Below are 56105 nucleotides of genomic sequence, written 5' to 3' on the forward strand. Positions count from 1 at the left end.
TTCCCCCCCCCACCCCCTACAACACCACCACCACCCCCCCCTCCTCCCCCCCCCCCCCCCTCTTCCCTGCGGGGGGGGCCCGCACCCCCCCCCCCCCCCGGGGGGGCCCCCCCCCCCCGCGGGGCCCCCCGCCCCTCGCGTTTTGCGGTCCGTGCCGATCCGCCCGTCAGGAGGCCAGGCCCAGGGTGGCCATGCGGGCGGTGTGGGCCTCGGTGATGCGGGTGAACATGCGACCCATCTCGGCGAGGTCGAAGCCGGGGACGGCCAGGCCGCCGACGAGGAGGGCGGAGAGCGCGTCCCGTTCGGCGGCGACGCGCTGCGCCTGGCTGAGCGCCTCGCCCATGAGGCGGCGGCCCCACAGCGCGAGGCGGCCCGCCACGCGCGGGTCGCGCTCGATCGCGGAGCGGACCGCGTCGACGACGAATGCCGAGTGGCCGGTGTCGCGCAGCACCTCCTCGACCAGCGCGCGGCTGTCCGGGTCGAGGTGGGCGGCGACCTCGCGGTAGAAGTCGGCCGCGATGCCGTCGCCGACGTACGCCTTGACCAGCCCTTCCAGCCAGTCGGCCGGCGCGGTGTGGCGGTGGAACTCGTCGAGCGGCGTGACGAAGGGCTCCATCGCGTCCGCCGGGTCGACGCCAAGTGACGCAATGTGCGCGCGCAGGCGCTCGAAGTGGTGGAATTCGGCGACCGCCATGGCCGCGAGGGCGGCCTTGTCGTCGAGGGTCGGGGCCATCTTGGCGTCCTCGGCGAGCCGCTCGAAGGCGGTGATCTCGCCGTACGCCAGCACGCCCAGCAGCTCCACGACGGCCGCCCGGGCCGCCTCCGGGGGCCCGGCGTGCGCGGCGTCGTGGCCGACCGCCGTGTCGGCGGCGGGGTCCGCGTTTCCGGGCTGCGTTCCTTCGGTCATGAGACCGCAGCGTAACCAGCATCACCCCACGTGGAGTACACCGGCGGGTACAGTGGTACAGAACGCGGATGCCCGGTCGGAGGACGATCGGCTCCGACCGCCCCGCTCGGGCTGCTGCCCGAGGCCGAGGTCCCGTGTCGTGCCACAGGCCCAAACGGACATCAAGGTCCCGCTCGGATGGCTTGTTTACGGCAACGCGGTCCTGACCCGCCTCGGAGAGAGATACAGCAGCCCAAATACACAGAAGAGGCTGGACCCCTGACCACATTCAGAGAACTCGGCGTACTTTCCGAAACCGCCGAGGCCCTTGAGAGCCTCGGCATCACCGAGGCGTTCCCCGTCCAGGAGATGACGCTTCCGGTCGCCCTCGCGGGCAGCGATGTCATCGGACAGGCCAAGACCGGCACGGGCAAGACCCTCGGTTTCGGCATCCCCCTGCTTCAGCGCGTCGTGACCCCGACCGACGTCGATGCCGGCCGCGCGACCGCCGTACCGGGCAAGAGCCCGCAGGCGCTCGTCGTCGTCCCCACGCGCGAGCTGTGCGTGCAGGTGACCAACGACCTGCTCGGCGCCGGCAAGCTGCGCGCCGTGCGCGTCCTGGCCGTCTACGGCGGCCGTGCCTACGAGCCGCAGGTCGAGGCGCTCCGCAAGGGCGTCGAGGTCGTCGTCGGTACCCCCGGCCGCCTGCTCGACCTGGCCGGACAGGGCCATCTGGACCTGTCGCAGGTCCGCATGCTGGTCCTCGACGAGGCCGACGAGATGCTCGACCTGGGCTTCCTGCCCGACGTCGAGAAGATCGTCGACCGGCTGCCCGCGCGCCGCCAGACCATGCTGTTCTCGGCCACCATGCCGGGGCAGATCATCACCCTCGCGCGGCGCTACATGAGCCGTCCGACCCACATCCGCGCCTCCGCGCCGGACGACCAGGGCGCCACCGTCGCCTCCGTCGTGCAGCACGTCTACCGCGCGCACGCGATGGACAAGCCGGAGATGCTGTCGCGCATTCTGCAGGCCCAGGACCGCGGCCTCGTCATGGTCTTCTGCCGCACCAAGCGCACCTGCGCGGATCTCGCCGAGGGCCTGTCCGAGCGCGGCTTCGCCGCGGCGGCGGTGCACGGCGACCTCGGCCAGGGCGCGCGCGAGCAGGCGCTGCGGGCGTTCCGCAACGGCAAGGTCGACGTCCTGGTCGCCACGGACGTCGCGGCCCGCGGCATCGACGTGGACGGCGTCACGCACGTCGTCAACTACCAGTGCCCCGAGGACGAGAAGACGTACCTGCACCGCATCGGCCGCACCGGCCGCGCGGGTGCGGCGGGCGTCGCGGTGACGCTCGTCGACTGGGAGGACATGCCGCGCTGGGGTCTCATCAACAAGGCCCTGGACCTGTCCTTCCCGGAGCCGCCCGAGACCTACTCGACGTCCGCGCACCTGTACGCGGACCTGGCGATCGCCGAGTCGGCGACCGGTGTGCTGCCGCGCGCCGACCGGACCCGTGCGGGTCTGGGCGCCGAAGAGGTCGAGGACCTCGGCGAGACCGGCAAGAGCGCGGGTCGCGGACGAGGCGGCCGCTCCGGCGGCGCGTCGCGCTCCGGCGGGCGCGGCGGGCGCGGTGACGCGCGCCCCGAGGCGTCGACGGACGAGGCGTCCGCCGAGCCGAGCCGCCGCCGCGCACCGGGCAGCCGTCGACGTCGCCGCCTGAACGGTGACGACGCGGCCGCGACTGCCGTGGTCGAGGCCGCCGAGACCGTGGTGGCCGAGGCCGAGGCGAAGGCCGGCGCGACCACCGAGGCTGCCGCGCCGAAGCGGACCCGTTCACGTACGCGCGCCAAGAGCGCGGTGTCGGCGGACGCGGTCGCGGTGGTGGCCGAGGCTCCCGAGGCCGTCGTCGGCGAGGCCGCGGCGCAGGGCGAAGGGGAGGCCGAGGGCGAGAAGGCCCCGCGCCGTCGCCGCCGCCGTCGCCGCCCCGAGTCGTCGGCCGGATCGGCCGCCGAGTCGACGGACTGACCCACACCGCCGCAAAGGCAACGCAGAACGAACCACCCGCCGGGCGCGGTTCGGGACCGAGAGGTCCCGGCCGCGCCCGCGGTGCGTGCGGGACCGTCTGTGGGGAGCGTCAGCCGGAGACGTCGGTCGGGCGCCTCAGCCGGAGACGGCTCCGGCTCCCCCGCCGTCGCCTCCGCCGACCGGTTCGAGGACGAAGACCGGGATCCGGCGGTCGGTGGTGCGCTGGTACTCGGCGTAGTCGGGGTACGCGGCGACCGCCCGGTCCCACCACAGCGCCTTCTCGTCGCCGGACAGCTCGCGCGCCCGGTACTCCCGCGTCACTCGGCCGTCCTGAATCCCGACGACCGCCCCGGCGGCGAGGGTGGCGTACCACTGCGGGTTGGTCGCGGTGCCGCCGTTGGAGGCGACGGCGGCGTACCGGCCCTCGTGCTCGACGCGCATCACCGGGGTCTTGCGGAGCTTGCCGGTCTTGGCTCCTCGGTAGGTCATGAGGACCGTGGGCTTGCCCTTGATGCTGACGCCGTCGGTCGTGCCTGTGCTCATGACCTGCTCGACGTGCGTGCGGACCCAGCCGAGCGCGCTCGGTTCGTAGTCCTCGTCGCCGCGCCCGTCGCGGGCGTCGCCGGCGTTGCGTGCGCGCCGCGCCTGCTTGGTGTCCACGTTGTCGGCCAGGGCCCTGAGGAGGTCGGGCAGCCACTCCGCCGTCTCGGCGGGTACGCCGGCCGCGGTCTCCTCCGCGAGGGCGAACCACAACTCGTCGACCTGGGCGGCCAACGCCTTTCCCCTGTCGGTGAGTTCGACGATGCTGGCGCGCCGGTCGGAGGGGTCGGGCGTGCGGCGGACGTGCCCGGCGGTCGCCAGCTTGCGGGTCATGAGCGTGACGCTGGGCGGCTCGATGCCGAGCGCCTCGCCGAGCCGCCCTTGGATCATCGGCCCGGACCGGGCCAGCGCAAGCAGCAGCACTTCCTGCCCGGGATGCAGGCCGAGCGGCGCGAGCAGCTCCGCGGCCCTGGCGCGGTGGCGCAGGCTCAGCAGGCGAATGGCCTGGTTGAGGGCATCGGCGTAGGCGTGGTCCATGGGTTCTCCCCGCGCTCGGGTCGGACTCGACAGCTCGACCAGATTACTTATGCAAATAAATATTATGCGCATAAGTAATCGCCGTTCAGCACGTGCCACACCGAGGACGTTCGGCCCGTCACCCCCGGGGCGGCCTGGCCTACCCTCGGGTAGGTGAGCACTCCGCCCTTCCTCGACCTGCCCGCGACCGTGCGGGCGCACCGCGCCACGACCGCGCGGGGTGAGTTCGCGTACCTGGCGGCGGACCCGCCCGACGGGCAGGCGGTCGTCGGCACCGGACTGCTGGTGCCCGGGTTCACCGGGGGCAAGGAGGACTTCATAGGCGTCCTCGACCCGCTCGCGCGCCGCGGCTACCGGGTGTTCGCCCTGGACCAGCGCGGGCAGTACGAGACGCCGGGTCCGGACGCCGCCCCCGACGCGTACGCCCGCCCCGAACTCGTCGCCGACCTCTGGGCCGTACTCGACACCATCGCGCCGCGCGAACCGGTCCACCTGGTCGGGCACTCGTTCGGCGGCCTCGTCGCCCGCTCGGCCGCACTCGACGCTCCGGCGCGACTGGCGTCCCTGACCCTGATGAGCACCGGCCCCGCGGCGGTCCGCGACACCGAGACGGCCCGGCTGCTGATGCTGGAGGACGCGTTGGCCGTCGCATCGCTCCAGCAAGTCTGGGACGCCATGCGGCAGTTGGATGCGGATCAGGGGCTCCGCCCGCACCGGGACCCGGCCGTCGCGGCGTACCTGCACCAGCGCTGGCTGGCCAACTCGCCGGCCGGGATCGCGGCGACCGCACGGCAGTTGCGTACCGAACCCGACCTGACGGACGAGCTGGCCGCCCGCGTCGCCGCCGGGCTGCGGGTGCTCGTGCTCTCGGGTGCGCGGGACTACGCGTGGCCGGTGACGTGGCAGGCGGAGACCGCGCGCCGCCTCGGCGTACGCCATCTCGTCGTCGACGGCGCCGACCACTCCCCCAACGCCGAGCAACCAGAGGCGACCGCGAAGGGCCTCGCCGACTTCTGGGACGCGATGCACTGACCTGTGCGGGACGCGCCGCCGCGTCCCGCACGCGGGGGCGGGCATCGGCGATGTCACAGCCGGTCCGGCTGCCTCGTCTCGTGGGGTGACACCCGATCACCGCGACGAGGAGTAAGAGCCATGAACATCGCTTTGTGGGTCGTTGCCGGGCTGCTGGCCGCCGCCTACGCCGCCGGAGGAAGCCTCAAGGTGGTCATGCCGAAGGAGAAGATCGCCGCTTTCGGGGCCTCCTCCAAATGGGTCGACGACTTCGGCGGCACCACCGTGAAGACCATCGGGGCCCTGGAAGTCCTGGCCGCCATAGGCCTCGTCCTGCCGGCCGCGCTCGACATCGCCCCGGTCCTGGTGCCGTTCGCGGCCCTCGGCGTGGTCCTGATCATGGCCGGTGCGACGCTGACCCGCGTCCGGCGCCGCGAGTTCGCGCTGATGGCGGTGGACCTGGTGTACCTCGCGTTGGCCGCGTTCGTGGTCTGGGGACGCTTCGGCCCCGAATCCTTCGGGTGACCGGCAGCCGGCGGACGGCGGCGCCCGGTGGTGCGGACTTGCGGACGCCGCCTCAGCCCTCGCCGTGCGGTGTCACGCCGAACTCCTGGTTCAGCCGGTCCCAGAAGCCGTTGCGCAGCGCCCGCCGCAGGTCCTCGTGCGGGCGCAGCGAGAACTGCAGCTCGCCTTCCGCGTCCACGAGCAGTGCCTTGTCGACGTTCTCCGGGAGACGTGGTCCGGGCATCAGGCCCGCCATGTCCTCGCGGCCGCGCGCGCCGAGCCAGCGTTCGGCGATCTTTCCGCCGAGGCGCCAGACCTGGTCGAAGGTGGGCGGCGTCCCGCCGGTCGTGCGCTGCGGCGCCGGATTCGCGGCCGGAGTCGCCGTGACGGGCGGCTGCTGGAAGATGCACGGCGCGCAGAAGTCGTGGTGCAGGGTGCGCGTCACGTCGGCCTCCCACACCAGCGGCTCGGCCTGGTTCATGCCGTACGCCGGCTCGATGCCCCACAAGTGCACGCGCACGCCGTACGACTGCGCCGCCTCGACGGCCAGGACCAGGTCCTCGTCGCCGCTCACCACCACCGCGTCCTCGATGGCGCGGTTGCGGGCCAGCGATTCCAGGTCGCTGCGGATCAGCGAGTCGACGCCCTTCTGCTGGTTGTGGGCGTTGAGGTTGCCGAGCCTGACCTTCACGTCCGGGAGTTCGGCGACCTGCTTCTGCTCGAAGGTGGGGACGCGGTTGCGGGCGCCGTCGTACCAGTAGACGCGCAGCAGCCGCCCCTCGGGGAAGACCGCCCGCGCCTCGTCGATCAGCGAGCTGATCAGGAACTCGGCGTCGACGCGGAACGCGCGGCGCTCCGCGGTCCCGGCGACGAGCAGGCCGATCGCGGCGTAGACGTAGCCGACGTCGACGAAGAGCGCGTGCGTGCCGGCGTGCGGGGGCGCGGAGACCAGACGCACGGGGACCGCCGCGGGCGCCTCCCCGGCGTCCTGGGCGCCGCCGGCGCCGCCGGTCGCCTCGGCGGGCGCCGGGGCGTCGGGGTCCGCCCCGGAAGCTGCGGCGGAATGCGTCCCGGCGTCGGAGCCGGAAGCGTGGGCGGGGGCGGGATCGGCTGCGGGATCGGCGGGCCGACCGTACGCCGGTTCTGACGAAGGTCTCGGTTCCGGCCCGGGCGTAGCCGCGTGCGTCTCGTGCGCCTCATCCGCCACGGAACGCTCCGCCCTGGGGGCCTGCTGCATTGGGTCCATTGATTCGTATTGTCCTACGTCCCCGCCTTCCTGGCGGGGTTACCGGGTACGCGCCACTCGGCCGGGTGGCCGACCGGTCCGATGGTCGCGTTCCGAAAACCATTCGGTCACGGGAATGACTCGGCTGTGACCGGTGTTGTTCCAGTCACCCGCCGTGCTGCGAGGCGCGATTCCCGGCCGCCCAAGGGCTTCCGCGGAGCAATCGCGCTGTTCGCCGCGCACTTTTGCCGGGTGATTTATACGCTATGTCGTGTTCGGTGGCCGCCCCTCGCGGGCGGCCCCGACGCGTCCCGCAGACGAGGAAGAAGAGGAGGCGCGTATGCGCTACCGAATCACGAACCTCACCCGCACCGACGACAGCAAGAAGACCACCGACGTACACGCCAAACCGGCGACTGTGGACGTCGAAGCGGTCAACGAGGCCGTGAAGCGCGCCGCCGCCCGCGGCGAGAGCCTCTACATCAGGCCGGTTTCCCTGGCCGACGCCGCGGCTCCCCGGCCGTCGCAGGCCGTTTGATCCCTATGCGCCGAGGCGCCCCACCCGGATTCCGGGTGGGGCGCCTCGGCGTTTCGCATCCCCGCGGGGCGACGTTCCGCGGCCTGACGTGGGGGTGCGGCCGGACGTACGGGTGCAGTCGGGCGTACGGGTGCGGCCGGGCGCACGGGCTCAGTGCCCGCGTGCCACCCACGCGTCGTAGTCCGCGGCCTCGGCGCCGATCGTGGTCTCGTCGCCGTGCCCGGTCAGGACGCGGGTGCCCGCGGGCAGCGTCAGCAGCCGGTCCCGGATGGAGTCGAGGATGACCGGGAACGACGAGAAGGAGCGCCCGGTCGCCCCGGGTCCGCCGCGGAAGAGCGTGTCCCCGGAGAACAGCGTGTCGAGCTCCGGCGCGTACAGGCACACCGCGCCGGGCGCGTGTCCCGGCGTGTGCACGACGCGCAGCTCGGTCCCGGCGACCTTGACCACCTGGCCGTCCGCGAGGTCGCGGTCGGGAGCCCGGTCGGGGTAGACGGCGTCCCAGAGCATGCGGTCCCGCGGGTGCAGGTGGACCGGCGCGCCGAACCGCTCCGCGAGTGCGGCGGCCGCGTTGATGTGGTCGTTGTGGCCGTGCGTGCACACGATCGCGGCGAGGCGGCGGTCGCCGACCGCCGCGGCGATGGCGTCGGCGTCGTGCGCCGCGTCGACGACGATGACCTCGTCCGCGCCTCCCACGAGCCAGACGTTGTTGTCGACGTCGAAGTCCTGGCCGTCGAGCGAGAAGACTCCCGACGTGGTGAGGTGCTCGATCACAGGACGACCACCGAGCGCAGCACGTCGCCGTGGTGCATTTTGGTGAACGCCGCCTCGACGTCGTCGAGCTTGATCGTCTCCGAGACGAAGCCGTCCAGCGGCAGGCGCCCGCGCAGGTACAGGTCGATCAGCATCGGGAAGTCCCGAGTGGGCAGGCAGTCGCCGTACCACGACGACTTGAGCGCGCCGCCGCGGCCGAACACCTCGATCATCGGCAGTTCGATCTTCAGTTCCGGCGTCGGCACCCCGACCAGCACGACGGTTCCCGCCAAGTCACGGGCGTAGAAAGCCTGTTCGTACGTCTCCGGGCGGCCGACCGCCTCGACGACCAGGTCCGCGCCGTTGCCCTCGGTCAACGCCTTGATCGCCTCGACCGGGTCGGTCTCGCGCGCGTTGACCGTGTCGGTCGCCCCGAAGCCCTTCGCCCACTCCAATTTGCGCTCGTCGATGTCGACCGCGATCACCTTGCGCGCGCCGGCGAGGTGCGCGGCGGCGATCGCGGCGTTGCCGACCCCGCCGCAGCCGATCACCGCGACCGAGTCGCCGCGCTGCACGTTGCCGGTGTTGGCGGCGGCGCCGAAGCCGGCCATGACGCCGCAGCCGATCAGGCCGGCGGCCTCGGGGCGGGCGGCGGGGTCGACCTTGACGCACTGGCCGGCCGCGACGAGCGTCATCTCGGCGAACGCGCCGATGCCGAGGGCGGGGCTCAGCGGCGTACCGTCCTCGAGCGTCATCGGCTGCCTGGCGTTGCGCGAGTCGAAGCAGTACCAGGGACGCCCGCGCAGACACGAACGGCACTCGCCGCACGGCGCGCGCCAGGCAAGCACCACGTAGTCGCCCGGGGCGAGCCCGGACACGCCCTCGCCGACCGACTCCACGACACCCGCGGCCTCGTGGCCGAGCAGGAACGGGAAGTCGTCGTTGATGCCGCCCTCGCGGTAGTGCAGGTCGGTGTGGCAGACGCCGCACGCCTGCACCTTCACCCGTGCCTCGCCCGGCCCCGGATCGGGTACGACGATCGTCTCGACGCTCACCGGCGCGCCCTTGCCGCGCGCGACGACCCCGCGAACCAGCCGACTCATGTGCCGCTCCCCTCCGAGAAATGCGGATACTTTCCGCACTGTAACGCTGCGGGGACGGGCAGGTCAGATGGTCGCGATGCGCGAACACGCGTGCCGCGCAGGCGGCTCGCGGCGTACGTCGGCAAGCACGTCGGGACGTACCTCGGAACGTGCCTCGGGAAGCACCACCCGTTCGGGGCTTCGGTGGCGTCAGGCGCCGAGCACCGGTACGCCGGTCGCCCGGTCGGCGATCGCGGCGAACGTGTCGGGGTCGGTGGTGTAGCGGCCGAGGCCCACGGTCTTGCGGGTGCCGTGGTAGTCGCTGGAACCTGTCGTGACCAGGCCGAGGCCGCGCGCGAGGTCGCGCAGGTGGGCGCGCATGGCGTCGTCGTGGTCGATGTGGTCGACCTCGACCCCGGCAAGACCCGCCTCGGCGAGGGACTCGATGGTCGCGTCGGAGACCGTGCGGCCGCGCTTGGTGGCGCCGGGGTGGGCGAACACCGCGACGCCACCCGCGCCCCGGATCATGCGGACCGCGTCGGCGACGGAGATCTCGTACTTGTCGACGAACGCCCGGCCGCCGTCCTTCAGCCACTCCGGCGTGAAGGCGCCCGACACGTCGGCCACCACCCCGGCCTCGACCAGCGCCGTGGCGACGTGCGGACGGCCCACCGCGCCGTCGCCGGCGATCTCGACGACGCGCTCCCACGTGATGGGCGCGCCCAGTTCGACGCAGCGCTCGACCATGGCCCGCGCGCGGCGTACCCGGTCGGTACGCACCAACTCGCGCGCCCGCGCGAACTCCGGCTCGTCGGGGTCGAACAGATAGCCCAGCATGTGCAGGCTGATGCCGTCCCCGTCGATGCAGCTGATCTCCGCACCGCGCACGAGCCGGAGCCCGTCGGGCAGCGCCGCCTCCGCCTCGGCCCAGCCGCCGGTGGTGTCGTGGTCGGTCAGCGCGACGACGTCGAGCCCCACCTCGTGTGCGGCACGCACGAGCGCCGCCGGGGTGTCCGTGCCGTCGGAGGCGGAGCTGTGGGTGTGCAGGTCGATGCGCACGCGGACCTCGCTGGTTCGGTGGGGCCGGGACGATCAACCCTAGCCACGCCGTCCGGAGGCAAGTTCGGCAGCGTCAGGTGAGCAGTTGCGGCGACAACGCGCCGCAAGGCAGCAGGCCCAGTTCGGCGCCCGCGTCGCGCAGGTCGGTGAGGACCACGTCGTCGTACACGAGATGCCCGGCCTTGCCGGGCCACAGGATCGCCCACAGCCACAGGCCCATGGCCTCGCCCGCGTACACCGCCCGGTCGCCGGGTGTGCCCGGCACGCACCACAGCGCGGTCGGCCGGCCCGCGGCCATGACCTTCGCGGGAGCGACCCGGGTGCCGAGCAGGTCGCTGCCCGGGTCCGGCCCCGGGAGCCCCGCGAAGCGGGCGCCCAGGCCGACGCCGAGTTCCTCGGCCACCAGCACCAATTCGCCGGGGCCGCCCAGCGGCGCCGGACCGGTGCAGGCCACGGCGACGCCGCGCGGACCGGACCGGTCGTCGCCGGCGTGCGCGACTCCGGTGAACAGCCAGCCGACCGGGAGCGGCCAGGGCAGCCAGACGGGGACGCGGGAGCGGCGTACGACGACGTCGAGGGCGTCGACGCTCGGCGGGACGACCGGCTGCAGCGGCGGCACTGATCCGTGCAGGTCGCATTGCCAGGTCTCGGAGAACAGCCCCGGGGCTCGGACCCGGCCTCCGCAGCGTGGGCAGCTCGGCTCGCCCTTCATACGCACGACGGTCCCCTGCCGAGAGCGCCGCGTCAAGGACGATCACCCCATTGGCGCCGAAGTCGGCCTCGCGGCGCGGCCGACCGGCGGCCGGCCTGGCGCCGACCGGCGCGGGACCTGCGGAGCGGCCGCCGGGGTGACGGGCAGGGGCCGACCGGGCGAACGCCCGTACCGCCGCGCGAGTTGTCGACACGCGGAGGAAGGGAGGCTCCGATCCGCCCGAACGGCGGATACGCTCGCGGACATGCGGGCAACTCCCTGTGTCGGTGCGATCGTCCTGGACGGTGAAGGGCGCATCCTCCTCATCCGCCGCGGTACGCCCCCGGGCAAGGGCCTGTGGTCGCTGCCGGGCGGGCGGGTCGAGCCGGGCGAGAGCGACGGCCAGGCCCTCACCCGCGAACTGCTGGAGGAGACGGGACTCGACGTGACCGTGGGGCCGCTGGTGGGCAGCGTGACGCGCCCGGCGTCCGACGGCGGGACGTACGAGATCCGCGACTACGCCTGCATCGTGCACGGCGGCACGCTGCGCCCGGGGGACGACGCCGAGGCGGCGCGCTGGATCCCGACCGAGGAACTGCGCCGCCTCGAACTCACCGAGGGTCTGCTCGACGCGCTGCTGGAGTGGAACGTCCCCGGTGTCGGCTGACGCCGTGGCGGCTCCGCTGCTGGTCGTCGGCTCGGTCAACGCCGATCTCGTCGTACGGGTGCCGCGGCACCCGCGGCCCGGGGAGACCGTCCTCGGCGGCGACCTCGCGGTGCATCCGGGCGGCAAGGGTGCGAACCAGGCGGTGGCGGCCGCCCGGCTCGGGGCGGACGTGGCGTTCGCGGGACGGGTGGGCACGGACGCGTACGGCCCGCTGCTGCTCGGCGCGCTGCGCCGCGACGGCGTCGACACCTCGCTGGTCGCGACGGACGACGGCACGACCGGCGTCGCCCTGATCACGGTCGACGACGACGGCGAGAACGCCATCACCGTCTCCCCCGGCGCCAACGGACGCTTCACGCCCGCACACGTCGACGCCCTCGAACCGGCCCTGCGCCGGGCACGCGTCGTGTCGCTGCAACTGGAGATCCCGCACGAGACGGTCGCGGAGGTCATGCGGCGTTGCGCGGCCTCGGGGACGCGGGTCGTGCTGAACCCGTCGCCCGGGCCGTGGGCCATGCCGCCGCACGCGCTCGGCATGTGCGATCCGTTTGTGGTCAACGAGCACGAGGCGGCGGACGCGGTACGCGGCGCGGACAGCGCAGGGCTGGAGCCGGACCCGCGCGGGGACGCCTCTGACGGACCTCTCGAACGCGCACGCCGAGCCGTGCTCGCCCTGCGAGCCTCCGGCGCCGAGCCACGATCCGTCGTCGTGACGTTGGGCGCGGCAGGCGCGGTCTGCGCCGAGAACGGCGGCGACCTGGTACACGTCCCGGCACCGCCGGTGCACCCGGTCGACACGACGGGCGCGGGCGACGCCTTCACGGGTGCGCTCGCATGGCGGCTAGCACTCGGCGACCCGCTCGCCGACGCCGTCGGATACGCGGTCCGCGTCGGCGCCGCCGCCGTCACCGCGGAAGGCGCCCAGCCGTCCTACCCCACTCCCGCCGACCTGCCGCCGCCCGCGTAGTCCCGGCAAGGCACCCGCCCCCGCGCACGGCACGACGACCACCGCCGCGCGACAGACGGTCCAGATCGCCGCACTGCGCCGGTGCCCGCGTCGTCACGCGTTCCCCCCTCCCGAGTCGATCTTCGAAGGGCGGAGCGTCGCACGGCCGAGAAGCGACGGCGAGGGCCCGGGACTTCGGGCTGCCGCCGCGGGTGCGGTCGACGGCCTCGGAGTCCCGGGCCCCTGCCGTGCTTCAGGCGTTTGCGAGTGCCGGGTTCCCTGGGCGCTCGCGGCGCAGGGCTCCCCGGGTTCACGGGCGCTCGGGTGTGTCGGGTGTGTCAGTCCTCGCGGAGTTCGGGACGGCCGGGCTGCTCGCCGCCGCGCGCATCGCCGTACGACGTCTTCGGCACCATCACCTTGCGGCGGAAGATGCAGACCAGGGTGCCGTCCTGCTTGTAGCCCTTGGTCTCGACGTACACGACGCCGCGGTCGTCCTTGGACTTGGACTCCCACTTGTCGAGCACATTGGTCTCGCCGTAGATGGTGTCGCCGTGGAAGGTCGGCGCGACGTGCCGCAGCGACTCGATCTCCAGGTTCGCGATCGCCTTGCCCGAGACGTCCGGCACGGACATGCCGAGCAGCAGCGAGTAGATGTAGTTGCCCACCACGACGTTCTTGCCGAAGTCGGTCGTCTTCTCGGCGTAGTTGGCGTCCATGTGGAGCGGGTGGTGGTTCATCGTGAGCAGGCAGAACAGGTGGTCGTCGTACTCGGTGACCGTCTTGCCGGGCCAGTGCTTGTACGTCGCACCGACCTCGAACTCCTCGTAGTAGCGGCCAAACTGCATGGTGTATGCGGTCCTCTCTCGGGGAGCCCCGTGGGGTTCTGCGGCACATCATTCCCGACCGGGGTTACCGACAGGTAGGCGGCCCCGCCGAGCGGCGGCCGGGCGCGGGTGGACTCCCGACAATTTAAGTGTACGCTACATTTATTAGCTGAGCTAACGATCGGAGGAAGACATGGCAGCGGGCGAGCACGGCGGCGGCATCCTGAAGCAGCCCATGGCCGTCTGGGCGACGGCGTTCGCCGCCGTCGTGGCGTTCATGGGCATCGGCCTCGTCGACCCGATCCTCCCCTCGATCGCCAAGGGCCTCGACGCCTCCCCGAGCCAGGTGTCGCTGCTGTTCACCAGCTACTTCCTCATCACCGCGGTGGCCATGCTGGTCACCGGGTTCGTGTCGAGCCGCATCGGCGGTCGCCGCACCCTACTGCTGGGGCTCGCCCTCGTGGTGGTGTTCGCCGCCTTGTCGGGTACGTCCGACTCGGTCGGCCAACTCGTCGGCTTCCGCGCCGGCTGGGGCCTCGGCAACGCGCTCTTCGTGTCCACGTCGCTGGCCGTCATCGTGGGCGCCGCGAGCGGCGGCAGCGCGGCGGCCATCCTGCTCTACGAGTCGGCGCTCGGCCTCGGCATGTCGTGCGGCCCGCTGCTCGGTGCGGTGCTCGGCGACGCGTCCTGGCGCTACCCGTTCTACGGGACGGCCGCCCTGATGGCCATCGGCTTCGCGGCCATCACCGTGTTCCTCGAGGAGCAGCCCCGGCCGGCCCGGAAGACCGGGCTGCTCGACCCGCTGAAGGCACTCGCCCACAAGGGGCTCGCGGCCACCGCCGGATCGGCGTTCTTCTACAACTACGCGTTCTTCACGGTCCTGGCGTTCACCCCGTTCGTGCTCGACATGAGCCCGTACAAGTCGGGGGCGGTGTTCTTCGCGTGGGGCATCCTGCTCGCGCTGTTCTCGGTGCTCGTCGCGCCGCGCCTGCAGTCCCGCTTCGGCTCGGTGGCGGTGGCGGCCGCGAGCCTCGTGGTGTTCGCCGCCGACCTCGCCGTCATCGCGTACGGCTCGAAGGCCGTGATCGTGACGGGAGTCATCGTTTCGGGCGCGCTGATCGGGATCAACAACACTGTGTTCACGGAATTGGCTCTGGAGGTGTCGGATGCGCCGAGGCCGGTCGCCTCGGCCGGGTACAACTTCGTGCGCTGGTTCGCCGCCGCGGCCGCGCCGTACCTCGCCCCGAAGCTCCACGAGCACTTCAACGTGCACGTCCCGTTCCTGGTCGCGACGGGCACCTGCCTCGCCGCCGCGGGCGTCCTGGCCGGAGCGCACCGGCTGCTCGCGACCGCCGCCGCGGACCACACGCCCGCCGCCGCCCAGCCGCACCCGGTGCCCGCGGCGGGCTGACCGCGCCTGAATCCCGGCCCCTCGGGTACGCGCAGACACACGCCACGCACCGCAGATCCGCACGCAAGACCACGCACAGCAGAACGCACAGCAGCGCAGCACGCACAGGAAGAGGAACCATGTACGAGCGCATCCTTGTCGCCGTCGACTCCACCCCCGAGACCGCCGACGTCCTCGCCGCCGCGGCCGGCCTGGCCAAGCCGCTCGACGCCAAGGTCCGGGTACTGCACGTCCAGGCCGTCGACGTCATCGACGGCGGCGGGGGTGTCGGCGGGGTCGTCGAAGAGGAGGACTCCGACACCGCGAAGAAGACCGTCACCGACGCCGTCGACATCCTGCGCGCGGCGGGCGTCGGCACCGTCGAGGGCTGGACCGGCGAGACGCTGCGCAGCGACGTGCCCAATGCCGTCCTCGACCAGGTCAAGGACTACGGCGCCGACCTCCTGGTGCTGGGTGCCCGCCGGCACCACGGCATGGCGCGCCTGTTCCTCGGCAGCGTCAGTGACGCGGTCGTGCACCGGTCGCCGTGCCCGGTGCTGCTCGTGCCGTGAGCCACCCGCACGCGGCGGCGCCGTTCTTCGTGCCGTGAACCGTACGCACGCGACGGACGCAAACGCGCGCAACGCACCCGGCGGACGCACGCAACGGACGCACTCAAGCGGCGGCGGTGCGGGGCCGTCGCCGCGCGGCCGGTCGGCCCGGTCAGCTCAGCGGGACCGCCCTGCGCCTCGGATCGCGCAGGTCGGTCCCGTTCTGCAGCCACAGCTCCTGGAGCGCCTCGGCGCCGTGCACCCGCTTCCACGCGGTCTCGGCAGCGGTCATCGGCAGTAGCGGCAGGAACCGTACGGCCTCCGCCGGCTCGGGCAGCGCGAGGTCCGCGACCAGCCCGCCCGGCTCGGCCACCAGGACGGCGGTGAACGCGGCGCCGTCCCACAGCGGGCCGCCTACGTCCAGCGACGCGCCGGGTGCCACCACGATCCCCTCGACCTGCGGCGACGCCGCCAGCACGGCAAGCGGACGCAGCACCGAGTCCTGCGCGCCGCGTACCGACAGGACCAGTTCGGCACGCGGACCGCGTACCGGGTCGGCGAGCGCCGCGGCCGGATCGGTCATCGGGACGCGGGACATGCCGAGCGTCGCGTACCGCGACACGCCGACCTCGTCGGGGCCGAAGCGCAGCACCTCGATGCGGTCGGTGCCGACGAAGGTCACCCCGGCGCGACCGGACGGCTCGCCGAACGCCTCGACGAGGTGGGCCTCCACCGCCGGGACGGGGTCGGGCGGCTCGTGATGCGGCGTCAAGTCGAACATCTGGGCATCGTACGGGTTCCCCGCAACGCGCCCGTGCGGCAACTTGCCGCCTGCTACCCTGATTTGCTGGCCCACCCCGGAACGTCGGGCGAGGCGTCGAGTCGTACCCCCAGCGGGGACAGGCCGAGGGAGGTGGTTGTGGTGCATACCAGTCCATCGTGCAGTACCGGCGGTTCACCCGATCTCCCTCGATACGCCGCCCGCGCCCACACCGCCTGACCCGCACCGCGGTCCCCCGCTGTTCTTTCCCCCGCCCGTGACCACGGGCCCGCGGAAAGCGCCGCGCACCGCGACGAACGGGCCACCGGACGGCATCCCTGTCCTTCCCCCAGCCTCTCGGCTGGGCGGTGCCCCATTGCCGCCCGCACCGGGGTCGGCCGCGTTCCCCGCACCATCGCGCCACGCAATGTGCCGGGGAACACGCCTGCCTTGACGCGCGCCCTCCTGTGAAGGAGCCCGCCATGTCGATGATCCGCGACCTGCGTGCCGCCGTACGTCCGCACGTCGTCCGCCGTACGCCGCTGCTCACCGCCCTCCCGGATCCGGTGGACGGCGACTGCGTGGTGGACTGCGCGGTCTACCGCGACGGCAGGCGGCAGTCGGGCTGCGCCGGACCCGAGGCGGCCATCCACGACGTGCACACGCGCGGCGACGGCTTCGTGTGGATCGGCCTGCACGAGCCCACCGCGGCCCAACTCGCGGGCATCGCCGAGCGGTTCGACCTGCACCCGCTCGCCGTCGAGGACGCCGTCAACGCGCACCAGCGCCCCAAGCTGGAGCGCTACGACGACACCCTGTTCGCGGTCTTCAAGACGGTGCGCTACGTCGAGCACGAGCACCTGACCGCGACCAGCGAGGTCGTCGAGACCGGCGAGATCATGGTGTTCCTCGGCCGCAACTTCGTCATCACCGTGCGGCACGGCCTGCACGGCGGGCTCGGCGAACTGCGGCACCGGCTGGAGGGCAACCCGGACCTGTTGGCCGCGGGGCCGTCGTCGGTGCTGCACGCGGTGGCGGACCGGGTGGTGGACGCGTACCTCGACGTGACGCAGTCGCTCCAGGACGACATCGACGAGGTCGAGAACGAGGTCTTCGGCGGCCGCGGCAGCGGCGACGCCGGGCGGATCTACCAGCTCAAGCGCGAACTCCTGGAGCTCAAGCGCGCGGTGACGCCGCTCGCCCGGCCCCTCCAGGCGCTCGCCGAGCGCCCGATGCGGCAGGTGCACCCGGACATCCGCGAGTACTTCCGCGACGTCGAGGACCACCTCGCGCGCGTGAGCGAGCAGATCGCGTCGTTCGACGAACTGCTGACCTCGATCTTGCAGGCGAACCTCGCGCAGGTGACGGTCGCGCAGAACGAGGACATGCGGCGGATCTCCGCGTGGGTCGCGATCTTCGCGGTGCCCACGATGATCGCCGGGATCTACGGAATGAACTTCGACCACATGCCCGAGTTGCAATGGAAGTACGGCTACCCGACCGTGCTGGGCGTGACCCTCACGGTGTGCCTGGTGATCCACCGCGGGTTCCGGCGCAACGGCTGGCTCTGAACGGGGCCAGGCCGTCACGGGGCCAGGCGGTTGCAGGTCAGACGGCTGCGGACTCGGGCGGCTACAGACTCAGGCGGCCCACGATGTTGCGGGCGCGCTCGGCGAACTGCGTCTCGACCAGCACGTCGTAGCGCGCCGCGACGAGTTGGCTCGTCGACACGAAGTCGCGCTTACCGCCCATGCTGCGGTAGCCGATCCACCCGAACAGCGCACCGGCGAGCGCACCCCAGACCACGCCCATCAGCACGATCCAGATCCACCCGGTCGCGCGCTCCGCGAAGATGCCCAGGAACAGCCCGATCAGCAGGCCGAACCACACGCCGCTCGCGGCGCCGGCCATGGCCGCCTTCTTGGCGTCGAGTCGGCCGAGGACGTTCTCGACCAGGCGGAGGTCCGCACCGACGATCGCGGTGTGCTCGACCGGGAACTCGTTGTCGGACAGGTAGTCGACGGCACGCTGGGCGCCCGCATAGTCCGTGTAGGACGCGATGACCTCGCCGCCGACCGGCTTGGCGCCGGCGGACGGAGGAATCCTCTCCTGTCCGAACATCGTGTCTTCTCCAAGGTCGGGGACTGGGAAGCAGGGCTCGGCCGCCCTCGGGAGCCGAGGAAGATCGTCTGCTTCGCAACCGTTTACCCGATAAGCGGCAAAGCACACCGGAGCCACTTCTCGAAGCCTGTTCCCGAAGCCCGTTCCCGAAGCCCGTTCCCGCAAGCGCCTACCCCGGTGCCGCCCGTCCACCGCCTGTGGACAACCCGCGCACGATATCCGCCGCCTGTGCTGAAACCCCCTGGAGCGGGGTCTCAATTCGTTGGCTGTGGACAACCTCGTCCGCCACATGTGGGCCACGTCCATTCGGCTCGGTGGACGCCATCCCGACCCGGTGGAGTCGATCCCGGCTCGGCCGACGTCGATCCCCGTGTGACCGACGTCCGTCCCGGCTCGGCCGGTGTCAGTCCGTCTTGGCTTCGGCGAGGACCTCGCGCACTGCCGCCACCACGGCGTCCGGCCGGTCCATCATCAGCAGGTGCGCGGCGTCGTCCAGCACGTCGCAGCGGCCGCGCGGGGCCAGGTCGGCGAGCGTCCGCTGCGCGCGCAGCCACCGGGCCCGCACCGCCAGCGTCTCCCGGCCGCCCGCGCCCGCGAGCACCCGCAGCGGCACATCCGGCAGGGCACGCCGCTTGCGCAGCGCGACGAGTTCGGCGGCCTGGTCGCGGTACATGGTGTTCTCCGCGAACGCCGCCGCCAGGAACCGGCCCGACCCGTACGCCTTCCGCGCCCATCTCGGATCCGCGACGTCCCGTCCCCGGCGCGACAGGGCCAGCACGGCCAGCCACCGCAGCGCGGGCCCGAGCGGACGGCTGAGCCCCGTCACCCGAAAGGCCGCACCCGCCGTGCGGGCGGCCTTGACCCGCAACTCGGGGGCGGGCCGCACGCGGGGCGACGCCTCGACGCTCGGATCGACCAGCACCAGCCCGGCCACCTGCTCGGGGAACAGCCGCGCGAAAGCCTCCGCGTGGAACGCCGAGAAGGAGTGCGCGACCAGCACGTACGGCCCGCGTACACCGAGCCGCGCAACCAACGCCGCGATCCGCGCCGCCTCGCCGTCCAGCGTCTGCGGCGCGGGGTCCGGCGCGCTGAACCCGAGCCCGGGCCGGTCGAACCGCACCACCTGGCAGTCCCGGCCGAGTTCGGGTGCCACGAGGTCCCAGTCGCACCAAGCTCCGCCCAGCCCGCTCGTGACGACTACGGCCGGCCCGTCACCGCGCCCGTCCCTGACCACGTGCAGGACCACGCCGTCGACCTCGACGAACTCACCGGGCGGCCGTCCTTCGCCTGCCATGTCGTTCTCCCCGCTCTCCCCGGGTCCGGTTCCCCCGCACGCGCCGCGTCGTGACCACCGGTGCGGTCATCATCGCCGCCATCCGCCCCGGTTCGGCGCAGCGACGCGGCCGCGACGCCGAGCCACACCGCCGACAACCCCACCTGCACGCGCTGCGGGACGCCCTGCCCGTCGGCGAGGAAGGACGGCACGTCGAAGCGCATGTCGTGCAGGCTCAGCAGCATCGTCGCCAGGGTCATCACCAGCGCGCCCCAGAACAACGCGGCACCCCACCGATGTGACGGCACCGGCCGCGCCGTACCGTCTCGCGCCGACCACCACAGCGCCGCTATCGCCACCAGTCCCGCGGCGTTCGCGAGCACGCTCGTGACCAGGTGCATGTCGTGCCGCCACGACAACCGCCCGGCCAACTCCCTTGCCTCGCACGGCGCGAGGGAGGGAGCGCAGTCGAGCGGGAAAACGACGTCCAGGACCGTGGCGACGCCGAAGACGACGACGGCCGCCCAGCCGACGTACGCCCAGCGCAGCCCGGGACGCTCGCCGCGGACGAGGCGCAGCACAAGCCCCGCGGCGACCGCCGCGCACACGCCCGCGACGATGTCGAGGCCGCCGAAGAACCACCGGTAGGGCTGGTCCGCCGCGAACAACTCACTCGCGAAGCCGTCGATCGTGCTCAGCTTGGTCGGGAGCGCCGCCTCCAGGACCCAGGAGCTGTACGCCACCGCCGCGACCGCCAGCAACAAGCAGGCGGCAGCGGGCGAAACGGCCCGTTCCGAGCGGTTCGTGATCATTGCTTCCAGGCTCTCACGCACGGGCCGACCGGGTGATCACCCGAAGCAGTGAGGTGCCGCCGGATGACGACCCGTTCGGCCTACGCCGCGAAACGCCGCGGCCCGGCCGTCCGTCGGGACAGCCGGGCCGCGGGTCGTCCGGGCAGCGCGTGTCAGCGCAGCTTGTACTCCTCGAGCAGGCGACGCCCGATGATCATCTTCTGGACCTCGGCCGTGCCCTCGCCGATGAGCAGCATCGGAGCCTCGCGGTAGAGCCTCTCGATCTCGAACTCCTTCGAGAACCCGTAGCCGCCGTGGATGCGGAAGGCGTCCTCGACGACCTCCTTGCAGTACTCCGACGCCAGGTACTTCGCCATGCCGGCCTCGAGGTCGTTGCGCTCGCCCGCGTCCTTCTTGCGGGCGGCCATCACCATCATCTGGTGCGCGGCCTCGACCTTGGTCGCCATCTCCGCCAGCTTGAACTGGATCGCCTGGTGCTCGTGCAGCTGCTTGCCGAAGGTCTCGCGCTGCTGCGCGTACCGCACGCCCAGCTCGAACGCCCGCTGCGCGACACCGCAGCCGCGCGCGGCCACGTTGACGCGGCCGACCTCGACGCCGTCCATCATCTGGTAGAAGCCCTTGCCGGGGACGCCGCCCAGCACCCGGTCCTCGGGCACCCGCACGCCATCGAGCACCAGCTCGGTCGTGTCGACGCCCTTGTAGCCCATCTTGTCGATCTTGCCCGGGACGGTCAGTCCCGGGCGCGTCTCGCCGAAGCCCGGCTCCTTCTCGATCAGGAAGGTCGTCATGTTGCGGTAGACCGAGTCGGCGCCCTCGTCGGTCTTGGTGAGCACCGCGATGAGGTTGGACGTGCCGCCGTTCGTCAGCCACATCTTCTGACCGTTGAGGACGTAGAACTCGCCGTCCTTGACCGCCTTGGTGCGGATCGCGGACACGTCCGAACCGCAGTGCGGCTCGGACATCGAGAACGCGCCGCGGATCTCGCCCTCGGCCATCTTCGGCAGGAAGTAGTCCTTCTGCTCCTGCGTGCCGTGCTGCTGGATCATGTACGCGACGATGAAGTGCGTGTTGATGATGCCGGACACGCTCATCCAGCCGCGCGCGATCTCCTCGACCACGAGCGCGTAGGTCAGCAGCGACTCGCCGAGACCGCCGTACTCCTCCGGGATCATGAGGCCGAACAGCCCCATCTTCTTCATGCCCTCGACGATCTCCGTCGGGTACTCGTCCCGGTGCTCCAGTTCCGTCGCCACGGGGATGATCTGCTTGTCCACGAAGGTGCGGACGGTGGAGAGGATCTCCTGCTGGACGTCGGTCAGCCCGTCGGTCTGCGCAAGGCGGCCCACCAGGCGCCTCCTTCTCGTGTACGCGCATGTCCGGGCCTGCTCGGCGGCTGGTCCCGGCCACGCGTCTGGTCGTGAGGGTTACTGGGGAGTATGTACGACGGGGGCTCTCCCCGACAGGGGGACCCCCGTAATCCCGGCCGAGCAATCTCTGACGCTTTGTCAGGCATCGGGGCTCTGCGGATCAGGCCTCCACGAGGGCTCCCTGCCGCCATACGGTGCGGACCAGGGGGACGCCGGGGCGGTAGGCGAGGTGTACGTGTGAGGGGGCGTCGAGCTCGACGAGGTCGGCCCGCGCGCCTGGGGTGATGCGGCCCACGTCGGTGCGGCGGAGGGCTGCCGCGCCGCCGGCGGTGGCGGACCAGACGGCCTCGTCGGGGGTCATGCCCATCTCGCGTACGGCGACGGCGATGCAGAAGGGGACCGAGGTCGTGAAGCTCGATCCCGGGTTGCAGTCGGTCGAGAGCGCGACGGTGGCGCCCGCGTCGAGGAGCCGGCGCGCGTCCGGGTAGGCGGCACGAGTGGAGAACTCGGCGCCCGGGAGCAGGGTCGCGACGGTGGACGTTCCGGCGAGGGCGTCGATGTCGGCGTCGGTGAGGTGCGTGCAGTGGTCGGCGGAGGCCGCGCCGAGTTCGACGGCCAGTTGTACGCCCGGTCCGGGGCCGAGCTGGTTGGCGTGCACGCGCGGTACCAGCCCGCGGGCCATCCCGGCGGTCAGGACCGCGCGCGCCTGGTCGCCGTCGAACGCGCCGCGCTCGCAGAAGACGTCCACCCAGCGGGCATGCGGCGCGCAGGCGTCGAGCATGGGGCCGGTGACGAGGTCGACGTATCCGGCGGGGTCGTCGGCGTACTCGGGTGCGAGGACGTGCGCGCCGAGGTAGGTGACCTCGTCCGTGACCTGTCCGGCCAGGCGCAGGGCGCGGGCCTCGTCGTCGACGGTCAGGCCGTAGCCGGACTTGCACTCGATGAGCGTGGTGCCCTGCCGTGCCGCCTCGGCGACCAGGCGTTCGAGGTTGGCGGCGAGGGCCTCGTCGGTCGCAGCGCGGGTGGCGGCGACGGTGGTGCGGATGCCTCCGGCCGCGTACGCCTGCCCGGCCATCCGGGCGGCGAACTCGTCGGTGCGGTCGCCCGCGAAGACGAGGTGCGCGTGCGAGTCGACGAAGCCCGGGATCACCGCCCGGCCCGCCGCGTCGTGCCGGGCGTCGGCGGGCGGCGCGTCGCCGGCCGGTCCGACCCAGGCGATCCGTTCGCCGTCGAGCACGACCGCCGCGTCGCGCAGGACGCCGAGCGGCCCGTCCCCGAGCGACGGGTCGTTGGTGACGAGGGACGCGATGTTGTCGATCAGGAAGGACGCCACGGGCGCGGTTCTCCGGGAGTAGGTGGGTGCGGATGCGGAGTGGGGCCGGGTGCAGGCGGGGCGGCCGACGGGGCCGAGGCGGTCGTGCGGGGCCCGGCGCGCGGGTCGAGGCCGCCACGGCTTGCCGGCTACTCGACCAAGGACCTGATCGTCCTGGCGAGTTCGCCGGGGACGTCCTCGACGGTCTGGTGCACGCCGTCCGCCACGACGGTCCGGCCGCCGACCATGACGTGTGTGACGTCCGCCGCGGTGGCGGCGAAGACCGCGGACTCGGAGGCGAGGCGCGGCAGTGTCCCTGCGAGGCGTACCGAGTCCAGGCCGACGGTGACCAGGTCGGCGTGCATTCCGGGCTCGATGCGGCCGACGTCGTCCCAGCCGAGGGCAGCCTGCCCCAGGACGGTGCCGTGCGCGAGGAGGCGGGCGGTGGTGAAGTGGCCGCGGCTGCCGGTGCGCAGGCGTTCGTCCAGTTCGACGGCGCGGGCCTCCTCGAACATGTCGATCACGGCCTGGCTGTCGGTGCCGAGCGACAACGGGACTCCGGCGCGCGAGAGTTCGCCGGCGGGACCGATGCCGTCGGCGAGGTCGCGCTCGGTGGTCGGGCACAGGCAGACGCCGGCGCCGGACGTACCGAGGACCGCGATGTCGCGGTCGGTGAGGTGGGTCGCGTGGACCGCGACGAAGCGGCTGCCGAGCGCGCCGGCGTCGTCGAAGACGCCGACCGGGGTGTTGTCGTACGCCTCCAGCGACGCGTGGTTCTCGGCCGGCTGCTCGGACACGTGTGCGTGCAGCGGTGCCTCGCGTTCGGCGGCCCAGGCGGCGACGACGGGGATCTGTGCGGCGGGGACGGCGCGTACGGAGTGCACGGCCGCGCCGATGCGGGCGTGGTCGTCGCCCTTGAGGCCGTCGACGCGCGCGGCCCAGCGGTCGGCGTCGCCGTCGTCGAAGCGGAGCTGGGTGCCCGTCAGCTTCTCGCCGATGCCGCCGGTCAGATAGCAGGTGTCGAGGAGCGTGATGCGGATCCCGGCCTGGCGGGCGGCCTCGACGAGGGCCTTGCCCATCGCGTTGGGGTCGTCGTACGGGGTGCCGCCCGGGGCGTGGTGCAGGTAGTGGAACTCGCCGACCGAGGTGATCCCGGCGAGGGCCATCTCGGCGTACACGGCGCGGGCGAGCGCCAGGTAGGTGTCCGGGTCCAGCTTGGCCGCGGCCGTGTACATCATCTCGCGCCAGGTCCAGAAGGTCCCGGAGCCGGCCTGCGTGCGGCCGCGGAGCACGCGGTGGAAGGCGTGCGAGTGGGCGTTGGCGAAGCCGGGGAGGGTCAGTCCGCGGCGTACCGCGGCGCCGGGCGGCGGCGTGGGGGTGTCGGGCCGCACGGCGGTGATGCGGCCGTCGTGCACCTCGACGACGACGTCGCGTTCGATCCCGGTGCGGGTGTGCACGATCTCGCACCACAGGGCTCGGGTGGGGGGCAGAGCGGTCACGCGGTCGGTCCCTTGTCGATCAGGTCCGCGGGTTTGTCCGCGAGCAGGTCGGCCAGCACGTCCGCGAGGGCGCCGACCCCGGCCAGGCAGTCGGACATCTCCGCGGACTCGGCCGGGGAATGCGATACCCCCGTCGGGTTGCGTACGAACACCATGGCGGTCGGCAGCGTGGCGGACAGGATGCCCGCGTCGTGCCCGGCGCCGGTGGGCAGCACCGGTACGCCGCCCAGGTGCCCGGCGATCCGGTCCCGCAGGCCGCCGGCGAACTCGACGACCGGCGTGTACGACTCGCGCACCACGTCGACGCCGGTCCCGTCGCGCTCGGCACGCTCGCGCGCGGCCTTGGCGATCTCGGCGACGACGGCGTCCAGGACCTCTTCCTCGGGCGCGCGCGAGTCGAGCCAGCCGCGCACCAGGGAGGCGATCGCGTTGGTGCCGTTGGGCTCGACGGCGACCTTGCCGAAGGTCGCCACCGCACCCGCTAGCCGCGCCTTCTTGCGCGCGGCGAGCACGGTGGTCGCGTACGTCAGCATCGGATCGCGGCGGTCCTCCAGCCGCGTGGTGCCCGCGTGGTTGGCCTCGCCGCGGAAGTCGAAGCGCCAGCGCCCGTGCGGCCAGATGGCCGAGGCCACGCCGACCGCCGCGTCGCGGTCCACGAGCGCGCGGCCCTGTTCGACGTGGAGTTCGACGAAGCAGCCGATGCGGTCGAGGAGTTCGGGGTCGGCGCCGATACTCTCGGGGTCGTACCCGGCGGCGGCCATCGCGTCCGGCAGGCGGGTGCCGTCGGCGTCGCGCAGGTCGCGGGCCTGCTCGGGGGTGAGCACGCCCGCCGCGAGGCGCGAGCCGACGCACGCGACGCCGAACCGGGCGCCTTCCTCGTCGCCGAAGTTGACGATCGCGAGGGGCCGGTGGAAGGCCGCGCCCCGTTCGACCAGGAGGTCGAACGCGGCGAAGGAGGAGATGACGCCGAGGGGACCGTCGTACGCGCCGCCGTCCGGCACCGAGTCGAGGTGCGACCCGGTGACCACGGCGTCCCGGGCGTCGGCCGGGGTCCAGTCGGCGTCCGGGGCCGAACCGCCGTACCAGGCCCACTGGTTGCCGTTGCGGTCGATCTCGTACACGAGCCCGCGGCGCGCCGCCTCGGCCCGGAACCACGCCCGGCACTCCAGGTCGGCGGCGTTCCACGCGAACCGGCGGTAGCCGCCGGTGCGGGCGTCGCGCCCGACCGGCAGCAGGTCCCGCCACATGGCTTCGAAGGTCACGACGCGTCTTCCCGCATGGGCACGCGCACGCCGCGCTCGGCGGCGACGTCGGCGGCCAGGTCGTAGCCCGCGTCGACGTGCCGGATGACGCCCATGCCGGGGTCGTTGGTGAGCACGCGGCGGATCTTCTCGCCGGCCAGCTTGGTGCCGTCCGCGACGGTGACCTGGCCGGCGTGGATCGAGCGGCCGATGCCGACGCCGCCGCCGTGGTGGATGGACACCCACGACGCGCCGGACGCGACGTTGACCATGGCGTTGATCAGCGGCCAGTCCGCGATGGCGTCCGAGCCGTCCAGCATGGCCTCGGTCTCGCGGTACGGCGACGCGACCGAGCCGCAGTCGAGGTGGTCGCGCCCGATCACGACCGGGGCGGACAGTTCGCCGCTCGCGACCATGTCGTTGAAGCGCTCGCCGGCCTTGTCGCGCTCGCCGTAGCCCAGCCAGCAGATGCGCGCGGGCAGACCCTGGAAGTGCACCTTCTCCTGGGCCATCTTGATCCACCGGGCGAGCGAGTCGTTCTCCGGGAAGAGGTCGAGGACGGCGCGGTCGGTGGCCGCGATGTCCTTGGCGTCGCCGGAGAGGGCGGCCCAGCGGAAGGGGCCCTTGCCCTCGCAGAACAGCGGGCGGATGTAGGCGGGGACGAAGCCGGGGAAGTCGAACGCCCGGTCGTAGCCCGCGAGTTTGGCCTCGCCCCGGATGGAGTTGCCGTAGTCGAAGACCTCGGCGCCCTTGTCCTGGAAGCCGACCATGGCCTCGACGTGGCGGGCCATCGCGTCGCGGGAGGCGGTGGTGAATTCGGCGGGCTTGTCGCGCGCGTACTCGGCCATGTCCTCGAAGGCGACGCCGAGGGGGAGGTACGCGAGCGGGTCGTGCGCGCTGGTCTGGTCGGTGACGATGTCGATCGGCGCGTCCATCGCGAGGAGTTGCGGGACGACCTCGGCGGCGTTGCCGAGCAGGCCGATGGACAGCGGGCGGCGGGCGTCGCGGGCCTCGACCGCCAGGCGCAGGGCCTCGTCGACGCTGTCGGCGCGGACGTCGCAGTAGCGGTGCTCGATACGGCGCTCGATGCGCGAGGGGTCGCACTCGATGCAGATGGCCACGCCGCCGTTCATGGTGACGGCGAGGGGCTGGGCGCCGCCCATGCCGCCCAGTCCGGCGGTGAGGGTGATGGTGCCTTCGAGGGTGCCGCCGAAGCGCTTGGCGGCGACCGCGGCGAAGGTCTCGTAGGTGCCCTGGAGGATGCCCTGCGTGCCGATGTAGATCCACGAGCCGGCGGTCATCTGGCCGTACATGGTCAGGCCCTGGGACTCCAGGCGGCGGAACTCCTCCCAGTTGGCCCAGTCGCCGACGAGGTTGGAGTTGGCGAGGAGCACGCGGGGCGCCCACTCGTGGGTCTGCATGACGCCGACGGGGCGGCCGGACTGCACGAGCAGGGTCTCGTCGCCGCGCAGGGTCTGGAGGGTGCGCACGATGGCGTCGTACGACCGCCAGTCGCGGGCGGCCTTGCCGGTGCCGCCGTAGACCACCAGCTTGTCCGGGTGCTCGGCGACCTCGGGGTCGAGGTTGTTCATGAGCATCCGCAGGGCGCCTTCCTGCGCCCAGCCCAGCGTGTTGAGCGCGGTGCCGCGCGGGGCGCGCACCGGGCGGGCGCCGGCCGTGGGGTCCGTCATGTCTCTTCCCCTCCCGCCCGGTCCGTCCGGCCTGTGCGGACCGGCGCCGAGCGGCTTGCCTGGAGCTTGCATGGAAATCTTCAAAGTGTTCGAGAGTGAATGTATCTCGTATTCAGGGTGCCGGACAGGGGGCATATCAGCCACCCGGTTAGGCTTTTGGGAGATTTCATCCCCAATGTGAGAGAGCCGGGCCGAGACGCGATGCAACTTGAGCAGCTGATCTGGGGCCTCACGGCACTCGGCGCCCTGGCGGTCGGCGCGTCCGGCGCACTCCTGACCTTCGGGCGCGCCCGGGTGCGCGAGAGCGGCATCGCCCTGGCGGTGCTGCTCACCGGACTGTTCTTCTGCACCGGCGGCTTCCTGCTCAGTACGCCGCGCTACGCGGCCACCGGCCTCATCGCGGGCGGCGGGGCCCTGGTCGGCGTGATCGTGGGCCTGGCCTGGGGCCGCGGCGGCGCCGACCGCACCCGACGGCCGCAGACCGGACGGCAGCCGACCCGCCGCTAATCCGCCGTGCGGGTGGCACCACGGCGGCCGGCCGGGTCACTGGCACCAGGACGGCAAGCCGAGTGACTGGCAGCCCGACGTCCGACCGGGCGGGCCCCGTCCCGAGGTGCCACCGGGCAACGGGCACCCCGGTGCCCACCCCGGGGTCGAACTCGCGGGAACCGGCGCCCGGTTCGGGTCACTGGTCTGGCCGCTGGGCACCGCCGCGGCACTGCTGCTGATCGGCATCGCCTGCATGAGCGTCCGCCGAACCGCCCGCAAGGACCGGAACGGCTCCTGACACTCACGCCTCGAAGAGGCCGCGCTCCATGGCCTGGCGGTCGAACTCCTCCAGCCGGGCCTGGGCGCGGCCCGGGGTGATGTCGCACATCGCCTGCAGCAGCACCTGGCCGAGGAGCATCGGCGCGCCGCACGAGTCGAAGACGAGCTGGCCGCTGACACCCGCCACGAGCACGGCGTCCGACAGCGCCGCCGCGGGGGCGAAGGGGCCGTCCGCGATGGTGACGATGCGCAGGCCCAGGTCCTTGGCCGTGCGCAGCGCGTCGGTGAGTTCACGCGGGTAGCGCGGCAGCGCGAAGCACAGTACGCCGGTCGCGCCCGCGGCCCGGGCCTGGTCGAGGCGGTCGGCGAGCAGGGAGCCGCCCTCGTCGAGGACACGTACCTCGGGCAGCACCTTGGCCGCGAAGTAGCCGAAGCCGCGCGCCGGCGCCATGCCGGTACGCAGCCCCAGCACCACCAGCGGGCGCGAATCGGCGAGCAGCGCCGCGGCCTTGGCCACCGGGCCGGGGTCGGCCAGCTGCTCGGCCAGGCGCGTCAGGTTCGCGATCTCGGCGTGCACCGCGCCCACGTACTCGTTGCGGTGCACCTCCGCCTCGGTCTCGGTGCGGACCGGCAGGCCGAGGGTGCGCAAGCGGGCGCGCAGAGCCGGATAGCCGTCGAAGCCGAGCGCGACCGCGAAGCGCGTCACCGACGGCTGGCTGACCCCGGCGAGTTGCGCGACCTCGACGCTGGACAGGTACGGCGCCTCCCCCGCGTGCCGGACCAGGCAGTGCGCGATGCGCCGCTGGGTCGGGGTCAGCCGGTGCTGCTCGAACAAGGCCAGCAGGCGGGATGAAGGGCTGTCGCGGGGGTCGTCGGTGTCGTCCGTGGTGTGGGGGTCGTCCGCGGAGTGGGGGTCGTCCGCGGGGTGGGGGTCGTCGGCGGTGCGGGGGTCGTCGTCGGCCGCTACCTCCGGGGCGTCCGTGGTCGCCCCGGTCGCGGTACCGAAGGCGTCGTGGCCGTCGGACCTGTCGGGCAGGTCGTGCGCTTCGTGCCTGTCGAGCCGGGCGTCCGGCCGGCCGTCCCGGCCGGACGCCTCCGGCCTGCCGACGGCGTCCCGCGCCTCGGACACGTCGGCTCCGGGATCGGACGTACCGTCCACCGCCACCATCGCTCCCCCTCTCCCTTCCGCTCTCCGTGCGCTCTCGTCGTCGCGCGGGCCGCCCCCGAGCGGGGGCGGCGCGTCAGGCCAGTGGCCCGGCGACCGAGGCGGCCGCGCGGACCAGCGCGCCTGAGCGTACAAACTCCTCGGCCGCGGCAAGTTCCGGGGACAGGAACCGGTCGGAGTCGGGGCCCGGGACGCCCGCCGCGCGCAGCGCCGCGATGACCGCCGCGGTCGCCGGGGCCGGGGCCAGGTCGCCGGACTGGGTGCGGATGTCGGTGGCCCGTGCGGCGGCGACGAGTTCCACGGCGAGGATGCGCGTGAGGTTGTCGACCGCGGAGCGCAGCTTGCGGGCGGCGCTCCAGCCCATCGACACGTGGTCCTCCTGCATCGCGGACGACGGGATCGAGTCGACCGAGGCCGGCACGGCGAGCCGCTTGCACTCGGAGACCAGCGCGGCCTGCGTGTACTGCGCGATCATCAAGCCCGAGTCGACCCCGGGGTCGTCGGCGAGGAACGCCGGCAGCCCGTGCGAACGCGCGGGGTCGAGGAGGCGGTCGGTACGGCGCTCGGAGATCGAGCCGAGGTCGGCGACCGCGACCGCCAGGAAGTCGAGGACGTACGCGACGGGCGCGCCGTGGAAGTTGCCGTTCGACTCGATGCGGCCGTCGTCGAGGATGACCGGGTTGTCGACGGCGGCGGCCAGCTCGCGCTCGGCGACGAGCGCGGCGTGCGCGAGGGTGTCGCGGCCCGCGCCCGCGACCTGCGGCGCGCAACGCACCGAATAGGCGTCCTGCACGCGGGGCTTCTGGTCCTGGTGGTGGCCGGTCATGCCGGATCCGGCGAGGACGCGCAGCATGTTGTCGGCGCTCGCGGCCTGGCCGGGGTGCGGGCGGATCGCGTGCAGCGCCGGGTCGAGGACGCGGTCGGTGCCGAGCAGCGCCTCCAGCGTCATCGCGGCGGTCACGTCGGCGGCGGTGAACAGCGCGGCGAGGTCGGCGAGGGCCATGAGCAGCATGCCGAGCATGCCGTCCGTGCCGTTGATGAGGGCCAGGCCCTCCTTCTCGCGCAGCTCGATCGGGGTGAGGCCGTGTTCGGCGAGGAGTTCGGCGGCGGGGCGCACGACGCCGTCGGGGCCTTGGGCCTCGCCCTCGCCGGTGAGCACGAGCGCGCAGTGCGAGAGCGGGGCGAGGTCGCCGGAGCAGCCGAGCGAGCCGTATTCGTGCACGACGGGGGTGATGCGCGCGTTGAGGAGGGCGGCCATGCCCTGGGCGACCTCCGGGCGTACGCCGGTGCGTCCCGACGCGAGGGTCTTCAGCCGCAGCAGCATCAGGGCGCGGACCACCTCGGTCTCGACGTGCGGGCCCATGCCGGCGGCGTGCGACCGGACCAGGGAGTGCTGGAGCCGGGTGCGCAGTTCGGTGCTGATGTGGCGGGTAGCCAGGGCGCCGAAGCCGGTGGAGACGCCGTAGACCGGGCGCGGGGACGCCGCGAGGTCGTCGACGACCGCGCGGCTGGCGGCCATGGCCTTCAGCGCGCGCGGGGACAGGTCGACGCGGGCGGCGTGGCGGGCGACGGCGAGGACGTCGGCCGGGGTGAGGCCGGCCTCGGCGACGGTGACGGCGGGAACGGAGCCGTTGTGCAGATCCTTATTCACCAGCACATTATGTGCATAGTTGACGACACCGCGAGGGGTTGGCGGAGGTTGGCGGAGAAGCCGCGGGACCGTCGGCGCGACCTGGCCCCCCGGTGCGTCAGGCTGGGGACGGCAACGGCACGGCGCGGGGCAGGTCCGTGGACGGGACGCGGTCCGCGGGTACACCGCGCGGGAACGACGAAACAGCAAGCGAGGAGCCGCCACGTGGGCAGGGTCACCAGCCGCCACAAGATCCTCCGCCTGGACGGCGGCGAGTCCGTGCGCCGCTCCGACACGTTGGCGGCCGAGGAACCGCTCGAGATCCGCGTCTCGGGGCGCACGCTGACCGTCACCATGCGCACCCCGGGCGACGACTTCGACCTGGTCGCGGGGTTCCTGGTGTCGGAGGGCGTCGTCGGGGCGACGCACGACCTCGCGAGGCTGCGCTACTGCGCGGGGACCGACGACGAGGGGCGCAACACGTACAACGTGGTCGACGCGGTGCTGGGCACCCATGTGCCGCCGCTCGACCCGGGGTTGCAGCGCGGCGTGTGGACGTCGAGCGCGTGCGGGATCTGCGGCACGGCAGGGATCGAGGGCCTGCGCAGGATGGCGCGCTGGGACGTGGCGGCGGACGAAGTGCGGGTGACGCCAGAGGTGTTGTACGCCCTGCCCGGCCGACTCCGCGCCGCCCAAAAGGTGTTCGACGCGACCGGCGGACTGCACGCGGCGGGGTTGTTCACGGCGGACGGCGAACTGGTGTGCGTACGTGAGGACGTCGGTCGGCACAACGCCGTCGACAAGGTGGTCGGGTGGGCGCTGCGCGAGGGGCGACTGCCGCTGTCGGGGCACCTCCTCGCGGTCAGCGGGCGCGCGTCGTTCGAACTGACCCAGAAGGCCGCGATGGCGGGGATCCCGGTGCTGACCGCGGTCTCCGCGCCGTCGTCGCTGGCGGTCGAGCTGGCGGAGGACGCGGGGGTGACACTGGTGGGGTTCCTGCGGGGGCGGAGCGCGAACGTGTACGCGAACACCCGGCGCGTGGAGCTGTGAGGGACGGGTGCTGGGGTTGTCCACTCCCTGGGCCGGGTCACTCCGGTAGGGAGGCTCCGCCGGTCAGGGCTACCGCGACCAGGGCTCGCAGCACCGGCGCAAGGCCGTGCACCGGGAGGCTCCGGCCGTCCGTGAAGACCTCCACCAGCCACCCCCCGGCCGCGTTGGTGCCACCCGCCACGACCATGGCTTTGTAACCGCCCACCAGCAGCAGGTCCTCTTCTGCCGGGTCGTTGCCCGGGTCGCCGACCTCCTGCACGAAGCCGCCACCCTGCACCGCCTCCGCCGACGCCGGGTACGCGTGCAATGCGTACTCGGTCGCCGTCTCCTCGAACCGCGCGCGAGCGGAACTCGGCGCGCCGGTCATCCGGTGGATCGAATAGCGGACCGTGCGCAGCGAGCGGCCGTGCGGCGGCACGTACGAGATCCACCACGCCACGCCGTCCAGCATGCGCGCGAACGTGTCCGCGACGATCTCCAGGCGGCCGAGCGTGTCCGCCCGGTGCACGCGGCCCGGCTCGCGCTCGTCGAGCGCGCCCAGCACCGCCGCGAGCAGCCGCCCGGGGTCGGCGTTGTGCAGGGCGCCGCGGAAGCGCCTGCGGTCCCGCAGCGGCATGCCGGCCGGCGTCGATTCGGTCGGCACCGGGGCGTCGCCGCCCGCCAGCGACACCGTCAGGTCCGGCGGCTGGCCGCGGCCCGCGACGACCGGGTGGATGGCCCGGCTGCCCTTGGCCCGGTACTGCGCCGCGTCCGCGAGCCGGAACAGCCGGTCCGCACTGGTCACCGGCCCCACCGGATCGCCGGTCGAGGCCACCCCGCACGCCACGCCCTCGCCGTCGTGCATGCGCAGCGCCCGACGGCACAGATCCTCCGCCACCGCGACGACCTCGTCGGGGCTGAATCCCTCCGCGAGTACGCAGAACTCGTCGCCGCCCAGCCGGGCCGCCATCGACCCGGGCAGCATGGCGCTGCACGCGGAGAGCTGGTCGGCGAAGCGTTCGAGCAGCCGGTCCCCGACGTCGTGGCCGCGCTCGTCGTTGAGCCGCTTGAGCCCGTTGACGTCGCAGACGATGAGGCTGACGACCGTGCCCTCGCGGTAGTGCCGGGTCATCGCCGCGTCCAGGCGCGCGTCGATCGCCCGGCGGTTGGCCAGGCCGGTGAGCGGGTCGGTGAACGCCAGCTTCTCGATGCGCTGGTAGTGCTCGGCCTGCGCGAGTCCGGCCGAGATCTGCGCCGCGAGCACCGCGGCGAACTCCGCGTCGACGGCGTCGAAGCGCGGCTGCTCGGCGTTCCGGGCGAGGTAGAGCTCGCCCCACACGCGGCCCTCGACCATGATCGGCGCGACCATGCAGCCGTGCCGGCCCCGGCGGCGCAGCGCGACGACCCGCTCGTGGTCGGAGTCGTGCTCGTCGACGCTGTTGGACCACGTGGTGGGCCAGGTCGCGGGGTCGATGATCTCGGGGAAGTCGGTGACGGCGTACGTCTCGGCGTGCGGCAGCGCCTCCTCGCCCTCCGCCAGGTCGCCGTCGTTGACGAGCACGCGCAGGTGTCCCGAGTCGCGCTCCCACACGGAGATCGAGGCGAGTGCGGCGTCCATCGCGAGGCGGGCCTGCCGGGCCGAGATACCGACCACGTCCATCAGGGTGTGCGCGGTCGCCAGCGCCTTGGCCAGCTCCATGACCGCGTGCAGGCGTCGGGCGGCGTCCGGGGCGGACGCGTCGCCGGAGCCACCGCGCTCGGGGCCGGAGCGTTCCGGGGCGTCGGCACCGGGCGGGCCGGTCCCCGGGGAAGCGGGGTCCAAGGTGGTCGCGTCCGCGGCGGTACGCCGGTCGCCGGGGTCGGGCCGGTCGTGCCCTTGCGGGTCAGCGCGCGCTACGACTTTCCTCACCTCGCCTCCCTACGGGTATGCCGACGCGAGAGCCCGGGGGCGCGTGTCCGACGGGCTGTCCGCCACCGCCGAACAGCCTTGGACAGCGCCCGGGCAACCGTGCCGGCCGTCAGTCGGCCCCGCCCGACACCACTCAGAGTATGTCGCTATTTGCCGTATTCGCAGCAGAAAAAGGTCACATCTGTAGACGACACGTCACAGTGCGTTCGCTTGCCGGTGCTCATCCCCCTGGGAACTTCCCGCGGGTGCGGCTCGCCGCCGGAACCCCACGGGACCCTCCGTCCACGCCCTTCGCACCCTACTCCTCCGTACCGACTTGGCAACGCCGCGTGTCCGTACCGTCGCGTACCGACGGGTCCCGGGACGCGGGCGGACAGCCCGAATGCGCATACCGGAACGAGCCCCTCCCCTCGCACACGGCCGAACGGGTACGGTGCCGGGACAGGGAGGACCAGTGCCGACGCTCTCCGTCACCACCGTGATCGACCGGCCCGCCGACCAGGTGTGGGATGTGATCCGCGACTTCCGGGACCCGTCCGTGTGGTACCCGCTGCCGCTCGCGGACCGCGCAGCCGGTGCCGAGCCCGACATCCGACACGTACACGCCCCCGGCGGCGCGACCTTGCGTGAACGCCTGGTGGAGCACGACGACCCCGAGTGCCGTTATACCTACGAAATTCTCGACCTGGACCGGCATCCCTGCGGCCTCCGCTTCGACGGACCGTGCCTGGCGACGCTGCGTGTGGAGTCGATCATCGGAGGCACGATGGCCCGGGTGGTGTGGTCCGCGCGGTACACCTGGGCGCTGCCGCAGGACGAGTCCGACGGCGGGCACGAGCAGGTGCGCCGGCTCGAACGCGACCTGATCCGACCCGCCCTGCGCGCCCTGCGCAGCAAGCTGGGCTGAGCCGCGGGAGCAGGAGGCCGCGAGAGCGGGAGCGGGCCGACGAACTCGGCCGAACAGACTCGCCAGGACAGACTCGGCAGGACAGGCGTTCGCGGTTCGCGGGCGGTACCGCGCGGCGCCGCGCGATGTCACTTCCTGCGAAACGTCTCGACCCCGCGCCCGGGCCGCCATACGCGGATGACCAGTTCGTCGCCCTCGACCGCGGTCATCACGGCCTCGTGCAGGTCGAGCCGGAAGGAATGGAAGCCGCCGGGCGGCTCGCCGCCCGTGGTGTACGCGGCCTTCTCGGCCGTCTCGACGACCTCGACCGCCACCCCGGCGACCTTCGCGTCACCGTTCGCCGCCGGGTGCGCGTGGATCGCACACCGCCCGTCCCGGGCCAGGTCGCGTGCCTTGACGGCGTTCAGCATCGACCCGAAGGAGAGGTCGTCGCCCATGAAGTCGACCTCGCTGCCGCTCACCCGCGGCGCCCCGTCGCCGCGCAACGTCGCCAGCACATGGGTCTCCGCCGACTCGAACCGTTGCCGCACCTCACGCGCGAGTTCGCCGGCTTCCGTCTCGAACTGCTTCCACGTAGCCATGCCCGGCAGTGTGGCAACGAGCACCGACACCACCGGCCTTCCCGGGCCGGGCGGAACTCAGGCCACCGGACCGGCCTGATCGGGTATCGCGGTGCCGTCGACCTCCGGCTCGCGCACGCCCGGCCGCCCGACCGTCCACGGCTCGACGAGGCCCAGCCCGCGCACCGGGCGGCGCCACATGGGCTGCAACTCATACGCCGGAACCTCGCCCAGCGCGGCGGCCAGATCGCGGTCGATGACCACGGTGTTCTTGGGCGCCAGCGCGGTCAGCCGGCTCGCCAGATTGACCGTGGTCCCGAACACGTCGCCCATGCGGGACAAGACCTGGCCGTACGCCATGCCCACCCGCAACTCCGGCAGCACCGGCTCGTCCGCCATCACCTCGACCAGCCGCAGCCCGAGTTCGACCGCCGACTCCGGCTTGAACGCGACGAACAGCACCTCGTCGCCCAGCGTCTTGACCAGCCGCCCGCCCAGGGACGTGATCACGTCGGACGCCGCGTCCTCGAACGTCTGGACGAGACGCCCGAGTTCGGCCTCCGAGAGGTTGCGGGACAGGCGCGTGAACCCGACCAGGTCCGCGAAGCCCACCGCGAGGCGCTGGCCGACGGTGTTGTGGTCGGTGAGCGACTCCATGACGCGCGTGGTCGCGGCGGCGAGGTGGCGGCGCCACGCGTACAGCACCAGCGGCTCGAGTTCGGGCATCACATCGCCCGCACCCCCGACGACCTGCTCGGAACGCTCGCCGGTCAACTCGCCGCCGATGTACTCGACCCACGCCTCGGTCTGCCACTCGGCGAAGCGGGCCATCGTCTGTCCGACGGAACGCACGAACTGCGCGGCCACGGGCTCGGGCAGCAGGCCGGACGAGATCAGGTCCAGCAGGTGGCGCAGGGCCTCCACGTCGGCGTCGGTGAACGCCCGGGCGGGCCCGAAGTCCGGGAAGCCGAGAGAACGCCACAGCCGCCGGGCCTCCTCCAGCGGCACGCCGACCAGGTGCGCGACCTGGCCCGAGGTGTAGCGGCGCGGGGCGCCGAGGACCAGTTCCTCCATGTCGGAGATCGAGTGCTGGATCGCCTCGGGGTCGTCGAGGTCGGCCAGCCACCTGATGTCCCTCGGCCCGCCGCGCGCCCTGGCGTTCGCCGGGTCGGGCGCGGGCGCGGCGTCGCCGGGCTGATCGCCGGGCTGCTCGCCGTCCTCGCGTTCCTGGTCGTCGGGGCCGTGATTCCCGCGATCGCCGGCCGGGGTCGTCCGGCCTTCGATGCGGTGCCCGTCGCGGGCACTCTCCTCGGGCATGCGCTCCACCATGGGGTCAGGGTGTCTCGTCAGGCCCACCTTACGTGTCCGGCATCACACCGGTCAGCCCGCGCCCCCGTCAGCGTCTTGTGCGGTACGCGCGGCCCCGTCCCGGTCCGCGTGGTAGGCGGCGTCGCGGTCCGCGTAGTAGGCCGCGTCGCGCGCGAGATCGACGAGCCGCAACAACCGGGCCTGCGCGTCGGTGACGCGCGGCAGTCCGACGATCTCGACCGGCTCGCGGCCGTCGTCGAGTTGCACGACGAGCGTGCCTATGCCGAGCGCACGTTCGAGGAGGGAGTCCTGCGAGAAAGTGACGTCCTCGACGCGGGCGAGCGCGATCGCCCGCCCCTCCTGCGTCCACAGGCCCGAGCGCACGACGAGGCGTCCGCCGGCGACGATGTGACGGTCGGTCAGCCAGCGCAGCCACGGGACGACCGTCCAGTGCGCGACCGCGGCGGCCGCCACGACGAACACCGCGACGCGCGCCCAGTTGCTCCCGCTGCCGCCCGGCGCGATGGAGGCCAGGAACCCGGCCACGCCGGCCACGGCGAACAACATGACGACCGGCCGCACCAGGACGCGCCAATGCTCGCGGAAGACGAGGTCGACCTCGCCGGTGTGCTCCCGAGCCGCCACCGCCCCCACCTCCGTCCGCACATGCCCCGCAGGAGATCCCGCAGGGAAATTGTGCGCCGAACGGAGCAGTCCGAGCCGATGGACACGCTGAGTGGTTGCGAGGACGACAGCGATGGGGGCGACGTGCCGGCAGTGCGACGGCGTGCGGCGGGAGAGGCGCGGGCGCGCGGCGGGAGAGGGACGGGAGCAGAGAAGGGGGCGAGACTGCCGTCGTCCGCCGTGCGGTGCCGACGCCGCGACCCGCCCCTGCCCGTCCGTGGGCCTCCGCGGCACTGCTTCTTAGGTGTGCGGGGCTTCTTCCGCCGGGCGCACATGGACGACGTCGCCCGCGCCCACCGCCTCCGGCCCGTCCGGGCTCGCGACGATGATGCGGCCGTCGTCGTCCACGCCGGTGGCGTTGCCCACCAGCACGCGGCCCGCCGGGAGTTCGACGCGCACCCGGCGCCCGATCGTCGCGCAGGCCGCGGTGTACGCCGCATGCAGCCCGCTCGCCCGAGCGTCCCCGCCGGCCGCGCGCCAGCGCTCGTACCAGGTCTCCAGGTCGCGCAGCAGCGCCCGCAGCAGCGGGTCGCGGTCGGTGGTGATCGACTCGGCGAGCGCGAGCGAGATCGCGCCCGGGACCGGGAGTTCGTCCTCACGCAGCGAGACGTTGAGGCCGATGCCGACCACCACGCCCGTGCCCGCGCGCTCGGCCAGGATTCCGGCCAGTTTGCGGTCGCCGATCAGCAGGTCGTTCGGCCACTTCAGGCGTACGTCGACGCCGCCGACCCGGCTCACCGCCTGCGCCGCCGCGACGCCGACCAGCAGCGGCAGCCAGCCCCACCGCGCCACCGGTACGTCCTCCGGCTTGAGCAGCACCGAGGCGAAGATCCCCGAGCGGGGCGGCGCGGTCCACTGCCGGTCCAGGCGCCCGCGCCCCGCGTTCTGGTACTCGGCGACGAGCACGAGGCCCTCGTCCTCCGCGGCGCGTGCCGCCAGGTCCGCGTTGGACGAGCCGGTCTCGGGGACGACGCGGACCTCGCGCCACAGGCCGCCGGCGCCCTCCAGGCCGCGGCGCAGCCCCGCCTCACGCAGCGGAGGCCGGTCGAGGTCGGTCCACGGGGAGGGCTCGGGGGCTTCGGTTGCTCCGGTCATGCGGAAAGACTAGGTCGTGCGGGCGCGATACCCGCTCAGGACGCGGCCCGGGACACGGCAGGGTCGGGACAGGTCCCGGACAGGTCCCGGACAGGGACCCGGCCGTGCGGAAGCGGCCCCGCGACGGGCGTCCCGAGCTGCGCGTACGTGCCCCGCGAGGGGGCCTCGGGAGGCCCTTCCGACGGGGCGGTGAGAACGTGTTTCGGGGCGCGGATACGCTACGGAACGCCGCTGTTCGACTTGACAGGAGCCCGCGCAATGGACCCGGTACAGGGCGATCCCGACATCCACACCACGGCCGGCAAGATCGCCGACCTGCGTCGCCGCATCGATGAGGCCGTGCACGCGGGCTCGGCCCGCGCGGTCGAGAAGCAGCACGCCAAGGGCAAGATGACCGCCCGCGAGCGCATCGAGTACCTCCTCGACGAGGGCTCGTTCGTCGAACTCGACGAGTTCGCCAGGCACCGGTCGACCAACTTCGGCCTGGAGAAGAACCGCCCCTACGGCGACGGCGTCGTGACCGGGTACGGCACGGTCGACGGCCGCGAGGTCTGCGTGTTCTCGCAGGACGTCACCATTTTCGGCGGCTCCCTCGGCGAGGTCTACGGCGAGAAGATCGTCAAGGTCCTCGACCTGGCGATCAAGACCGGCCGGCCGATCATCGGCATCAACGAGGGCGGCGGCGCACGCATCCAGGAGGGCGTCGTCTCGCTCGGCCTGTACGGCGAGATCTTCCGCCGCAACGTCATCGCGTCCGGCGTGATCCCGCAGATCTCGCTCATCATGGGCGCCGCGGCCGGCGGACACGTCTACTCCCCCGCGCTGACCGACTTCGTGGTGATGGTCGACCAAACCTCGCAGATGTTCATCACCGGCCCGGACGTCATCAAGACGGTCACCGGCGAAGACGTCTCGATGGAGGACCTGGGCGGCGCGCGTACCCACAACACCAAGTCCGGCAACGCCCACTACATGGGCGGCGACGAGAAGGACGCCCTGGAGTACGTCAAGGGGCTGCTCTCGTACCTGCCGAGCAACAACCTCGAAGAGGCGCCCGCGTACCCCGAGGTCGCCGACCTGGAGACCAGCGAGTACGACCTCGAGCTCGACACGCTGATCCCGGACTCCGCCAACCAGCCCTACGACATGCACAAGGTCATCGAGCATGTCGTGGACGACGCGGAGTTCCAGGAGGTCCACCCGCTGTTCGCGCCGAACATCATCGTCGGCTTCGGGCGGGTCGAGGGCCGCAGCGTCGGCATCGTCGCCAACCAGCCGATGCAGTTCGCGGGCACGCTGGACATCGACGCGTCCGAGAAGGCCGCGCGCTTCGTGCGCACCTGCGACGCGTTCAACATCCCGGTGCTGACCTTCGTCGACGTGCCGGGCTTCCTGCCGGGCACCGACCAGGAGTGGACGGGCATCATCCGTCGCGGCGCGAAGCTGATCTACGCGTACGCCGAGGCAACCGTGCCACTGGTCACGGTCATCACGCGCAAGGCCTACGGTGGCGCGTACGACGTCATGGGCTCCAAGCACCTCGGTGCCGACGTGAACCTGGCGTGGCCGACCGCGCAGATCGCCGTCATGGGCGCGCAGGGCGCGGCCAACATCGTGTACCGCAAGGAGCTCGCGGCGGCGGAGAACCCCGACGCGCGGCGCGCCGAGCTGATCCAGGACTACGAAGACACGCTCTGCAACCCGTACATCGCGGCCGAGCGCGGGTACGTCGACGCCGTCATCATGCCGTCGTCGACGCGGGCGCACGTCGTCAAGGCGCTGCGGGCCCTGAAGGGCAAGCGCGAGACGTTGCCGCCGAAGAAGCACGGCAACATCCCGCTGTAATCCGCGGCATCCGCGCGGCAGCCCCACGCGGGGGTGCCGGCGCGGTCCGCTTCGTCCGCACGCCGTCGTCGCGTGGTGGGGCACCGGGCAAGAACCGGTGCCCCACCGCTGGACCGGCCCACGACCGGCAGGGAGCACGAACCCCATGATCAAGATCGTCCGCGGCGAGCCGACCGCCGAGGAGCTGGCCGCGATCGTCACCGTCATCGCCGCGAAGGCGTCCGGCGGCGGTGCCCCCGCGTCCGCACCGGCGCCTTCCGAGTGGAACTCCCCCGCGCGCCTGGTACGCACGCCGCTGCGGCCCGGCCCGGGCGCGTGGCAGGCCAGCGGCTGGGTCCGCTGAGGCCGAGCCGCACATTTGCATCGCGCCCGGCGTCCGCGCCGGGGGGCGTCCCGATCACCGCGTGCGGGGTGGATGCGCCCTCGTCCGGACACCATTGGGACTCAGGTGGCCTGAGGTGTCCTGAGGGTGGGCTCAGGTGAATTGAGTACACGTACTCAAGAGCGCGACTGCCCCTCGGTCGGACCATGGACGGCATGCGCCGCATACGTGAGGAACCGCCGGAGGAACTGCGACGAGCAGTGGACCAACTGCGCCGCGTCGTCTTCCTGCTGCCGGTCCTGATCATCCTCGTGGTGGCCCTGCTGGCGACGTGGTGAGGACCGGGCCGTGAGAGTGGACCCCTGACAGTCGCCCTCTGACAACCGACTCGTGACAGCCGACTCGTGACAGCCGACTCGTGACAGCCGACGCGTGACAGCCGACGCGTGACCGACCGGGTGCCATCGAACCGAGGGCCGCAGACACGGGCACGAACTCGCGGGTGCCGCGCCTGCCTGAGCCGAACTCTCCGGAGCCGAACTCTCGGAAGCCGCGGACGCGGCGTCCGTGCGCCTCGGGCGGGGGCACTACCGTTGTGGACCATGTCCGAGCGCACACCGACCCGCCGCCTGATCCTCGCCTCCGCCTCCCCCGCGCGCCTCAACCTGCTGCGCGACGCCGGCCTCGTCCCCGAGGTACGGGTGAGCGGCGTCGACGAGGACGCCCTCACCGCCGCGACCCCCGCCGAACTCGCCCTGGTCCTCGCCGAGGCCAAGGCGCGCGTCGTCGCGGACGCGTGCGCGGACGGCGAGCTGGTGATCGGCTGCGACTCCGTCCTCGAACTCGACGGGCAGGCGCTGGGCAAGCCCGCGTCCCCCGAGGAGGCGACCGCCCGCTGGCACGCCATGCGGGGGCGGTCCGGTGTCCTGCGTACCGGGCACTGCGTGATCGACACGCTGAAGGGCCGCCAGGCCTCGGCGACCGCGTCGACCGTGGTGCGCTTCGGGACGCCGAGCGACGCCGAGGTTGCGGCGTACGTCGCGTCCGGCGAACCGCTGCACGTGGCCGGGGCGTTCACCCTCGACGGGCGGTCGGCGCCCTTCGTCGACGGCATCGACGGGGACCCGGGCAACGTCATCGGCCTCTCGCTGCCGCTGCTGCGTACGCTCCTCGCCGACCTGGACACCGCCATCACCGACCTGTGGGGCTGACCGGGCCGACCGGCGGGTCAGGGGTATCCCTCACCCGCGTTTCCGGGCTATCCGGATCACGTGGGGACGGCCGCGCAGGCGACGGAAGACCAGTTGGCCCTGGTAGCGTCCTTCGCCCGGCTCAACGCCATCCGACGACCTCGACCCTCGGGACGGAACCCCCATGTCCGCACCCGGCCGGACACGGCCGCAGCAGACGGAAGCCACCACGCCGGCACCACCGCGACACCGAGAACGCCGAGAACAGCGCGAACAGCACGTACCGCACGAACACCTGGAACACCGCGCGGTTCCGCCGCGCCCGCCGCTGAGCGCGCCCGCGCCGCTGCTCGACACGACACTGGACCAACTGCGTACGCTCGTCGCCGTGCACGCGACCGGCACCGCACTCGCGGCGGCCCGCCTGCTCGACCGCGAGCAGTCCAGCGTGCAGAAGCAACTCGACACCCTCAACCGGAACTTCCGCGCGATGTGCGGTGAGCCGCTGGTGGTCAAGCAAGGCCGGGGGCGCGACGTCCTGTTCACCGGAACCGGTGAGGCGCTGGTCGACATGGCGCACACGACTCTGGGCGACTGGGCGGAGCGCATACGCGCCTGCCGCAACCGCGTCGACGGGACGCTGACCGTCGGCACGACGCGCTACACGCTGGGCCTGATGGCCGACGCGTGCGCCGACATCGCGGACGAACTCCAGCAGCGCGGCGTGGAGTTGAAGGTCGAGCATGTGCGCACCCGGAACTTCCTGGAGCGACTGCGGGCCAAGGAGATCGACCTGGTGTGCGGCAGTGTCGTCGCGCGCGTCGGTGCGGACGCCGCGCCCGAGGACTGCGAGGTCATGGAACTGGCCCGCGGCGACCTCCACTTGCTGACCAACCTGCCGGCCGACCGGGTGCCCGAGGGGCCCGTACCGGTCGACGCGCTGCCGTCGCTGCCGCTCGCGGTCCCGAGCAGCGGTCTGATCGCCGACTTCCTGCGGACCTGGTTCGGCCCGGGGTACCGGGACCGCCTCACCATCGCGGCGGAGATCGACGCCGTGCCGTTCGGCCTCGAACTGCTCAGCTCACGACTGCCGCTGCACGGCTGCATGCTGGTCACCGAGGGCATCGGCCGGGCGGTGCGCGAGGGCCGGATCCCGGGTGGCGACGGGCTGCGCGTCCTGCCGGTCGTGGACGACCGGGCCGGCCCGGGAGCCGCAACCGAACACGTGGTGGGGATATTCGTCCGAAAAGGCGAGCTGGCCCGGCTCGCGACCGACCATCCGCTCAATCTGCTGTGGCAGGCAATTGCCCGCCGAATTCACACGGAACGGTTTCCGGCGCACGAGTGACGCGCACCGGAAAGATTATCCGGGTGAATGCGACGGGCAATACGCGTGCGATCAGGCGCTGCGGCCCTTGAGGAACGCCATGACGCCCGCGACGACCGCGACCAGCGCGCCGACCAGGACGACGTAGACGCCGAACGACGTGGAGATGTCGAACATCTCCAGCCCCTCGGATATCTCCGCCGACGAGGCGCCCTCCCCTTCGAGCTTCTGCGTCGGCAGGCGCTCGGCGTCGGCCACGTTCAGGATCCCGAAGACCAGCGCGACCAGCGCGGGAACTGCGGCGGCCGCGCTGACCACGGCCTTGCGGGCGACCACACCGCCGACGAAGAGGGCGGCGGCGAGCAGCGCCGCGACGATGACGAACGTGCCGTCGTCGCCCTCGGTCCCCTTGAGCGTCTCGCTCTCGCCCCCGATGCTCAGCTCCACCCAGGCGAGGGCCGAACCGATTGCCGCGAGGACCCCGCCCGCGATACCGACGTACGAAACCGCGGCGTGCGCCCGGCCGATCTGCGGCCCAGCATCCTGGGCATGTTGTGTGCCATAAACCGGTGTTGTCATGGGCAGCGAGTCTAGGAGCAGAAAAGCCTTCCCCATAACCCCGGGGAATTAACTTATCCGAAGGATTTTTCGGCTGTCCCGGAGATTATTTCGGGAGCCGGTGGAAATCACCTCGGCCACGGCGCTTCGGCGGCCCTGCCTCAGTCCTGGGTGCCCGACAGGTCGCCGCGGCGCGGGCCGGGGCCCATGCTCCCGCCGAAGCCGTCCGGCGGCGGCGCCTGCCCCGGCTGGTCGGGGATCGCGAAGCCCGTGTTCGTGGCCGGGGTTTGGCCGTAGCCGGGGCCGTCGTAGCCCGGGCCGGAGTGCTCGTACGCCCCCGGTCCCGGGTTGCCCGGCAGCAGCCCCTGGTCGCCGGGGCCGTACGGGCCCGGGCCGTAGGGGTCGGGCCCCGTCGGGTACAACTCCTCGGCCCCCGCGTGCGCGGGCACCGGCGCGGGGCCGTACGGATACGCCCCCACCCCGCTCGGGTCCGGACCGCCGGCCCCCGGCGCCGGACGCCGCAGCGCCGCCCAGATGCTCAGCGGCACCGCCAGCCCGGCCAGGACCAGCAGCGGCACCGGGACGCCGCCCGGCCGCTCGGTGAGCACCTCGACCCACTCGTACTCGGTCCCCGCGGTCTGCAGGTCCGGCCAGACCGGCCCGCACGCCGCGGTCAGCCCCAGCGCGGCCAGCGCGGGTTCGGGGCGCAGTCCGCCGATCACCACCCCGAGGGCGAACGCCCCGGCGCAGCGCACCAGCAGGACGTGCGTCTCGCCGGTGTCCGCCCCGGCGAACTCGGCGGCGACGAGCACGACCGCCGCCAGGCCGATCGCGTACGCCCCGGTCACCCGGGCCGCCACCGCGCCCGCGACGCCGGCGGCGACCAGGCCGACGATCCACGGCACCGACTCGCCCGCGCCGTCGAAGCCGAGGCCCGGGTTGAACGCCGTGCGGTCGAAGCCGAACAGCGCGGCCGGCAGCGCCGCGATGCCGACCGCCATCGCCAGCAGCGACCCGGCGACCGAGCGGACGCCGTCGACCCGGTACGTCAGCCCGGCCGCGACCAGGCAGCCGCCCAGCGCAGCCACCGGCCACAGCGCGACCGCCTTGGGGATGTCGTCGCCGTCCACCAGGGTCCAGACCGCGACCGCGACGCCGACCAGGCCCAGCAGCACGACGCCGAGGAAGGCACCGCGCGAGGCGCGCGGCCAGCCCTGCCCGGGGCGTACCAGCACCATGCCGGTCGGCAGGAGCAGCAGCACCAGCACGAAGCCGACCAGCGGCAGGGCGGTCTGCCAGACCGCGTCGGCCTTCCACAGCGGGTCGAGCAGGTCCTCGCCGACGACGGTGAACAGGATCGGCAGCGCGGCCGCCAGCGTCGCGGCGAAGGCCGCGTTGAGGGCGACCCGGTGCCGCGGCGGCGCGAGGTGGATCCACAGCACCACGCCGACCAGGATCTGCACCGCGAAGCCGAAGCGCAGCAGGTAGACGACGCCGAGCCAGCGCGGCGGCTGCCCTTCGCCCGCCGCCACCAGGTCGAGCAGCGAGGTCAGCGCGGCGCCGCTCAAACCGACCAGGAGGACGCCCGCGACCGCGCCGCGGCGGTGCACGTACGCGGTGTCCGTGAGCCCCACCCCGCCGATCACCAGCGGGATCGACCACGGCAGCAGGACCGCGGTGAGGTCCCAGATGTCCCACCCGGTCGGGATGCCGCCCGGGGCGACGGGCACGGCGGAGCCGTAGCCCTCCGCGTCCGGTGTCACGGCCGTCTGCGGGCCGCCGACCGAGGCGCCGGTCCGCAGCAGTATCAGCGCCGAGCTGACGGCTATGACCACGAGCAGAGCGCCCGGTATCCACTCCACCGCCCTGGCCCCCCAGGGCTCCGGCTTGCGAGCGGTGCGCTCGGCCACCGTCGCACCGGTTTCGTACGTTCTGCGCAGCAATCCGCCGCCCACGGCCATCGCCGCTCTCCCAACCCTGGTGGAAAGTACCTGAAAGCCCGCACGGGTGCGGCAGTTGATGTCTCGGATGATAGGGACGCGGGGGGCGGCGCGGACCCTTCGACGACAAGTTCGCTGCCGAAGCGGGACGCGGCGGCGACAAACCAAGTAGTCGGCGGATACGCGCGGTCCGGCGAGGTCGCCGAAACGGCCCAACTGCCGCCCGCCATCCGGCGCGAGGGCAACCTCTTTCGAGTGACGCCAACGAGGCTTTTAGCGTCTTCCGACCTAGGCTGACCCGGTGTCTCGTACCCATATGTCGCGCATGGCCGTTGCCATGACCACCGCAGGTACGCTCGTTTGTACGCTGGGCGGCCTCTTGACCATCACAGCGTGCTCGAACGAGGAGCCAGGCCGGCCGTCGGCCCGCTCGGCCACCTCGGCCGCGCCCGCCCCCGAGGAGAAGGACACCACCGTCCAGCCGGCGCTGCCGCACGGGGTGAACGCGAACGCGCTGCCCGGCATGCCGCCGGTGCTCGACCCCAACGACCTGTACGCGGCCGACCGGCCGAACCAACTGGTCGACGCGGTGAAGAACTTCCCGTCCCGGGTGTACGTGCCGAACACCGAGTCGGACACCGTCTCGGTCATCGACCCCGCGACGTACCAGGTCGTCGAGACCATCAAGGTCGGCGACCAGCCGCAACACGTCGTGCCCTCGTGGGACCTCAAGACGCTGTGGGTCAACAACGACCTGGGCAACACGCTGACGCCGCTCGACCCGGCCACCGGGAAGACCGGGCCCACGGTCGACGTGCACGACCCGTACAACCTGTACTTCACGCCGGACGGCAAGTACTCGGTGGTCATGGCCTCCGCCGACCACGAGCTGGTGTTCCGGGACGCCCAGACCATGAAGGCGGTCAAGCACCTGCCGGTCGGCTGCGACGGCGTCAACCACGCCGACTTCTCGCCGGACGGCCGCTACTTCATCGTCTCCTGCGAGTTCGACGGCACGCTGCTCAAGGTCGACACCGAGAAGATGGAGATCATCGGCCGCCAGAAACTGCCCCGGCACCACACGATGCCGCAGGACGTGAAGATCTCCCCGGACGGCCGCACCTGGTACATCGCCGACATGATGAGCCACGGCGTCTGGGTGCTGGACGGCGACGCGTTCACGACGCCCAAACTGGTGAAGACCGGCAGCGGCGCGCACGGCCTCTACATCAGCCGCGACTCCAAGTACATGTACATCTCGAACCGCGGCGAGGGCTCGGTCACCCTGTGGGAGTTCACCCCGGGGGCCGAGAACGGCGGCCGGATCAACACCAAGTGGCACATCCCCGGCGGCGGCTCACCCGACATGGGCGGCGTCTCGGCGGACGGCAAGGTCTTGTGGCTTTCCGGCCGGTACGACTCCGAGGTGTACGCGATCGACACCGCCGACGGCCATCTGCTCGCCCGTATCAAGGTCGGCCGCGGCCCCCACGGCCTGGCCGTCTACCCGCAGCCCGGCCGGTACTCGCTCGGCCACACCGGCATCTTCCGCTGACCCTGCCGACCCCGCTCACTCGTGGCCCCACCGACCGCCCGCACACCCGGCTCGCGCCCCGGGCCCGATCCCGCACGCGGGATCGGGCCCGGCCGCGTCACGCGCGAGGCACTGCTGCGGTCCAGGTGACGGCACCGGAGTCGGGGTCGGTGCGTACCGCGGTCTCCAGGCGGCGGATGCGCTCGGGGTCGTTGCGCGCGGCACCGCGCGCCCGCCACAGGCGCAACACGCCCTGTAGGCGGGACATGTCCGTACGCCGCACGTCCGCGTCGAAGTCGGAGCGCATCGGCTCGGGCAGGGACCGGCGGATGATGTCGATCATCTTGGGCGCGACAAGCGCTGAAACCATGGCGAACTCCCCTAATGGGTTATTTCGTTGTCCACGCTAACGCCCGAAGATCAACACGGCGTTCCCGGCCGACCAATTTTTTGCGTCGGCCGAACGGCGCATCGGCCGGGCTGCGGGAAAAGGGGCCGGTCGGCGGGACCGCCCCGGGACTCACCCGGGACACACGCGGGACAACCCGCCCCCGGTTCCAGGGGGCCGGAGGCCCGGAGTACTTTGGGACCATCGGCAGCGCCGCCGAAGTCCCGTCACCAGTCAGGTCGACCGGGGCGCCGACCTGTGACGGGGTGGGGCGGCACAGCATCTTCTTGTGCCACTCCCTAGACTCTGCCCAGTTCTAGGAGGGAGCCAGATCGTGCGCAAGGTGCTGATCGCCAATCGCGGGGAGATCGCCGTCCGCGTCGCCCGTGCCTGCAAGGACGCCGGCATCGCCAGTGTCGCCGTCTACGCGGACCCGGACCGCGACGCCGTGCACGTGCGGGTGGCCGACGAGGCCCACGCGCTCGGCGGCAACACTCCGGCGGAGAGCTACCTCGACGTCGCCAAGGTCCTCAAGGCCGCCGCCGACTCCGGTGCCGACGCCGTGCACCCGGGCTACGGCTTCCTTTCGGAGAACGCCGAGTTCGCCCAGGCCGTCATGGACGCCGGACTGAACTGGATCGGCCCGCCCCCGCAGGCCATCCGCGACCTCGGGGACAAGGTCGCCGCCCGGCACATCGCGCAGCGCGCGGGTGCGCCGCTGGTGGCCGGCACCCCCGACCCGGTCTCCGGCTCGGCCGAGGTGGTCGCGTTCGCCGAGGCCAACGGCCTGCCGATCGCCATCAAGGCGGCCTTCGGCGGCGGCGGCCGCGGCCTCAAGGTGGCCCGCACCCTCGAGGAGATCCCCGAGCTGTACGACTCCGCGGTCCGCGAGGCGGTCACCGCCTTCGGCCGCGGCGAGTGCTTCGTGGAGCGCTACCTCGACAAGCCGCGCCACGTCGAGACGCAGTGCCTCGCCGACAAGCACGGCAACGTGGTCGTCGTGTCGACGCGCGACTGCTCGCTCCAGCGCCGCCACCAGAAGCTCGTCGAGGAGGCCCCCGCGCCGTTCCTGTCCGACGAGCAGAACGCCGAGCTGTACCGCGCGTCCAAGGCCATCCTCAAGGAGGCGGGCTACGTCGGCGCCGGCACCTGCGAGTTCCTGGTCGGCCAGGACGGCACCATCTCCTTCCTGGAAGTCAACACCCGTCTCCAGGTCGAGCACCCGGTCACCGAGGAGGTCACCGGCATCGACCTGGTCCGCGAGATGTTCCGCATCGCGGACGGCGAGGAGCTCGGGTACGACGACCCGCCGCTGCGCGGCCACTCCTTCGAGTTCCGCATCAACGGCGAGGACCCGGGCCGCGGCTTCCTGCCCGCGCCCGGCGCCGTCACGGTGTGGAACCCGCCGAGCGGTCCCGGCGTACGCCTGGACTCCGGCGTCGAGCAGGGCTCGGTCATCGGCCAGGCGTTCGACTCGCTGCTCGCCAAGCTGATCGTCACCGGTGCGACCCGGCAGCAGGCGATCCAGCGCGCGGTGCGCGCCCTCACCGAGTTCGAGGTCGACGGCATGGCCACCGCGCTGACCTTCCACCGCGTGGTCATGGAGGACCCGGCCTTCACGCCGGAGACGCACGGCAGCGACGGGCCGTTCACGGTCCACACCCGGTGGATCGAAACGGAGTTCGACAACACGATCGCCCCGTTCGTCGGCGGCGGCGCCGGCGACGACGAGCCCGCCGAGCGCGAGACCGTCGTGGTCGAGGTCAACGGCAAGCGTGTCGAGGTCACCCTGCCCGCGGGCCTGGGTGCGTCCGGTGCCGCGGCGGCGGGGCCGGCCAAGAAGGCCCCGAAGCGCGGCGGCGCCAAGAAGGCCGGTGCGGCGGCGAGCGGCGACGCCCTCGCGTCGCCGATGCAGGGCACGATCGTCAAGGTCGCCGTCGAGGAGGGCCAGGAGGTCGCCGAGGGCGACCTGATCATCGTCCTCGAGGCGATGAAGATGGAGCAGCCCCTCAACGCCCACCGCGCCGGCACCGTCAAGGGCCTGACCGCCGAGGTCGGCGCCACGGTCACCAGCGGCGCGGTCCTCTGCGAGATCAAGGACTGACGCGGGCGGCGCACAGCGACGACCACGAGCCCCCGACCGCCACGGTCGGGGGCTCGTGCGTGCCCGGCGCCCGGCGTGTCCGGTCGGGTGTGCGCGGCCTGGTGTGCGCGGCCTGGTGTGCGGCCCAGGCACGTTCGGCGGGGCGCTACCGTGCCGAGATGACGGCTCCCACCGGGCGACGCCCCCTGCTGTTCCTCGACGTCGACGGCCCGCTGATCCCGTTCGGCCGGACACCGCCCGAGTACACGACGTACGACATGACGGGCGTAGCGCCGGACGTCGCCGACCACCCGTTCCTGCCCAGGCTCGACCCCGCGCACGGCGGCATGCTGTCGGCACTGGCCTGCGACCTCGTCTGGGCCACCGCCTGGCAGCACGAGGCGAACACCTACCTCGCGCCGCGGCTCGGCCTGCCCGAACTGCCCGTCGTGGAGTGGTTGGAGACGTTGGACCTCGACGGCCACGACGAGCGGACCGGGCTGCACTGGAAGACCCGTGCCCTGGTCGCGTACGCGGCCGGGCGGCCCTTCGTGTGGGTCGACGACGAGATCACCGGCACCGACACCGCATGGGTGGCCGCACACCACGGGACGCACGCCCTGCTGCACCGCGTCGATTCCCGCGAGGGGCTCTCCCCCGCGGACTACGCCGAACTCGCGGCATGGCTGCGCGACGCACCGGCGGCCGAGGCCGCCGACGAGTGCGGTTGAGGCGTACGCCGCGTACGAACTCAGCCCGTCAACACGGCAGTTGCCGCCCTTGGACGCACGGGCGCACGGGCGCACGGGCGCACGGGCGCACGGGCGCACGGGCGCACGGGCGCACGGGCGCACGGGCGCACGAGTGCATGAGTACGCAACCGCCCGGAGGGTGGCGGCAGACGGTGGACCGGGATGTGCCTGGATGTTCCTGGATGCGGGGGGCGGCGCCGGAGGGGAGGCACGGCGGAGGGGTGACGGCCGCTCAGGGCCGACGCGGCCGTCGGGGGCGGGCAGGGCACGGGTCGGGCCTGCCCGGGAGGGTGCCTTTCGGGCGGGGGGCGCCCGGTGGACGGCACGGCTGCGGTGATGTTCGGTGGTGGCGCCTCACGGGGGATTCGGGCGGGTCAGGGACGGCGGTCGCGGGCCTCCACGGCGGCGGCGTGGTCCACGCCGAGGAGCCGGTCGCCGTTGATCTCGGAGCGGGCTCCGGGTACCGCGCGCTGGGGCAGTTGGGCGATGTGGATCTGGGCGCCCAACTCGGACAGCGCGGCCAGTTCCGCGGACGGTGCGTCCTCGTCGGTGACCAGGTGGGTGATGCGCTCCGCGGCCACGGTCTGGAACATCGTGTCGACGCCCATCTTGGTGTGGTCGACGAGCACGACGACTTCGTGTGCCGCCTGGACGAGCGCGCGGTCGACGCTCGCGGACAGCATGTTGGGGGTGGACAGCCCGCGGTCGGCGGTGAGGCCGTTGCCGGACACGAAGGCCCGGCGCACGCGGAGCCCGGACAGGGCCTGCTCGGCACCGCTGCCGACCAGGGCGTACGACGAACCGCGCAGCGTCCCGCCGGTCATGACGACCTCGACGCGATTGGCGTGCGCGAGCACCTGGGCGACCAGGAGCGAATTGGTGACGACGGTAAGGCCGGGGATGCGGGCCAGTCTCCTGGCCAGCTCCTGGGTCGTGGTTCCCGCACCGACGACGATCGCGTCTCCCTCGTCGACGAGCGACACGGCGAGATCGGCGATCGCGGCCTTTTCGGCGGCGGCGAGATGGGTCTTTTGCGAGTAGCTGGGCTCCCTCGCGAGTCCTCCGGGCAGTACCGCACCGCCGTGCCTGCGATCCAGAAGCCCTTCGGCCTCCAGCGCACGCACGTCCCGGCGTACTGTCACCTCGGACGTCTGGACCACCCGGGCGAGCTCCCTGAGGGAGACCGCTCCGTTGGCCCGCACCATTTCCAGAATCAACTGACGACGCTCTGCAGCGAACACGTGACGAAGGTAACGCGACCGACCACCTCTTTTCAGCCGGTTGCATGTCTTACCCAAACTTGTTCACCGAGATGGTGAATCTCCGGGGCATTTAGGGCATGCAACTGCGGCGGTGGCGGGACAATCCACCGAACACCGCTTACGGCCGATACGTATTTTGCCCGCGGGCACCGCTTCTGACCCGCCGTCATTACATACGCGCGACACTGCCGAGTCATGTCGTGCCCATCCGGGCGCGACACCTGACCGCTCGCAGACGAGTATGCGTGTTTGGCGAGCACAGTCACGCCGGTTCGCGGAAAGCCACCCGATCGAGCGCATCACCGCATCGGAGAGCCCCGGCAGTCGGCCGCGTGCGTCCCCTTTCCGGAGTCACGCCCGCAAACACCCCTGACTCGACCGGCGAACTCCCGGGCGTGTCAAGCCCGGTCGCGTCGGTGGAGACGGCGCGCCGCCTCCGCGAGGGATCCGGAGAGCGACGGGTAGACGGTGAACGCGCTGGAGATCTGATCGACGGTCAGATGCAGGTCGACGGCCAGCGAAACCGCGTGGATCAGCTCGCTCGCGCGCGGCGCGACCACCACACCGCCGACCACAATGCCGGTACCCGGACGACAGAAGAGCTTCACGAAGCCGTCGTGGATGCCCTGCATCTTCGCGCGCGGGTTACGCGACAGCGGCAGCTTGACGGTGTGCGCGTCGATCTCCCCCGCGTCGATCGCGGCCTGCGAGTAGCCGCAGGTGGCGATCTCGGGGTCGGTGAAGACGTTGGACGCGACGGCCTTGAGGTCCAGCGGCGAGACCGCGTCGCCCAGCATGTGGTACATCGCGATGCGGCCCTGCATCGCGGCCACGGACGCCAGCGCGAAGACCCCGGTGCAGTCGCCGGCCGCGTAGACACCGCTGGCCGTCGTACGCGACACGCGGTCCACCCGCACGTGCCCGCTGTCCTTCAGGAACACCCCGGCCTGCTCCAGGCCCATGTCCGCGGTGTTGGGCACCGCGCCGACCGCCATCAGGCAGTGGCTGCCCTCCAGCGTCTGGCCGTCCTGGAGCCGCACGATGACGCTGTCGCCGAGCCGCTCGACGCTCTCCGCGCGAGACCGCGACATGACCCGCATGCCGCGCCGCTTGAAGACGCCCTCCAGCACCTCGGCCGCGTCGGAGTCCTCGCCGGGCAGCACGCGGTCGCGGCTCGACACGAGCGTGACCTTCGAGCCCAGGGCCTGGTACGCGCCGGCGAACTCGGCGCCGGTGACCCCGGAGCCGACCACGATCAGCTCGCGCGGCAGTTCGGTGAGGGCGTACACCTGCTTCCAGTCGAGGATGCGCTCCCCGTCCGGCTCCGCCCCCGGCAACACGCGCGGGGTGGCGCCCGTGGAAATCAGGATCGCGTCCGCGTCCACCGACTGCTCGGTGCCGTCGTCGAACGTCGCCACCACCCGCCGCGGGCCGTCCAGCCGCCCGGCGGCACGCAGCACCTCGACACCGGCGCGGCGCAGCCCGTTGGCGATGTCGACCGACTGCGCCTGGGCGAGTTCGAGCACGCGCTTGTTGACCACGTCGAGGTCCACCCCGACGATCGGCCGGTCGAGCGTGCCGGGCGTGCCGTCGTCGACGTAGATGCCGAGCTCCTGGTGGGAGTCGGCGAAGTTCGTCATCACCTCGGCCGTCGCGATGAGCGTCTTGGACGGCACGCAGTCCGTGAGGACCGCGGCACCGCCCACGCCCTCGCGTTCCACCACGGTCACCTCGGCCCCGAGTTGAGCCGCGACAAGCGCGGCTTCGTACCCTCCCGGGCCGCCACCAACGATCACAATGCGAGTCACCAATGCCTCCGCAGGGAGCCCCGGCTTGTCTGCCGGGGAGGAATTCGGTCGCCCGCGTAGCGGGGCAGGGACAGCCGTTTCGCCTGTGGGCGTATCGGCTTTGCCCGCACCGGGATTCCGATGCGAGCCGGCGCGGGTTGTCGGTGGCGGCGGATAGCGTGCGCTGCATGGCGACGCAGCGTGAGCCGACGGCTACCGGGTATGCCCGGTACAACTGTCGCCTGCGCCTGTCGTCCACTGCCTGCGCCGCGCTCATCGCCGAATGGGACCGGTGCCGTTGGGTCTGGAACGCATGTGTGGCCGCGTCGCGTATGGCACACCGGGTCGGCGAGCCCTGCGGCCCGGCCGCGCTCGACCGGATGCTGACCGGCTGGCGTCGCGAGCACGCGTGGCTGGGCGAGGGAGCCTCGGTACCGCAGCAGCAGACTGTCCGCGACTTCGCCGCGTCGCGCGCCAAGGCGTTGAAGGACGTCAGGAAGAACCTGCCGCAACGCCGTCGCGCGGGGATGCCCCGATTCAAGAAGAAGAACCTTGCCGCGCCGACACTGAACTACACGCGACGTGGCTTCCGGGTCGTCGACGGTCGCCTTCACCTGGCGGGCGGCGTGGTGGTGCGAGTGGTCTGGTCGCGGGACCTTCCCGAGGCTCCGTCGAGCGTGCGCGTGTACCGCGACGGGCTCGGGCACTGGTACGCCTCGTTCGTCGTCCCGGCACAGCCCGAACCGCTCCCCGCCACCGGCAGGGTGATCGGGATCGACTGGGGCGTCGCGGCCCTGGCGACCACCACCAGCGACACGCACGACCTGCCGCACCCCGGACACGGCAAGACCGTCGCCGCGAGGCTTGCCCGGTACCAGCGGATGATGGCCCGGCGCAGACCCGCCAAGGGCCAAGCACAGTCCAACGGCTACCGCAAAGCCCGGCTCCTGGCCGCGAGGACGCACAAGAAGGCGGCTCGGCAGAGGCAGAACACCGCCCGCGTCTGGGCCAAGCGCGTAGTCCGCGATCACGACGCGATCGCCGTGGAGGACTTCCGCCCGCGCCTCCTCGCGCGGTCCACCATGGCGCGCAAGGCCGCCGACGCGGCCATCGCGGGGGCCAAGGCGCAGTTGGTTGCCATGGCCCGCAAGCACGGCCGCTCCCTGCACCTCGTCGACCCCGCGCACACCACTTCGGAGTGCGCGCAGTGCGGAGCGAGAGCCAAGCACGCGCTTCCCCTTTCGGAACGTACATACACCTGCACCGTGTGCGGAGCCTCGTCCCCGAGGGACAAGAACGCCGCCCGTGTGATGCTCGTCCGGGCTGGACTGGCCCCGGCCGGTGCCGATCGCAGAAGTCCCGACCGTCCGCCGGACGGGCAGGCAGCGTGAGCCGGGAATCCGCTCCCCCGAGGAGTGGAGCAGCCAAGGGTGTCATTCTTCCGCATCCCCGGCGTCCGCGTAGGATGCGGTCCCATGCCCCTCTACGCCGCGTACGCCAGCAACCTCGACGCGCGGCAGATGGCACGGCGCGCCCCCCACTCCCCGCTCCGCGTCACCGGCTGGCTGCCGGGATGGCGCCTGACGTTCGGCGGCGAGCAGCTGGGCTGGGAGGGTTCGCTTGCCACCGTGGTCGAGGACGACATCTCGCAGGTCTTCGTCGCGTTGTACGACCTGACCGACTCCGACGAGGCGGCGCTCGACCGCTGGGAGGGCGAGTCGCTCGGGCTGTACCGCAAGGCCAAGGTCCGCGTCGAGACGTTGTTCGGCGAAGAACTGGCCTGGCTGTACGTGCTCAACGACTACGAGGGCGGGCTGCCCTCGGCGCGCTACCTCGGCATGGTCGCCGACGCCGCGGAGTCCGCGGGCGCGCCGGACGACTACGTCAAGGAGCTGCGGACCAGGCCCTGCCTGTCCGTCGGCCCCTGACCCGGCGCGCGGCGCGCCGCCCCGCCTCCCGGCACGTCCCGGCCTGCCGTCGGCTCCGCACGTCGGCCCCGCACGTCGGCCGGACGCCACCCGGGCATCCTCACCGCGCTTTGCGCCCGTGTCCGCGGGCGTGTCCCTACGCGTGTCCGAGCGGTTCTCGGCATCGATTGCGACACGATCTCTACGCGCATAGACCCCAAGCGCGACGATCGCCCCACCACCATTTACGCTCACGGTGTGAACGCTTCCGTCAGCAATGACCCGACCGCCGCGGCCAGCGCGGCAGCCCAGCGGCTCCAGGAGATCACCGGAGCGGCGACCCACGACATCGCGCTGGTCATGGGTTCCGGCTGGGTGCCCGCCGCCGACATGCTGGGCACTCCGGACCACGAGTTCGCGGTCACCGACCTGCCCGGCTTCCCCCCGCCGGCGGTCGAGGGACACGCCGGCAAGATCCGCTCGATCACCGTGGGCAACCGCCGCGCACTGGTGTTCCTGGGCCGCACCCACCTGTACGAGGGCCGCGGCGTCGCCGCCGTCGTGCACGGCGTCCGCACCGCCGTCGCGGCGGGCTGCAAGACCGTCGTCCTCACCAACGGCTGCGGCGGGCTGCGCCCGTCCTTCGCGCCCGGGCAGCCGGTGCTGATCTCGGACCACATCAACCTGACCGCGACGTCCCCCATCGTCGGCGCCAACTTCGTCGACCTGACGGACCTGTACTCGCCGCGCCTGCGCGACCTGTGCCGCGAGGTGGAGCCGAGCCTCGAAGAGGGCGTGTACGTCCAGTTCCCCGGCCCCCACTACGAGACCCCCGCCGAGATCGGCATGGTCC

At 72.6% G+C, this 56105-nt stretch carries 53 protein-coding genes (1 of these 53 only partly in view); 24 read left to right on the forward strand and 29 right to left on the reverse strand.

Annotation, left to right across the window (positions count from 1 at the left end):
• Nucleotides 1-166: 166 nt before the first annotated feature.
• The gene (locus ACWD12_RS01275; protein ID WP_358364830.1) at nt 167-907 is read right to left on the reverse strand and encodes a ferritin-like fold-containing protein; all 741 of its coding nucleotides are present in this window, start codon (nt 905-907) and stop codon (nt 167-169) included.
• 348 nt (nt 908-1255) lie between these two features.
• Here ACWD12_RS01275 and ACWD12_RS01280 point away from each other — a divergent pair, with 348 nt between their 5' ends.
• Complete coding sequence (locus ACWD12_RS01280) at nt 1256-2911, forward strand: DEAD/DEAH box helicase (protein ID WP_450097830.1); 1656 nt, start codon at nt 1256-1258, stop codon at nt 2909-2911.
• A 135-nt stretch (nt 2912-3046) separates the two neighbouring features.
• Here ACWD12_RS01280 and ACWD12_RS01285 read toward each other — a convergent pair whose 3' ends face one another.
• Complete coding sequence (locus tag ACWD12_RS01285) at nt 3047-3988, reverse strand: nitroreductase/quinone reductase family protein (RefSeq protein ID WP_450097831.1); 942 nt, start codon at nt 3986-3988, stop codon at nt 3047-3049.
• A 153-nt stretch (nt 3989-4141) separates the two neighbouring features.
• Here ACWD12_RS01285 and ACWD12_RS01290 point away from each other — a divergent pair, with 153 nt between their 5' ends.
• Nucleotides 4142-5020: an alpha/beta fold hydrolase gene (locus ACWD12_RS01290; protein ID WP_450097832.1), complete on the forward strand. Its 879-nt coding sequence runs from the start codon at nt 4142-4144 to the stop codon at nt 5018-5020.
• 120 nt (nt 5021-5140) lie between these two features.
• On the forward strand, nt 5141-5524 hold the full coding sequence (locus ACWD12_RS01295; RefSeq protein WP_450097833.1) for a DoxX family protein: 384 nt from the start codon (nt 5141-5143) through the stop codon (nt 5522-5524).
• Between the two features lie 52 nt (nt 5525-5576).
• Here the strand turns inward: ACWD12_RS01295 and ACWD12_RS01300 are convergent, their stop codons facing one another.
• Entirely contained in the window at nt 5577-6710 is a 1134-nt protein-coding gene (locus ACWD12_RS01300; RefSeq protein ID WP_450097834.1) for an NYN domain-containing protein, read from the reverse strand.
• A 358-nt stretch (nt 6711-7068) separates the two neighbouring features.
• On the opposite strand from ACWD12_RS01300, the gene ACWD12_RS01305 reads away from it, so the two are divergent.
• On the forward strand, nt 7069-7266 hold the full coding sequence (locus tag ACWD12_RS01305; RefSeq protein WP_450097835.1) for a hypothetical protein: 198 nt from the start codon (nt 7069-7071) through the stop codon (nt 7264-7266).
• 150 nt (nt 7267-7416) lie between these two features.
• Here ACWD12_RS01305 and ACWD12_RS01310 read toward each other — a convergent pair whose 3' ends face one another.
• The 4 genes from ACWD12_RS01310 to ACWD12_RS01325 form a co-directional block, all read right to left on the reverse strand.
• A complete protein-coding gene (locus tag ACWD12_RS01310) occupies nt 7417-8037 on the reverse strand; it encodes an MBL fold metallo-hydrolase (protein WP_450097836.1) in 621 nt (206 codons plus the stop codon).
• Entirely contained in the window at nt 8034-9119 is a 1086-nt protein-coding gene (locus tag ACWD12_RS01315) for an S-(hydroxymethyl)mycothiol dehydrogenase (protein ID WP_450097837.1), read from the reverse strand. Before ACWD12_RS01315 ends, ACWD12_RS01310 begins: the two co-directional genes overlap by 4 nt.
• A 189-nt stretch (nt 9120-9308) precedes the next feature.
• Entirely contained in the window at nt 9309-10157 is an 849-nt protein-coding gene (locus ACWD12_RS01320) for a PHP domain-containing protein (protein WP_450097838.1), read from the reverse strand.
• A 73-nt stretch (nt 10158-10230) separates the two neighbouring features.
• Nucleotides 10231-10869 carry a DUF6758 family protein gene (locus ACWD12_RS01325; RefSeq protein WP_358363239.1) on the reverse strand — a complete coding sequence of 213 codons (639 nt, stop codon included), beginning with the start codon at nt 10867-10869 and terminating at the stop codon, nt 10231-10233.
• A gap of 244 nt (nt 10870-11113) precedes the next feature.
• Here ACWD12_RS01325 and ACWD12_RS01330 point away from each other — a divergent pair, with 244 nt between their 5' ends.
• Complete coding sequence (locus ACWD12_RS01330; RefSeq protein ID WP_358363237.1) at nt 11114-11515, forward strand: NUDIX hydrolase; 402 nt, start codon at nt 11114-11116, stop codon at nt 11513-11515.
• Nucleotides 11505-12482, forward strand: coding sequence for a ribokinase (locus ACWD12_RS01335; RefSeq protein WP_450097839.1), 978 nt, complete (start codon nt 11505-11507; stop codon nt 12480-12482). The genes ACWD12_RS01330 and ACWD12_RS01335 overlap by 11 nt, the downstream gene beginning before the upstream one ends.
• A 317-nt stretch (nt 12483-12799) precedes the next feature.
• Here ACWD12_RS01335 and ACWD12_RS01340 read toward each other — a convergent pair whose 3' ends face one another.
• Nucleotides 12800-13306, reverse strand: a complete 507-nt coding sequence (locus tag ACWD12_RS01340) for a MaoC family dehydratase (protein ID WP_358363233.1) — start codon at nt 13304-13306, stop codon at nt 12800-12802.
• A 172-nt stretch (nt 13307-13478) separates the two neighbouring features.
• Here ACWD12_RS01340 and ACWD12_RS01345 point away from each other — a divergent pair, with 172 nt between their 5' ends.
• Nucleotides 13479-14696 (forward strand): MFS transporter, encoded by a 1218-nt coding sequence (locus tag ACWD12_RS01345; protein WP_450097840.1) that lies wholly within the window; start codon nt 13479-13481, stop codon nt 14694-14696.
• 119 nt (nt 14697-14815) lie between these two features.
• A complete protein-coding gene (locus ACWD12_RS01350; protein WP_450097841.1) occupies nt 14816-15247 on the forward strand; it encodes a universal stress protein in 432 nt (143 codons plus the stop codon).
• Between the two features lie 151 nt (nt 15248-15398).
• On the opposite strand, the gene ACWD12_RS01355 is transcribed toward ACWD12_RS01350, so the two are convergent.
• Nucleotides 15399-16007, reverse strand: a complete 609-nt coding sequence (locus ACWD12_RS01355; protein WP_450097842.1) for a suppressor of fused domain protein — start codon at nt 16005-16007, stop codon at nt 15399-15401.
• A 461-nt stretch (nt 16008-16468) separates the two neighbouring features.
• On the opposite strand from ACWD12_RS01355, the gene corA reads away from it, so the two are divergent.
• The gene (gene corA / locus ACWD12_RS01360; protein ID WP_450097843.1) at nt 16469-17557 is read left to right on the forward strand and encodes a magnesium/cobalt transporter CorA; all 1089 of its coding nucleotides are present in this window, start codon (nt 16469-16471) and stop codon (nt 17555-17557) included.
• A gap of 61 nt (nt 17558-17618) precedes the next feature.
• Here the strand turns inward: corA and ACWD12_RS01365 are convergent, their stop codons facing one another.
• The 8 genes from ACWD12_RS01365 to hutU all read right to left on the reverse strand — a co-directional run bounded on the left by ACWD12_RS01365 (nt 17619) and on the right by hutU (nt 27302).
• Nucleotides 17619-18107 carry a general stress protein gene (locus tag ACWD12_RS01365; protein WP_358363223.1) on the reverse strand — a complete coding sequence of 163 codons (489 nt, stop codon included), beginning with the start codon at nt 18105-18107 and terminating at the stop codon, nt 17619-17621.
• A 403-nt stretch (nt 18108-18510) separates the two neighbouring features.
• Nucleotides 18511-19401, reverse strand: coding sequence for an alpha/beta fold hydrolase (locus ACWD12_RS01370; protein ID WP_450097844.1), 891 nt, complete (start codon nt 19399-19401; stop codon nt 18511-18513).
• Nucleotides 19305-20192, reverse strand: coding sequence for a DUF998 domain-containing protein (locus ACWD12_RS01375; RefSeq protein WP_450097845.1), 888 nt, complete (start codon nt 20190-20192; stop codon nt 19305-19307). Before ACWD12_RS01375 ends, ACWD12_RS01370 begins: the two co-directional genes overlap by 97 nt.
• Nucleotides 20193-20344: 152 nt before the next feature.
• Nucleotides 20345-21538 (reverse strand): acyl-CoA dehydrogenase family protein, encoded by a 1194-nt coding sequence (locus ACWD12_RS01380; RefSeq protein ID WP_450097846.1) that lies wholly within the window; start codon nt 21536-21538, stop codon nt 20345-20347.
• Nucleotides 21539-21719: 181 nt separating this feature from the next.
• A complete protein-coding gene (hutI, locus tag ACWD12_RS01385) occupies nt 21720-22892 on the reverse strand; it encodes an imidazolonepropionase (RefSeq protein ID WP_450097847.1) in 1173 nt (390 codons plus the stop codon).
• A 128-nt stretch (nt 22893-23020) separates the two neighbouring features.
• Nucleotides 23021-24343: a formimidoylglutamate deiminase gene (locus ACWD12_RS01390; protein ID WP_450098192.1), complete on the reverse strand. Its 1323-nt coding sequence runs from the start codon at nt 24341-24343 to the stop codon at nt 23021-23023.
• A 23-nt stretch (nt 24344-24366) separates the two neighbouring features.
• A complete protein-coding gene (locus tag ACWD12_RS01395) occupies nt 24367-25617 on the reverse strand; it encodes an allantoate amidohydrolase (RefSeq protein ID WP_450098193.1) in 1251 nt (416 codons plus the stop codon).
• Between the two features lie 11 nt (nt 25618-25628).
• Nucleotides 25629-27302 (reverse strand): urocanate hydratase, encoded by a 1674-nt coding sequence (hutU, locus tag ACWD12_RS01400; protein WP_450097848.1) that lies wholly within the window; start codon nt 27300-27302, stop codon nt 25629-25631.
• 201 nt (nt 27303-27503) lie between these two features.
• On the opposite strand from hutU, the gene ACWD12_RS01405 reads away from it, so the two are divergent.
• Nucleotides 27504-27809 carry a hypothetical protein gene (locus ACWD12_RS01405; protein ID WP_450097849.1) on the forward strand — a complete coding sequence of 102 codons (306 nt, stop codon included), beginning with the start codon at nt 27504-27506 and terminating at the stop codon, nt 27807-27809.
• Nucleotides 27810-27915: 106 nt separating this feature from the next.
• Nucleotides 27916-28089, forward strand: coding sequence for a hypothetical protein (locus ACWD12_RS01410; protein WP_450097850.1), 174 nt, complete (start codon nt 27916-27918; stop codon nt 28087-28089).
• 3 nt (nt 28090-28092) lie between these two features.
• Here ACWD12_RS01410 and ACWD12_RS01415 read toward each other — a convergent pair whose 3' ends face one another.
• The gene (locus tag ACWD12_RS01415; protein ID WP_358364097.1) at nt 28093-28914 is read right to left on the reverse strand and encodes a MurR/RpiR family transcriptional regulator; all 822 of its coding nucleotides are present in this window, start codon (nt 28912-28914) and stop codon (nt 28093-28095) included.
• Nucleotides 28915-29311: 397 nt separating this feature from the next.
• Entirely contained in the window at nt 29312-30886 is a 1575-nt protein-coding gene (gene hutH / locus ACWD12_RS01420) for a histidine ammonia-lyase (protein WP_450097851.1), read from the reverse strand.
• A 204-nt stretch (nt 30887-31090) separates the two neighbouring features.
• Here hutH and fdhD point away from each other — a divergent pair, with 204 nt between their 5' ends.
• Nucleotides 31091-31915: a formate dehydrogenase accessory sulfurtransferase FdhD gene (fdhD, locus tag ACWD12_RS01425; RefSeq protein ID WP_450097852.1), complete on the forward strand. Its 825-nt coding sequence runs from the start codon at nt 31091-31093 to the stop codon at nt 31913-31915.
• A 37-nt stretch (nt 31916-31952) separates the two neighbouring features.
• On the opposite strand, the gene ACWD12_RS01430 is transcribed toward fdhD, so the two are convergent.
• Nucleotides 31953-33803 carry a sensor domain-containing diguanylate cyclase gene (locus tag ACWD12_RS01430; protein ID WP_450097853.1) on the reverse strand — a complete coding sequence of 617 codons (1851 nt, stop codon included), beginning with the start codon at nt 33801-33803 and terminating at the stop codon, nt 31953-31955.
• A 454-nt stretch (nt 33804-34257) separates the two neighbouring features.
• Here ACWD12_RS01430 and ACWD12_RS01435 point away from each other — a divergent pair, with 454 nt between their 5' ends.
• The gene (locus ACWD12_RS01435; protein WP_450097854.1) at nt 34258-34710 is read left to right on the forward strand and encodes an SRPBCC family protein; all 453 of its coding nucleotides are present in this window, start codon (nt 34258-34260) and stop codon (nt 34708-34710) included.
• A gap of 128 nt (nt 34711-34838) precedes the next feature.
• Here the strand turns inward: ACWD12_RS01435 and ACWD12_RS01440 are convergent, their stop codons facing one another.
• The 4 genes from ACWD12_RS01440 to ACWD12_RS01455 form a co-directional block, all read right to left on the reverse strand.
• Nucleotides 34839-35291 carry a pyridoxamine 5'-phosphate oxidase family protein gene (locus ACWD12_RS01440; protein ID WP_450097855.1) on the reverse strand — a complete coding sequence of 151 codons (453 nt, stop codon included), beginning with the start codon at nt 35289-35291 and terminating at the stop codon, nt 34839-34841.
• A gap of 57 nt (nt 35292-35348) precedes the next feature.
• On the reverse strand, nt 35349-36599 hold the full coding sequence (locus ACWD12_RS01445; protein WP_450097856.1) for an adenylate/guanylate cyclase domain-containing protein: 1251 nt from the start codon (nt 36597-36599) through the stop codon (nt 35349-35351).
• Nucleotides 36600-36650: 51 nt separating this feature from the next.
• Nucleotides 36651-37223 carry a PH domain-containing protein gene (locus ACWD12_RS01450; protein WP_450097857.1) on the reverse strand — a complete coding sequence of 191 codons (573 nt, stop codon included), beginning with the start codon at nt 37221-37223 and terminating at the stop codon, nt 36651-36653.
• Between the two features lie 279 nt (nt 37224-37502).
• Nucleotides 37503-38357 carry a biotin--[acetyl-CoA-carboxylase] ligase gene (locus ACWD12_RS01455; protein ID WP_450097858.1) on the reverse strand — a complete coding sequence of 285 codons (855 nt, stop codon included), beginning with the start codon at nt 38355-38357 and terminating at the stop codon, nt 37503-37505.
• Nucleotides 38358-38615: 258 nt separating this feature from the next.
• On the opposite strand from ACWD12_RS01455, the gene ACWD12_RS01460 reads away from it, so the two are divergent.
• From ACWD12_RS01460 to ACWD12_RS01480, 5 genes are all read left to right on the forward strand, one after another.
• On the forward strand, nt 38616-40202 hold the full coding sequence (locus ACWD12_RS01460; RefSeq protein WP_358364074.1) for an acyl-CoA carboxylase subunit beta: 1587 nt from the start codon (nt 38616-38618) through the stop codon (nt 40200-40202).
• Between the two features lie 145 nt (nt 40203-40347).
• Nucleotides 40348-40545 (forward strand): acyl-CoA carboxylase subunit epsilon, encoded by a 198-nt coding sequence (locus tag ACWD12_RS01465; protein WP_450097859.1) that lies wholly within the window; start codon nt 40348-40350, stop codon nt 40543-40545.
• A 194-nt stretch (nt 40546-40739) separates the two neighbouring features.
• Nucleotides 40740-40862, forward strand: a complete 123-nt coding sequence (locus ACWD12_RS01470; protein WP_358363745.1) for a hypothetical protein — start codon at nt 40740-40742, stop codon at nt 40860-40862.
• Nucleotides 40863-41126: 264 nt separating this feature from the next.
• Nucleotides 41127-41735, forward strand: coding sequence for a Maf family protein (locus tag ACWD12_RS01475; protein WP_358363747.1), 609 nt, complete (start codon nt 41127-41129; stop codon nt 41733-41735).
• Nucleotides 41736-41898: 163 nt separating this feature from the next.
• Nucleotides 41899-43062, forward strand: a complete 1164-nt coding sequence (locus tag ACWD12_RS01480) for a LysR family transcriptional regulator (protein WP_450097860.1) — start codon at nt 41899-41901, stop codon at nt 43060-43062.
• Between the two features lie 51 nt (nt 43063-43113).
• Here the strand turns inward: ACWD12_RS01480 and ACWD12_RS01485 are convergent, their stop codons facing one another.
• The gene (locus ACWD12_RS01485) at nt 43114-43620 is read right to left on the reverse strand and encodes a hypothetical protein (RefSeq protein ID WP_358363750.1); all 507 of its coding nucleotides are present in this window, start codon (nt 43618-43620) and stop codon (nt 43114-43116) included.
• A gap of 140 nt (nt 43621-43760) precedes the next feature.
• Nucleotides 43761-45560: a hypothetical protein gene (locus ACWD12_RS01490; protein WP_450097861.1), complete on the reverse strand. Its 1800-nt coding sequence runs from the start codon at nt 45558-45560 to the stop codon at nt 43761-43763.
• A 316-nt stretch (nt 45561-45876) separates the two neighbouring features.
• On the opposite strand from ACWD12_RS01490, the gene ACWD12_RS01495 reads away from it, so the two are divergent.
• Nucleotides 45877-47094 carry a YVTN family beta-propeller repeat protein gene (locus ACWD12_RS01495; protein WP_435839209.1) on the forward strand — a complete coding sequence of 406 codons (1218 nt, stop codon included), beginning with the start codon at nt 45877-45879 and terminating at the stop codon, nt 47092-47094.
• Between the two features lie 97 nt (nt 47095-47191).
• Here ACWD12_RS01495 and ACWD12_RS01500 read toward each other — a convergent pair whose 3' ends face one another.
• Nucleotides 47192-47443: a hypothetical protein gene (locus tag ACWD12_RS01500; RefSeq protein WP_358363754.1), complete on the reverse strand. Its 252-nt coding sequence runs from the start codon at nt 47441-47443 to the stop codon at nt 47192-47194.
• A gap of 352 nt (nt 47444-47795) precedes the next feature.
• Here ACWD12_RS01500 and ACWD12_RS01505 point away from each other — a divergent pair, with 352 nt between their 5' ends.
• A complete protein-coding gene (locus ACWD12_RS01505) occupies nt 47796-49565 on the forward strand; it encodes an acetyl/propionyl/methylcrotonyl-CoA carboxylase subunit alpha (RefSeq protein WP_450097862.1) in 1770 nt (589 codons plus the stop codon).
• A gap of 158 nt (nt 49566-49723) precedes the next feature.
• On the forward strand, nt 49724-50275 hold the full coding sequence (locus ACWD12_RS01510; protein WP_450097863.1) for an HAD domain-containing protein: 552 nt from the start codon (nt 49724-49726) through the stop codon (nt 50273-50275).
• Between the two features lie 395 nt (nt 50276-50670).
• On the opposite strand, the gene ACWD12_RS01515 is transcribed toward ACWD12_RS01510, so the two are convergent.
• Together ACWD12_RS01515 and ACWD12_RS01520 are read right to left on the reverse strand one after the other, a co-directional pair.
• Complete coding sequence (locus ACWD12_RS01515; protein ID WP_435839208.1) at nt 50671-51537, reverse strand: DeoR family transcriptional regulator; 867 nt, start codon at nt 51535-51537, stop codon at nt 50671-50673.
• Nucleotides 51538-51956: 419 nt separating this feature from the next.
• The gene (locus tag ACWD12_RS01520; RefSeq protein ID WP_450097864.1) at nt 51957-53366 is read right to left on the reverse strand and encodes an NAD(P)H-quinone dehydrogenase; all 1410 of its coding nucleotides are present in this window, start codon (nt 53364-53366) and stop codon (nt 51957-51959) included.
• 167 nt (nt 53367-53533) lie between these two features.
• On the opposite strand from ACWD12_RS01520, the gene ACWD12_RS01525 reads away from it, so the two are divergent.
• From ACWD12_RS01525 to ACWD12_RS01535, 3 genes are all read left to right on the forward strand, one after another.
• The gene (locus ACWD12_RS01525; RefSeq protein ID WP_450097865.1) at nt 53534-54736 is read left to right on the forward strand and encodes an RNA-guided endonuclease InsQ/TnpB family protein; all 1203 of its coding nucleotides are present in this window, start codon (nt 53534-53536) and stop codon (nt 54734-54736) included.
• A gap of 84 nt (nt 54737-54820) precedes the next feature.
• The gene (locus ACWD12_RS01530; RefSeq protein ID WP_358363761.1) at nt 54821-55273 is read left to right on the forward strand and encodes a gamma-glutamylcyclotransferase; all 453 of its coding nucleotides are present in this window, start codon (nt 54821-54823) and stop codon (nt 55271-55273) included.
• 237 nt (nt 55274-55510) lie between these two features.
• Nucleotides 55511-56105, forward strand: partial view of a purine-nucleoside phosphorylase gene (locus ACWD12_RS01535; RefSeq protein WP_358363762.1) — the 5' portion only. Its footprint extends 215 nt past the window's final position; only the first 595 of its 810 coding nucleotides appear in the window; it begins with the start codon at nt 55511-55513; its stop codon lies off the right edge, out of view.

The organism is Streptodolium elevatio (assembly GCF_053592165.1).

Bases quoted from the DNA above. Each gene is read 5' to 3' on its own strand.
- ACWD12_RS01470 (WP_358363745.1), top strand. From the start codon at position 40,740: ATGCGCCGCATACGTGAGGAACCGCCGGAGGAACTGCGACGAGCAGTG.
- ACWD12_RS01480 (WP_450097860.1), top strand. From the start codon at position 41,899: ATGTCCGCACCCGGCCGGACACGGCCGCAGCAGACGGAAGCCACCACG.
- ACWD12_RS01340 (WP_358363233.1), bottom strand. From the start codon at position 13,306: ATGCAGTTTGGCCGCTACTACGAGGAGTTCGAGGTCGGTGCGACGTAC.
- ACWD12_RS01405 (WP_450097849.1), top strand. From the start codon at position 27,504: ATGCAACTTGAGCAGCTGATCTGGGGCCTCACGGCACTCGGCGCCCTG.
- ACWD12_RS01530 (WP_358363761.1), top strand. From the start codon at position 54,821: ATGCCCCTCTACGCCGCGTACGCCAGCAACCTCGACGCGCGGCAGATG.
- hutU (WP_450097848.1), bottom strand. From the start codon at position 27,302: ATGACGGACCCCACGGCCGGCGCCCGCCCGGTGCGCGCCCCGCGCGGC.
- ACWD12_RS01455 (WP_450097858.1), bottom strand. From the start codon at position 38,357: ATGACCGGAGCAACCGAAGCCCCCGAGCCCTCCCCGTGGACCGACCTC.
- ACWD12_RS01465 (WP_450097859.1), top strand. From the start codon at position 40,348: ATGATCAAGATCGTCCGCGGCGAGCCGACCGCCGAGGAGCTGGCCGCG.
- ACWD12_RS01440 (WP_450097855.1), bottom strand. From the start codon at position 35,291: ATGGCTACGTGGAAGCAGTTCGAGACGGAAGCCGGCGAACTCGCGCGT.
- ACWD12_RS01275 (WP_358364830.1), bottom strand. From the start codon at position 907: ATGACCGAAGGAACGCAGCCCGGAAACGCGGACCCCGCCGCCGACACG.
- ACWD12_RS01510 (WP_450097863.1), top strand. From the start codon at position 49,724: ATGACGGCTCCCACCGGGCGACGCCCCCTGCTGTTCCTCGACGTCGAC.
- ACWD12_RS01325 (WP_358363239.1), bottom strand. From the start codon at position 10,869: ATGAAGGGCGAGCCGAGCTGCCCACGCTGCGGAGGCCGGGTCCGAGCC.
- ACWD12_RS01350 (WP_450097841.1), top strand. From the start codon at position 14,816: ATGTACGAGCGCATCCTTGTCGCCGTCGACTCCACCCCCGAGACCGCC.
- ACWD12_RS01315 (WP_450097837.1), bottom strand. From the start codon at position 9,119: ATGAGTCGGCTGGTTCGCGGGGTCGTCGCGCGCGGCAAGGGCGCGCCG.
- ACWD12_RS01330 (WP_358363237.1), top strand. From the start codon at position 11,114: ATGCGGGCAACTCCCTGTGTCGGTGCGATCGTCCTGGACGGTGAAGGG.
- ACWD12_RS01345 (WP_450097840.1), top strand. From the start codon at position 13,479: ATGGCAGCGGGCGAGCACGGCGGCGGCATCCTGAAGCAGCCCATGGCC.
- ACWD12_RS01305 (WP_450097835.1), top strand. From the start codon at position 7,069: ATGCGCTACCGAATCACGAACCTCACCCGCACCGACGACAGCAAGAAG.
- ACWD12_RS01370 (WP_450097844.1), bottom strand. From the start codon at position 19,401: ATGGCAGGCGAAGGACGGCCGCCCGGTGAGTTCGTCGAGGTCGACGGC.
- ACWD12_RS01525 (WP_450097865.1), top strand. From the start codon at position 53,534: ATGGCGACGCAGCGTGAGCCGACGGCTACCGGGTATGCCCGGTACAAC.
- ACWD12_RS01285 (WP_450097831.1), bottom strand. From the start codon at position 3,988: ATGGACCACGCCTACGCCGATGCCCTCAACCAGGCCATTCGCCTGCTG.
- ACWD12_RS01460 (WP_358364074.1), top strand. From the start codon at position 38,616: ATGGACCCGGTACAGGGCGATCCCGACATCCACACCACGGCCGGCAAG.
- ACWD12_RS01375 (WP_450097845.1), bottom strand. From the start codon at position 20,192: ATGATCACGAACCGCTCGGAACGGGCCGTTTCGCCCGCTGCCGCCTGC.
- ACWD12_RS01295 (WP_450097833.1), top strand. From the start codon at position 5,141: ATGAACATCGCTTTGTGGGTCGTTGCCGGGCTGCTGGCCGCCGCCTAC.
- ACWD12_RS01475 (WP_358363747.1), top strand. From the start codon at position 41,127: ATGTCCGAGCGCACACCGACCCGCCGCCTGATCCTCGCCTCCGCCTCC.
- ACWD12_RS01485 (WP_358363750.1), bottom strand. From the start codon at position 43,620: ATGACAACACCGGTTTATGGCACACAACATGCCCAGGATGCTGGGCCG.
- ACWD12_RS01355 (WP_450097842.1), bottom strand. From the start codon at position 16,007: ATGTTCGACTTGACGCCGCATCACGAGCCGCCCGACCCCGTCCCGGCG.
- ACWD12_RS01395 (WP_450098193.1), bottom strand. From the start codon at position 25,617: ATGTGGCGGGACCTGCTGCCGGTCGGGCGCGACGCCCGCACCGGCGGC.
- ACWD12_RS01365 (WP_358363223.1), bottom strand. From the start codon at position 18,107: ATGTTCGGACAGGAGAGGATTCCTCCGTCCGCCGGCGCCAAGCCGGTC.
- ACWD12_RS01280 (WP_450097830.1), top strand. From the start codon at position 1,256: ATGACGCTTCCGGTCGCCCTCGCGGGCAGCGATGTCATCGGACAGGCC.
- ACWD12_RS01445 (WP_450097856.1), bottom strand. From the start codon at position 36,599: ATGGTGGAGCGCATGCCCGAGGAGAGTGCCCGCGACGGGCACCGCATC.
- corA (WP_450097843.1), top strand. From the start codon at position 16,469: ATGTCGATGATCCGCGACCTGCGTGCCGCCGTACGTCCGCACGTCGTC.
- ACWD12_RS01490 (WP_450097861.1), bottom strand. From the start codon at position 45,560: ATGGCCGTGGGCGGCGGATTGCTGCGCAGAACGTACGAAACCGGTGCG.
- ACWD12_RS01500 (WP_358363754.1), bottom strand. From the start codon at position 47,443: ATGGTTTCAGCGCTTGTCGCGCCCAAGATGATCGACATCATCCGCCGG.
- ACWD12_RS01495 (WP_435839209.1), top strand. From the start codon at position 45,877: ATGACCACCGCAGGTACGCTCGTTTGTACGCTGGGCGGCCTCTTGACC.